49 protein-coding genes, 1 tRNA gene and 1 pseudogene are annotated in these 53392 nt (G+C 70.4%); 28 read left to right on the plus strand and 23 right to left on the minus strand.

The window, feature by feature from the left end:
• Positions 1-268: 268 nt before the first annotated feature.
• On the minus strand, positions 269-655 hold the full coding sequence (locus MFF64_RS21665) for a TIGR02300 family protein (RefSeq protein WP_099899386.1): 387 nt from the start codon (positions 653-655) through the stop codon (positions 269-271).
• A 170-nt stretch (positions 656-825) separates the two neighbouring features.
• Here MFF64_RS21665 and aroA point away from each other — a divergent pair, with 170 nt between their 5' ends.
• The 3 genes from aroA (at position 826) to MFF64_RS21680 (ending at position 4551) form a co-directional block, all read left to right on the plus strand.
• Entirely contained in the window at positions 826-2175 is a 1350-nt protein-coding gene (gene aroA, locus MFF64_RS21670; RefSeq protein WP_099899384.1) for a 3-phosphoshikimate 1-carboxyvinyltransferase, read from the plus strand.
• 8 nt (positions 2176-2183) lie between these two features.
• Positions 2184-2816 carry a (d)CMP kinase gene (gene cmk / locus MFF64_RS21675; RefSeq protein WP_099899381.1) on the plus strand — a complete coding sequence of 211 codons (633 nt, stop codon included), beginning with the start codon at positions 2184-2186 and terminating at the stop codon, positions 2814-2816.
• A gap of 112 nt (positions 2817-2928) precedes the next feature.
• Positions 2929-4551 (plus strand): ABC-F family ATP-binding cassette domain-containing protein, encoded by a 1623-nt coding sequence (locus MFF64_RS21680; protein WP_099899379.1) that lies wholly within the window; start codon positions 2929-2931, stop codon positions 4549-4551.
• Positions 4552-4671: 120 nt separating this feature from the next.
• Here MFF64_RS21680 and MFF64_RS21685 read toward each other — a convergent pair whose 3' ends face one another.
• The 5 genes from MFF64_RS21685 to hrpB all read right to left on the minus strand — a co-directional run bounded on the left by MFF64_RS21685 (position 4672) and on the right by hrpB (position 11991).
• On the minus strand, positions 4672-7077 hold the full coding sequence (locus tag MFF64_RS21685) for a putative bifunctional diguanylate cyclase/phosphodiesterase (protein ID WP_099899377.1): 2406 nt from the start codon (positions 7075-7077) through the stop codon (positions 4672-4674).
• Between the two features lie 132 nt (positions 7078-7209).
• Positions 7210-8490, minus strand: coding sequence for a peptide-binding protein (locus MFF64_RS21690; protein ID WP_099899375.1), 1281 nt, complete (start codon positions 8488-8490; stop codon positions 7210-7212).
• A 57-nt stretch (positions 8491-8547) separates the two neighbouring features.
• Positions 8548-8796 carry a helix-turn-helix domain-containing protein gene (locus MFF64_RS21695; RefSeq protein ID WP_238192371.1) on the minus strand — a complete coding sequence of 83 codons (249 nt, stop codon included), beginning with the start codon at positions 8794-8796 and terminating at the stop codon, positions 8548-8550.
• 13 nt (positions 8797-8809) lie between these two features.
• Positions 8810-9406 (minus strand): hypothetical protein, encoded by a 597-nt coding sequence (locus tag MFF64_RS21700; RefSeq protein WP_238192372.1) that lies wholly within the window; start codon positions 9404-9406, stop codon positions 8810-8812.
• 86 nt (positions 9407-9492) lie between these two features.
• Positions 9493-11991: an ATP-dependent helicase HrpB gene (gene hrpB / locus MFF64_RS21705; protein ID WP_099903655.1), complete on the minus strand. Its 2499-nt coding sequence runs from the start codon at positions 11989-11991 to the stop codon at positions 9493-9495.
• A gap of 200 nt (positions 11992-12191) precedes the next feature.
• Between hrpB and MFF64_RS21710 the strand changes: the two genes are divergently transcribed.
• From MFF64_RS21710 to MFF64_RS21725, 4 genes are all read left to right on the plus strand, one after another.
• On the plus strand, positions 12192-12488 hold the full coding sequence (locus MFF64_RS21710; RefSeq protein ID WP_238192373.1) for a hypothetical protein: 297 nt from the start codon (positions 12192-12194) through the stop codon (positions 12486-12488).
• Positions 12489-12821: 333 nt separating this feature from the next.
• Positions 12822-13292 carry a YbaK/EbsC family protein gene (locus MFF64_RS21715; RefSeq protein WP_099903125.1) on the plus strand — a complete coding sequence of 157 codons (471 nt, stop codon included), beginning with the start codon at positions 12822-12824 and terminating at the stop codon, positions 13290-13292.
• A gap of 187 nt (positions 13293-13479) precedes the next feature.
• Entirely contained in the window at positions 13480-14475 is a 996-nt protein-coding gene (locus tag MFF64_RS21720) for a magnesium transporter CorA family protein (RefSeq protein WP_099903127.1), read from the plus strand.
• Positions 14476-14486: 11 nt separating this feature from the next.
• A complete protein-coding gene (locus MFF64_RS21725; protein ID WP_099903129.1) occupies positions 14487-15212 on the plus strand; it encodes an SOS response-associated peptidase in 726 nt (241 codons plus the stop codon).
• Positions 15213-15557: 345 nt separating this feature from the next.
• On the opposite strand, the gene MFF64_RS21730 is transcribed toward MFF64_RS21725, so the two are convergent.
• Complete coding sequence (locus MFF64_RS21730; RefSeq protein ID WP_238192374.1) at positions 15558-16412, minus strand: prephenate dehydratase; 855 nt, start codon at positions 16410-16412, stop codon at positions 15558-15560.
• 19 nt (positions 16413-16431) lie between these two features.
• Positions 16432-17175, minus strand: coding sequence for a 3-deoxy-manno-octulosonate cytidylyltransferase (locus tag MFF64_RS21735; protein WP_099901964.1), 744 nt, complete (start codon positions 17173-17175; stop codon positions 16432-16434).
• 279 nt (positions 17176-17454) lie between these two features.
• On the opposite strand from MFF64_RS21735, the gene MFF64_RS21740 reads away from it, so the two are divergent.
• The 5 genes from MFF64_RS21740 (at position 17455) to MFF64_RS21760 (ending at position 24541) form a co-directional block, all read left to right on the plus strand.
• The gene (locus MFF64_RS21740) at positions 17455-17994 is read left to right on the plus strand and encodes a c-type cytochrome (protein WP_099901961.1); all 540 of its coding nucleotides are present in this window, start codon (positions 17455-17457) and stop codon (positions 17992-17994) included.
• A gap of 316 nt (positions 17995-18310) precedes the next feature.
• On the plus strand, positions 18311-19360 hold the full coding sequence (locus MFF64_RS21745; protein ID WP_238192375.1) for a Hint domain-containing protein: 1050 nt from the start codon (positions 18311-18313) through the stop codon (positions 19358-19360).
• 216 nt (positions 19361-19576) lie between these two features.
• Positions 19577-21490, plus strand: a complete 1914-nt coding sequence (locus tag MFF64_RS21750; RefSeq protein WP_207768173.1) for an extracellular solute-binding protein — start codon at positions 19577-19579, stop codon at positions 21488-21490.
• Complete coding sequence (locus tag MFF64_RS21755) at positions 21490-23331, plus strand: extracellular solute-binding protein (protein WP_099905278.1); 1842 nt, start codon at positions 21490-21492, stop codon at positions 23329-23331. Before MFF64_RS21750 ends, MFF64_RS21755 begins: the two co-directional genes overlap by 1 nt.
• Positions 23332-23437: 106 nt before the next feature.
• Positions 23438-24541: a microcin C ABC transporter permease YejB gene (locus tag MFF64_RS21760; RefSeq protein ID WP_099905276.1), complete on the plus strand. Its 1104-nt coding sequence runs from the start codon at positions 23438-23440 to the stop codon at positions 24539-24541.
• Positions 24542-24755: 214 nt separating this feature from the next.
• Here MFF64_RS21760 and grpE read toward each other — a convergent pair whose 3' ends face one another.
• Together grpE and MFF64_RS21770 are read right to left on the minus strand one after the other, a co-directional pair.
• Positions 24756-25352, minus strand: coding sequence for a nucleotide exchange factor GrpE (gene grpE / locus MFF64_RS21765; protein ID WP_099904598.1), 597 nt, complete (start codon positions 25350-25352; stop codon positions 24756-24758).
• Between the two features lie 58 nt (positions 25353-25410).
• Entirely contained in the window at positions 25411-28266 is a 2856-nt protein-coding gene (locus MFF64_RS21770) for a [protein-PII] uridylyltransferase (protein ID WP_099904600.1), read from the minus strand.
• A 254-nt stretch (positions 28267-28520) separates the two neighbouring features.
• On the opposite strand from MFF64_RS21770, the gene MFF64_RS21775 reads away from it, so the two are divergent.
• The 5 genes from MFF64_RS21775 to MFF64_RS21795 all read left to right on the plus strand — a co-directional run bounded on the left by MFF64_RS21775 (position 28521) and on the right by MFF64_RS21795 (position 32244).
• The gene (locus MFF64_RS21775) at positions 28521-29495 is read left to right on the plus strand and encodes an aliphatic sulfonate ABC transporter substrate-binding protein (RefSeq protein WP_099904602.1); all 975 of its coding nucleotides are present in this window, start codon (positions 28521-28523) and stop codon (positions 29493-29495) included.
• 5 nt (positions 29496-29500) lie between these two features.
• Complete coding sequence (locus MFF64_RS21780; protein ID WP_238192376.1) at positions 29501-30325, plus strand: ABC transporter permease; 825 nt, start codon at positions 29501-29503, stop codon at positions 30323-30325.
• A 1-nt stretch (position 30326) separates the two neighbouring features.
• Positions 30327-31109, plus strand: a complete 783-nt coding sequence (locus MFF64_RS21785) for an ABC transporter ATP-binding protein (protein WP_099906546.1) — start codon at positions 30327-30329, stop codon at positions 31107-31109.
• Between the two features lie 75 nt (positions 31110-31184).
• Positions 31185-31694: an OsmC family protein gene (locus tag MFF64_RS21790; protein WP_099906544.1), complete on the plus strand. Its 510-nt coding sequence runs from the start codon at positions 31185-31187 to the stop codon at positions 31692-31694.
• Between the two features lie 175 nt (positions 31695-31869).
• Positions 31870-32244 carry a hypothetical protein gene (locus MFF64_RS21795; protein WP_099906542.1) on the plus strand — a complete coding sequence of 125 codons (375 nt, stop codon included), beginning with the start codon at positions 31870-31872 and terminating at the stop codon, positions 32242-32244.
• 12 nt (positions 32245-32256) lie between these two features.
• Here the strand turns inward: MFF64_RS21795 and MFF64_RS21800 are convergent, their stop codons facing one another.
• From MFF64_RS21800 to MFF64_RS21815, 4 genes are read right to left on the minus strand one after another with little or no spacing between them, the layout of a single operon-like run.
• Positions 32257-33039: an ABC transporter ATP-binding protein gene (locus MFF64_RS21800; protein ID WP_099906540.1), complete on the minus strand. Its 783-nt coding sequence runs from the start codon at positions 33037-33039 to the stop codon at positions 32257-32259.
• 15 nt (positions 33040-33054) lie between these two features.
• A complete protein-coding gene (locus MFF64_RS21805) occupies positions 33055-33765 on the minus strand; it encodes an ABC transporter permease (protein ID WP_099906538.1) in 711 nt (236 codons plus the stop codon).
• Entirely contained in the window at positions 33762-34466 is a 705-nt protein-coding gene (locus MFF64_RS21810) for an ABC transporter permease (RefSeq protein ID WP_099906536.1), read from the minus strand. The genes MFF64_RS21805 and MFF64_RS21810 overlap by 4 nt, the downstream gene beginning before the upstream one ends.
• 31 nt (positions 34467-34497) lie before the next feature.
• Positions 34498-35352 (minus strand): transporter substrate-binding domain-containing protein, encoded by an 855-nt coding sequence (locus MFF64_RS21815; protein WP_099906534.1) that lies wholly within the window; start codon positions 35350-35352, stop codon positions 34498-34500.
• Between the two features lie 292 nt (positions 35353-35644).
• On the opposite strand from MFF64_RS21815, the gene MFF64_RS21820 reads away from it, so the two are divergent.
• Complete coding sequence (locus MFF64_RS21820; RefSeq protein WP_099906532.1) at positions 35645-36148, plus strand: GNAT family N-acetyltransferase; 504 nt, start codon at positions 35645-35647, stop codon at positions 36146-36148.
• Positions 36149-36160: 12 nt separating this feature from the next.
• Here the strand turns inward: MFF64_RS21820 and MFF64_RS21825 are convergent, their stop codons facing one another.
• Together MFF64_RS21825 and MFF64_RS21830 are read right to left on the minus strand one after the other, a co-directional pair.
• Complete coding sequence (locus MFF64_RS21825; protein WP_099906530.1) at positions 36161-36346, minus strand: hypothetical protein; 186 nt, start codon at positions 36344-36346, stop codon at positions 36161-36163.
• A gap of 177 nt (positions 36347-36523) precedes the next feature.
• Positions 36524-37117, minus strand: a complete 594-nt coding sequence (locus MFF64_RS21830; RefSeq protein ID WP_099906528.1) for a PepSY domain-containing protein — start codon at positions 37115-37117, stop codon at positions 36524-36526.
• Positions 37118-37303: 186 nt separating this feature from the next.
• Here MFF64_RS21830 and MFF64_RS21835 point away from each other — a divergent pair, with 186 nt between their 5' ends.
• Positions 37304-37573, plus strand: coding sequence for a hypothetical protein (locus MFF64_RS21835; RefSeq protein WP_238192377.1), 270 nt, complete (start codon positions 37304-37306; stop codon positions 37571-37573).
• A 35-nt stretch (positions 37574-37608) separates the two neighbouring features.
• Positions 37609-38469, plus strand: a complete 861-nt coding sequence (locus tag MFF64_RS21840; RefSeq protein ID WP_099899046.1) for an SDR family oxidoreductase — start codon at positions 37609-37611, stop codon at positions 38467-38469.
• Between the two features lie 454 nt (positions 38470-38923).
• Here the strand turns inward: MFF64_RS21840 and eutC are convergent, their stop codons facing one another.
• Genes eutC through MFF64_RS21855 form a run of 3 tightly spaced genes read right to left on the minus strand, consistent with a single transcriptional unit; the run spans position 38924 to position 41963 of the window.
• Positions 38924-39697, minus strand: a complete 774-nt coding sequence (gene eutC, locus MFF64_RS21845) for an ethanolamine ammonia-lyase subunit EutC (protein ID WP_238192378.1) — start codon at positions 39695-39697, stop codon at positions 38924-38926.
• Positions 39694-41073: an ethanolamine ammonia-lyase subunit EutB gene (locus MFF64_RS21850; protein WP_099899038.1), complete on the minus strand. Its 1380-nt coding sequence runs from the start codon at positions 41071-41073 to the stop codon at positions 39694-39696. Before MFF64_RS21850 ends, eutC begins: the two co-directional genes overlap by 4 nt.
• Before the next feature lie 23 nt (positions 41074-41096).
• Positions 41097-41963 (minus strand): transglutaminase-like domain-containing protein, encoded by an 867-nt coding sequence (locus MFF64_RS21855; protein ID WP_099899036.1) that lies wholly within the window; start codon positions 41961-41963, stop codon positions 41097-41099.
• A gap of 172 nt (positions 41964-42135) precedes the next feature.
• Between MFF64_RS21855 and MFF64_RS21860 the strand changes: the two genes are divergently transcribed.
• From MFF64_RS21860 to MFF64_RS21890, 7 genes are all read left to right on the plus strand, one after another.
• Entirely contained in the window at positions 42136-42354 is a 219-nt protein-coding gene (locus MFF64_RS21860; RefSeq protein WP_099899034.1) for a DUF6894 family protein, read from the plus strand.
• Between the two features lie 1141 nt (positions 42355-43495).
• Entirely contained in the window at positions 43496-45091 is a 1596-nt protein-coding gene (locus tag MFF64_RS21865) for an ABC transporter substrate-binding protein (RefSeq protein WP_099899032.1), read from the plus strand.
• Between the two features lie 10 nt (positions 45092-45101).
• Entirely contained in the window at positions 45102-46112 is a 1011-nt protein-coding gene (locus MFF64_RS21870; protein WP_099899030.1) for an ABC transporter permease subunit, read from the plus strand.
• Between the two features lie 13 nt (positions 46113-46125).
• Positions 46126-47028 (plus strand): ABC transporter permease subunit, encoded by a 903-nt coding sequence (locus MFF64_RS21875; protein WP_099899028.1) that lies wholly within the window; start codon positions 46126-46128, stop codon positions 47026-47028.
• An 8-nt stretch (positions 47029-47036) separates the two neighbouring features.
• On the plus strand, positions 47037-48074 hold the full coding sequence (locus tag MFF64_RS21880) for an ABC transporter ATP-binding protein (RefSeq protein ID WP_099899026.1): 1038 nt from the start codon (positions 47037-47039) through the stop codon (positions 48072-48074).
• A complete protein-coding gene (locus MFF64_RS21885) occupies positions 48071-49075 on the plus strand; it encodes a peptide ABC transporter ATP-binding protein (RefSeq protein WP_099899024.1) in 1005 nt (334 codons plus the stop codon). Before MFF64_RS21880 ends, MFF64_RS21885 begins: the two co-directional genes overlap by 4 nt.
• Before the next feature lie 127 nt (positions 49076-49202).
• A complete protein-coding gene (locus MFF64_RS21890) occupies positions 49203-50633 on the plus strand; it encodes an adenylate/guanylate cyclase domain-containing protein (RefSeq protein ID WP_238192379.1) in 1431 nt (476 codons plus the stop codon).
• A 34-nt stretch (positions 50634-50667) separates the two neighbouring features.
• On the opposite strand, the gene MFF64_RS21895 is transcribed toward MFF64_RS21890, so the two are convergent.
• Positions 50668-51069: a VOC family protein gene (locus MFF64_RS21895; protein WP_309296459.1), complete on the minus strand. Its 402-nt coding sequence runs from the start codon at positions 51067-51069 to the stop codon at positions 50668-50670.
• Positions 51070-51220: 151 nt separating this feature from the next.
• Here MFF64_RS21895 and MFF64_RS21900 point away from each other — a divergent pair.
• Positions 51221-51310 (plus strand) — tRNA-Ser (locus tag MFF64_RS21900).
• Between the two features lie 6 nt (positions 51311-51316).
• Here MFF64_RS21900 and MFF64_RS21905 read toward each other — a convergent pair.
• From MFF64_RS21905 to MFF64_RS21910, 3 genes and pseudogenes are all read right to left on the minus strand, one after another.
• Complete coding sequence (locus MFF64_RS21905; RefSeq protein WP_438823088.1) at positions 51317-51835, minus strand: tyrosine-type recombinase/integrase; 519 nt, start codon at positions 51833-51835, stop codon at positions 51317-51319.
• Between the two features lie 141 nt (positions 51836-51976).
• Positions 51977-52144, minus strand: a pseudogene (locus MFF64_RS37875) (site-specific integrase); the annotation flags it as partial.
• A gap of 359 nt (positions 52145-52503) precedes the next feature.
• The gene (locus tag MFF64_RS21910; RefSeq protein ID WP_238192381.1) at positions 52504-52863 is read right to left on the minus strand and encodes a hypothetical protein; all 360 of its coding nucleotides are present in this window, start codon (positions 52861-52863) and stop codon (positions 52504-52506) included.
• Between the last annotated feature and the right edge of the window lie 529 nt (positions 52864-53392).

A 53392-nucleotide genomic window follows, 5' to 3' on the forward strand; every position in this document is an offset into this window, starting at 1 on the left:
ACCGCTGACCTCTTGAATGCCATTCAAGCGCTCTCCCAGCTGAGCTATAGCCCCACGCTGCAGGACATATGGGATCCGTCCCGGAACCGAAGCGGCGCCCTCTTGCGAGGCCGCCGCCGGTGAGCGGCGGTATATGAGGGTGTGGCGCCGGACACAAGCCCTCGGGGCGGGTCTTCGCGAAGTTTTCGTGACTGTCGCGAATTCCAAAACGAGATCAAGGGATTAGCGCGACGGCAGCGCCCCGCCGCCGCCGTCCAGCTCCGAACAATCAGGATTCCTCGTCGCTCTCGATGTCGCCGTCGATGAAGTCGGAGACGTCGTCGCCGCTCTCCTCGTCCTCCTCCAGGAAGGTGTCGTCGTCGCCGCCGGCATCGCCCACATCGGCATCGTCGTCGACCGAGACGTCGTCGCCGCCCTCGGCGGCCTCGACCTCGTCGAGGGAGACCATCTCGGGGGCGCCGGCCTCCTCCTCGGTCTCCTCCTCGCGCGGCGCGCGGTTGGCGATGGCCGGCGCGGGGACGCGGGTGGTGGAGAGCGCAGCGACCTGATAAACCGTGCCGCACTTCGGGCACACGGCGGGGTCCCTGCTGAGGTCGTAGAACTTCGCGCCGCAGCTCATGCACTGGCGCTTCAAGCCGAGTTCCGGTCTGGCCACGGTAGTCACGTTCCTGTCGATGTCGGTAAGAGTGGGTCCGGTTAGTCGCGCCCGCCAGCCCTGTCAAATACCTGTGGGGCCGGCGGATGACGCGGCGGTGCCCGCGTGCTAACGACCCGGCCGTTTTCCACGCGCCCTTCCGTGATTCTCGAGAACCAGGCCGACTGCCCGTGTCGCACGATTCCACACCGTCCCCGATCACCGCCCAGTCCGGGACGGCCCTGCGGGGCCGGCTGCGGCCACCCGGCGACAAGTCGATCTCGCACCGGGCGATCATCCTCGGGCTGCTCAGCCTCGGCGAGACCCGGATCGAAGGCCTGCTCGAGGGCGACGACGTGCTGCGCACCGCCGCCGCCGCCAAGGCGCTCGGCGCCGGGATCGACCGCGACGGGGAGGGGCGCTGGCGGGTGCGCGGCGTCGGCGTCGGCGGCCTGTCCGATCCGGCGAGCGTGCTCGACTTCGGCAACGCTGGCACCGGCTCGCGACTGATGATGGGCGTGGTCGGCGGCCATCCCGTCACCGCGACCTTCGACGGCGACGCCTCCCTGCGCAAGCGGCCGATGCGCCGGATCCTCGACCCGCTGGTGCAGATGGGCGTGACGGTCGTCGAGCAGGCCGAGGGCGGCCGGGTGCCGCTCACCCTGCGCGGGCCCCGCGAGGCGGTGCCGGTCACCTACGAGAGCCCGGTCGCCTCGGCGCAGGTGAAGTCGGCGGTGCTGCTCGCCGGCCTCAACGCCCCGGGCATCACCACCGTGGTGGAGGCGGCCGCGACCCGCGACCACACCGAGCGGATGCTGCGCCTGTTCGGCGCGCATGTCGAGGTCGAGACGATCGGTCCCGGAGGCCACGGACGGCGCATCGCGCTCACCGGCCAGCCGACCCTCAAGGCCACCGACGTGGTGGTGCCGGCCGATCCGTCCTCGGCCGCCTTCGCGCTCGTCGCGGGCCTGGTGGTGCCGGGTTCCGAGGTGGTGATCGAGGGGGTGATGATGAATCCCCTGCGCACCGGCCTCCTCGCCACGCTCCTGGAGATGGGCGGCGACATCGAGCGGCTGAACGAGCGGGAGGAGGGCGGCGAGACCGTCGCCGACCTGCGGGTGCGCCACAGCCGCCTGAAGGGTGTCGCGGTGCCGCCGGAGCGGGCGCCCGCGATGATCGACGAGTACCCGGTCCTCGCCGTGGCGGCGGCCTGCGCGGAGGGCACCACCCGGATGCAGGGCCTGCACGAGCTGCGCGTCAAGGAATCCGACCGCCTCGCCGCGGTGGCGGCCGGGCTCGCGGCCAACGGCATCTCCCACGTGATCGAGGGCGACGACCTGATCGTCCACGGCGACGGTGCGGCGCCCCAGGGCGGCGGCACGGTCGAGACCCATCTCGACCACCGCATCGCCATGGCGTTCCTGGTCCTCGGGATGGTCGCCCGGGCGCCGGTGACGGTCGACGACGGCGCGATGATCGCGACGAGCTACCCCGCCTTCCTCGCCGACATGCGGGCGCTCGGCGCCGGGCTCTCCGCGTGAGGCCCCGGATGATCATCGCGATCGACGGGCCGGCGGCCTCCGGCAAGGGCACGCTCGCCAAGCGCCTGGCCGCGCATTACCGCCTGCCGCATCTCGATACCGGCCTGCTCTACCGGGCGGTGGCACTGACGCTCCTCGATGCGGAGCGGGACCTCGCCGACGAGGCCGCAGCCGCCGCGGCCGCGCGGGAGCTGGAGCCGGCCTTCCTCGGCGATCCGCGCCTGCGCGGCAGCGCCATGGGCGAGGCGGCCTCGATCGTCTCGGCGCAGCCGGCGGTGCGCGCCGCGCTCCTCGACTGGCAGCGCCGTTTCGCCGGCGCGCCGGAGGGCGCCGTGCTCGACGGGCGCGACATCGGCACCGTGGTCTGCCCGGACGCCGCCGTGAAGCTGTTCGTCACCGCCTCGGCGGAAGAACGCGCCCGCCGCCGCCACCGCGAGCTCGGCGGCAAGGGCGAGGCGGTGCCCTACGAGGCGGTTCTGGCCGACATCCTGCGCCGCGACGCCCGGGATGCCGACCGCGACGCGGCCCCCTTGCGGGTGGCGGAGGACGCGGTGGTGCTCGACACCACGGCGCTCGACGCCGACGCCGCCTTCCGGGCGGCCACCGACGTGGTCGACGGGCGGGGCGGGACGCGGGGCTGACCCCCACGCCCGACACCGGCGCGCCACGAAGCCGTGGCACGCTCCTGAATGCTTCAAGCGCGCGGTCCGGTCCCGGTCCGGCGCGCTCCCCTTTTCTGGACATCCCGACCCCATGATCCGCCTCGACAAGATCGGCAAGCAGAACGGCAACCAGCTCCTCTTCATCGAGGCCTCGGCGGCGTTGCAGCGCGGCGAGAAGGTCGGGCTCGTCGGCCCCAACGGCGCCGGCAAGACGACGCTGTTCCGGATGATCACCGGCGAGGAGCAGCCCGACGAGGGCCAGGTCTCGACCGACCGCGGCATCACCATCGGATATTTCAGCCAGGACGTCGGCGAGATGGCCGGCCGCAGCGTGCTGTCCGAGGTGATGGACGGCGCCGGCCCGGTGAGCGAGATCGCGGCGGAGCTGCGCGAGATCGAGACGGCGCTCGCCGATCCCGACCGGGCCGACGAGATGGAGGCCCTGGTCGAGCGCTACGGCGAGGTGCAGGGCCGGTTCGAGGAGCTCGGCGGCTACGCGCTCGAGGGACGGGCGCACGAGGTGCTGGCGGGCTTGAGCTTCGCCCCCGAGATGATCGAGGGCGATGTCGGCGCGCTGTCGGGCGGCTGGAAGATGCGCGTGGCGCTCGCCCGCATCCTGCTGATGAACCCGGACGTGATGCTCCTCGACGAGCCGAGCAACCACCTCGATCTCGAGAGCCTGATCTGGCTCGAGGACTTCCTCAAGGGCTTCGACGGCGCCCTGCTGATGACCTCGCACGACCGGGCCTTCATGAACCGGATCGTCGGCAAGATCATCGAGATCGACGCGGGCTCGCTCACGACCTACTCGGGCGACTACGCCTTCTACGAGCAGCAGCGGGCGCAGAACGAGGCGCAGCAGCAGGCGCAGTTCGAGCGCCAGCAGGCGATGCTGGCGAAGGAGATCAAGTTCATCGAGCGCTTCAAGGCCCGCGCCTCGCATGCCGCGCAGGTGCAGAGCCGGGTGAAGAAGCTCGACAAGATCGAGCGCGTCGAGCCGCCCCGCCGCCGCCAGAGCGTGGCCTTCGACTTCCCCGCCGCGCCCCGCTCCGGCGACGACGTGATCAGCCTCAAATCCGTGCGCAAGAGCTACGGCAGCCGCACGATCTATGACGGGCTCGATTTCGGCATCCGCCGCAAGGAGCGCTGGTGCGTGATGGGCGTCAACGGCGCCGGCAAGTCGACGCTGCTCAAGCTCGCCACCGGCACCACCGCGCCGGATGCGGGCAGCGTGACGATCGGGGCCAGCGTCAAGCTCGGCTACTTCGCCCAGCACGCCATGGACACCCTCGACGGCGAGCGCACGGTGTTCGAGTTCCTGGAGGATTCCTTCCCGCAGGCCGGCCAGGGGTCGCTGCGCACGCTCGCCGGCTGCTTCGGCTTCTCGGGCGACGACGTCGAGAAGCGCTGCCGGGTGCTCTCGGGCGGCGAGAAGGCCCGCCTCGCCATGGCGCGGATGCTCTACGACCCGCCGAACTTCCTCGTCCTCGACGAGCCGACCAACCACCTCGACGTCGGCACCAAGGACATGCTGATCGCGGCGCTGGCCCAGTACGAGGGCACGATGCTGTTCGTCTCGCACGACCGGCACTTCCTCGCCGCCCTGTCGAACCGGGTGCTGGAGCTGACGCCCGACGGCATCCACCTTTATGGCGGGGGGTATTCGGAATACGTCGAGAAGACGGGGCGGGAGGCGCCGGGGCTGCGGCACTGACTTCCGGACCTGATCGGATCGTCTCGACGTGGTTGAAGCCCTCCTGGTCATTCCGGGGCCGCGCAGCGGAGCCGGGACTGAAAAGGAGGGTTCGGGAAGCGTCGATCCGCCCCCACCCCGTCACCTCCCCACCAGCATCGGCGCCACCGCCTCCACCGCCACCGGCCGGCTGACGAGGTAGCCCTGCACCTCGGTGCAGCCGGCATCCCGCAGATGGGCGAGCTGCTCCTCGGTCTCGACGCCCTCGGCGGTGGTGGTCATGCCGAGGCTGTCGGCGAGGGTCGTCACCGCCCGCACGATGGCGAGGGCGTCGGGCCGCACCGAGAGGTCGGCCACGAAGGCGCGATCGATCTTGATCTTGTCGAACGGGAAGGCTCGCAGGTAGCCGAGCGACGAGTAGCCGGTGCCGAAATCGTCCATGGCGATGCGCACCCCGAGCCCCTTCAGCCGGTGCAGGATGGCGAGGGTCGAGGCGTTGTCCTGCAGGAGCACGCCCTCGGTGATCTCGAGTTCGAGCCGACGCGGATCGAGCTTCGCCTCGCGCAGGGCTGCGATCACGGTGGCATCGATGTCGCCGCTGCGGAACTGCACCGGCGAGAGGTTGACCGAGACCCGGACGGCTTGCGGCCAGCGCGCCGCCTCGTGGCAGGCCCGGCGCAGGACCCACTCGCCGAGGGGCACGATCATGCCGGTCTCCTCGGCGATCGGCACGAAGGCGGCGGGGCTCACCACGCCGCGGACCGTGTGGTGCCAGCGCACCAGGGCCTCGAACCCGGCAATCCGGTTCGTCGACAGGTCCAGGAACGGCTGGAACGCCAGGGCGAATTGCTGCTCGGCCAGCGCCACCCTCAGGTCGAGCTCGACGCTGCGGCGGGTCTGCACCGCCACGTCCATGGCGGGCTCAAAGAAGCGGTGGACGTTCCTCCCTTCAGCCTTGGCGCGGTAGAGCGCCATGTCGGCGGCCCGCAGCAGGCCCTCGGAATCCTGCCCGTCCGTCGGCGCGAGCGCGACGCCGATGCTGAGGCCGACGGCGACGCGCTTGCCGTCGATCTCGTAGTCGCGTCCGACCGCCTCGATCAGCCGGCCGGCGAGGCGCCCGGCCCGGAAGCGCGAGGTCGGCTGCAGGATCACCGCGAACTCGTCGCCGCCGAGCCGGGCCAGGGTCGCGAGGCCGGCCTCCGCCTGGTCGCGGATGGTGGAGGCCAGCCGGGCGGTCACCTCGCGCAGCAGCTTGTCGCCGACGGCGTGGCCGAGGGTGTCGTTGACGGTCTTGAAGCGGTCGAGGTCGAGGCACAGGACTGCCGTGACGCCACCGGAGGCCGGCGCCTTCGCCAGCGCCTCGGCCAGTCCCTCGTGCAGCAGGGCGCGGTTCGGCAGTCCGGTCAGCGCGTCGTGGCGGGCCATGTGGACGATCTGCGCCTCGGCACGCTTGGCCGCGGTGACGTCCTCGTGCACGGTCACGAAGCCGCCCTCCGGCGTCGGCGCGTAGGTCACGGCGATGACCCGTCCGTCGAGCAGCGTCTGGTCGAGCCGGTAGCGGGTGCGGGTGGCCAGCCGCTCGCGGACCTGCCGCCAGGCCTCCTCGGGCCGCAGGCCCGGGAAGTTGCCGGCCTCCGTGCGGCGGTGGATCAGCTCCTCGGCGGTGATGCCCGGATGCACCGTCTCGGGCGACAGGCCGTAGAGGTCGAGGAACTGCCGGTTGACGACCGTGACCCGGTGGTCGGCGTCGAACAGGACGAGACCGTGCGACATGTGGATCAGCGCGTGGTCGAGGCGGCGGTTCTGCTCGGCCAGCTTGGCGTCGGCCCGGGCGCGGTCGGTCGCGTCCTCGTGGATCACCATGGTGCTGCCGTCCGGCAGCGGCGTGATGGTGGTCCGCAACAGCAGGCCGCTCGGCAGTTGCCGCTCGCGCTGCATCCGGACCCGCCGGGCGATGCGCGTGGCGACGAAGGCCCAGGCCTCGTCCGGGTTCAGGTGCGGGTAGTTGCCGGTGGTGGCGCTGGCGCGGATCAGGCTCTCGAGGGGGGTGCCGAGGCGCATCAGCTCCGGCGGCAGGTCGAACAGGGCGCGGAGCCGATCGTTGAAGGCGATGAGCCGCAACTCGGCGTCGAACACGCTCACGCCGATCGGCAATTCCTCCAGCATCGCCCCGTAGCGCCGCGCCTGCTCCTCGTAGCGGCGCGCGCCCTCGAGCCGCTCGACCGCCGGCCCGGACAGCTCGGCACAGATTCCGCGCCACCCTGCGACGGTCCCGTCCGCCGCGAGGCGCGGCGCCCCGCCGAACCGGAACCAGCGCATCCGCCCGTCGCGGTGCCGGTGCGGCCGGATCTCGTCCCGGAACGGGCGCGGGCTCCGAAGTGGCGCGTCGTCGCCTGGATCACCGTAAAGCCCCGGCCAGGGGCGCCCGAGCGGCTCGGACTCGCCGGTCAGCGCCGTGTAGCGCCCGCACACCCTCGTCAACCGTAGCTCCGCATCGGTCTCCCAGATCCAGTCGGCAGCGAAAGTGTCGAGATCGTCGGGCAGCATCACGCGGTCTTCTACGGGCGTGGCCCATGGGTCTCACAAATTCGCTGCGATTTCCTTTCGCGAGGTGCTGGGAGTGACAAGCCGGCTCTCCGCGGGGCGGGCGGAACACGGAATGCCGTCCGCCCGCTCCCGTCATCGAAACGACACCGCTTCGGCCTCGACCGTGAGCGGAACGCCGTCCCGCTCCAGATCGAGGCGGTGCCGGGTACCCGCCCGGCCCGAGAGGGCGGAGAGGACAGCGTCGGGGGCGAGACCCACGACCGGCCCGCCGTCGACGCGGCGCAACACGTCGCCCGATGCGACGCCATCGACGAGGGGACGGCCGTCCCGCGTCGCGACCCGGCCGACGACGTAACCGTGATCTGTCCGCACGAGGGCGAGGCCGATCCCGTCGAGGTCGTGCGGATCGGAGCTGCGCTGGCGCTCGAACCGGGCCCAGCCGGCGGCGTAGTCGATGGTCAGACGGCCGTCGCCGAGCACGTTGTTACCGAGCCACCCGTCGACCGGCCGACCGGCCGGCTTCTGCCAATTGTCCCAGAAGACCTCGCCCAGGGCCGCCTCGGCGAGCGCGCCGCCGAGGGGACCGGTCGCGAGGGCACCGACCTCCGGCAGCACCAGCGGCCCGAGCGCCAGGTCGGGGAGGCGCAGGACCGTGCCCTCCTGCTCCAGGCCGAGATCCGCCATCGCCACGGCGCTGCGCCCGACCGCGCCGCGCGCCCGCTCCCAGCCTGGATGGCGCGTGCGCCAGGCCGCGGCCGTGCGGCCGCGCAGCCAGGTGTAGGAGGCGCCGGGATCGAGGACGAGGGTCGGGCGCTCGCCGGCGATGGCGGCCTCCGCGGTGACGAGGCCGCTCTCCGGGGCGATCCGCACCGGCACCGCCACGCCGTGGGGCGGAAGGCTGCCGGAAGGTCCGAGGGTCAGGGTCCCGGCGGACGGATCGAGGGCGATCGCGAAGGCCCGCAGCACGCCGGCGGTCAGCACCGCCTCGACCTGGCGCGGGGCGAAGAGCTGCGTCAGGAGATCCTGACCGCCGGGAAGGCGCGGCGCATCCGCCACGGCGCCCCCAGAGACCCGAACCGCGGCGGTACCGAGGCGGAAGGCGAGGTCGTGGCCCTGGTCGAGACCCAGGTCGCGGGAGAGCGCCCGCGACAGGATCGGCGCCGGGGTACCGGGATTGACCCAGGCCAGCGCCCGCCGCTCGCTCCCGTCCGGCCGCCGGAAGGTCAGATCGACGAGCCAGCGATGCGAGGCCGGCACCAGCGGCAGCGTCACCGGCCGGACCGGGCCCGAGGGCCAGGCGACGATGACTTGGTCGTCCATCCGCGCCGGTGGCTGGCACGCCGCGACGCCGACCGCCAGCAGGGTGGCGACGAGGCGGGCGCGGGCGCGGCGGATCGGGGGCGGGGTTCGCATGCGCACGTCTCCGGTCGCCGCGGCGCTGGCGGCGTGGCTCGAGGCGGGTCGGGTGCTTCAGCCGGCCCGGCTCGGTCCGGACGTCGCGTCGTCGGATTCCTCGTCGGGCTGGTACTCGAGGAGGTCGCCCGGCTGGCAATCGAGCTCGCGGCACAGGGCCGCCAGGGTCGCGAAGCGGACGCCCTGAACCTTTCCGGATTTGAGCAGCGACAGGTTCGCCTCGGTCATGCCGATGGCGCGGGCGAGGTCCTTGGCGCGCCGCTTGCGCCGGGCCAGCATCACGTCGAGGCGCAGGATGATCGGCATAGGAAGATGGGCATCAGACGAAGCCATCCCGGTCGCGCTCGACCGCCGCGCCGACCCGAAACACCACCGCCAGGATACCGAGCAGGGCGGCGAACAGCAGGGCGTAGGCCGATCCGGCATGAAACCAGGCCCGGTCGACGCCGTGACCGGCCGCCGCGACCAGGACCTCGCCGAGGGCCGGCGCCAGGGCGGCGGCGGCGAGCCAGAGCGCGATCCGGCGCAGGCGATCCACCTGGATCGCCGCGAAGGTCGCGCCGTCGGCAAAACCGCGCAGCAGCCGTCGCAGGCTCTCCAGGGCGAGGAGAAGCGGGACTTGCGCGAAGGCGAACTTCGCCGCGTAAGCGAGGCGGGCCGGCCATGGCAGATCGCCGAACGGCACCAGCCCGGCGATGCCCTCGGGGGCCGCGCCGAGATAGGCGGCACCCGGCGCGAGCCACAGGAAGGTGCCGCCACAGGCGAGCCCGAGAACCAGGACCGCGGTCCCGAACGCCGCCAGCAGGACGGTGAGGAGGGAGCAGAGCCGGGCGAACCCGGCCGCGAGGCGGCAGAGCAGCGCCCGGGAGGCGGGCTCGCTCTCCGGCAATGGCGAGGGGATGACGGCGAACGGCATGGTCGGGCCTCCGTGCCATCCTCATCGCACGAGAATTAATTTCTGCAAAACAATAATTTTATTGATTACGAGCGTGGCCGGCAGCATCACGTCCCGCGCGGCTTGGCCCGTCGGGTCGGCGGGGCGGTGGTCGGATCCTCGGGCCAGGGATGGCGGGGATACTGGCCGCGCATGTCGGCGCGGACCGCGGCCCAGGAACCGCGCCAGAAGCCCGGCAGGTCGCGGGTGATCTGGATCGGGCGCTGGGCCGGCGAGAGCAGGTGCAGCACCAGCGGCACTCGTCCGCCGCCGATGGTCGGGTGGCGGGTGAGGCCGAACAACTCCTGCACTCGGACGGCGAGGACCGGACCGCCCTCGGCGGCGTAATCGACCGGGATGCGCGAGCCGGTCGGTACCTCGATATGGGTCGGTGCCTCGGCGTCGAGGCGGGCGCGCAAGGTCCAGGGCACGAGGTCGTGCAGGGCATCGGCGAGCCGGTCCGCGCCGATCTCGTCGAGGCGGGTGAGGCCGGAGAGGTGGGGGCCGAGCCAGTCGGGCAGGGTCTCGGCGAGACAGGCATCCGAGAGGTCGGGCCAGGGCTCGCCCTCGGCGGCGCGGAGAAAACTCACCCGCTCGCGCCATTGCTGCGCCGCCTTCGACCAGGGCAGGGCACCGACCCCGAGGCCGGCCAGGCCGCGGGCCAGGATCGCGGCGCTGTCGGCGTCGGGCGGCACCGGCAGGACGCGCTCGGCGAGCGAGACGGCGCCGAGGCGGCGCTGCGCCCGGGCGCGCAAGGCTCTGGCCTCGGTGTCGAACTCGACCCGGGTGCGGGCCTCGATCCGGTCGGCGAACAACGCTTCGATGGCCGGGAGCGTGATCGGCGCCGCCGCCAGGACGCGCGACGAGGAGGCTTTGCCGACGATCTCGGCCACCGCCAGGAACGGCTCGCGGGCGAGGCCGGCGGCGGGATCGAGGGCGGCCCCCCGGCCGTTGGCCAGGACGTACTCGCCCGGCCGGCCGCGGGCCCGGGCGATCCGGTCGGGATAAGCCAGGGCCAGGAGGGTGCCGGTGTCGGGGGTCTCGGCGGGACCGGCGGCCTCAGCCATCGTCACGGCCATCCTGGCCCAGCCGGCGGCGAGGCGGCGCATGTCCTCGGCCCTCCCCGAGCGGTCGCGGCGCATGCGCTCGACCCGCTCGGTCAGGTCGACGGCGTCGCCGCCGAGGCCGCGCTCCACCAGCACCGCGGCGAGGTCGGCGGCGTGCCTCGCCGCCTCGCGGCCGCGCCCGGCCGCGTTCACCACCATGCGGGCGAGGCGCGGCGGCAGGGGGAGGGCGCGCAGAGCCCGGCCCGAAACGGTCAGGCGGCCGTCGCCGTCGAGGGCGTCGAGGCCGGTGAGGAGGGCGCGGGCCTCGGCCAGGGCCGGGGCCGGGGGCGGGTCGAGGAAGGGCAGGGTCGTCGGGTCGGTGACGCCCCAGGCGGCGCAGTCGAGCACCAGCCCGGCGAGGTCGGCGGCGAGGATCTCGGGGCGCGTGAACGGCTCGAGCGCGCCCGTCGCCGCCTCCGACCACAGGCGGTAGCAGACGCCGGGTTGCGTACGACCGGCGCGGCCCCGGCGCTGGTCGACGGAGGCGCGGGAGGCGCGCTGCGTGACGAGGCGGGTCAGCCCGAGATCCGGCTCGTAGACCGGCACCCGGGCGAGGCCCGAATCGACCACCACCCGCACGCCCTCGATGGTGAGCGAGGTCTCGGCGATGGAGGTGGCGAGCACCACCTTGCGGCGCCCCGCCGGGCTCGGCCGCACCGCCCGGTCCTGCTCGGCCCGGTCGAGGGCGCCGTAGAGCGGAGCGAGGTCGACATCGGACAGATCGGCGAGGCGCTCGCGCAGGCGCTCCTCGGTGCGGCGGATCTCGGCCTGCCCCGGCAGGAAGGCGAGGACAGAGCCGGGCTCGGCCCGGAGCGCCCGCATCACCGCGTCGGTCACCGCGTCCTCGATGCGGCTTTGCGGGTCGCGGTCGAGGTAGCGGGTCTCGACCGGGAAGGCCCGGCCCTCGGAGACGATCACCGGGGCGTCCCCCATCAGGGCGGCGACCCGGGCCCCGTCGATCGTCGCCGACATGGCCAGCAGGCGCAGGTCCTCGCGCAGGGCCCCCTGCGCGTCGAGCGCCAGCGCCAGGCCGAGATCGGCGTCGAGCGAGCGCTCGTGGAACTCGTCGAACAGGACCGCGGCGATGCCGTCGAGTTCCGGGTCGTCCAGGATCATGCGGGCGAACACGCCCTCGGTGACGACCTCGATCCGGGTGCGGGCCGAGACCTTGGAGCCGAGGCGCACCCGGAGACCCACCGTCTCACCGACCGTCTCGCTCAAGCTCGCGGCCATGCGCTCCGCCGCCGCCCGGGCGGCGAGGCGGCGCGGCTCCAGGAGGATGATCCGACGGTCGCCGCGCCAGGGCGCCTCCAGCAGGGCGAGCGGTACCCGGGTGGTCTTTCCGGCTCCCGGCGGCGCCACCAGCACCGCGTTGGGGCGCCCGCCCGCCGAGGGGCCGGCGAGGGACGCCGCGAGGTCGCCGAGGACGGCGTCGATCGGCAGTGAAGGGATGGAGCGCATGGGTGCCGGGATGGCGGAGGCGGTCGGGCCGCGCAAGCCCGGACCATGGCGCGCGCCGGGGCCGAGGAGGGCTGTCCCCTCAGACCCGCCTCCTGAGGAAGTTTTCCCGATGATTTCCCGTACGGCAGCGGAACCGTGCGCGAGTCAGGCGATTGACGCACAGGTTGGCCGAGAGGGCCACCGCCTTGGAGAACATCTCGATGAAGTCTCTGACCCTGGCCCTGGCGGCGAGCGTGCTGCTGGGCGGCCTTGCCATGACCCCGGCCTCGGCCGCCGTGACCGCCCCTGCCCCGGCGGTCGCCAGCCATGAGTCGATCGTCGAGCATGTCGCCATGCGCCGGCACCACCGCTACCACCGCATGAAGCGTCACGACCGCCACATGCGCCGGCACATGCGCCGCAACCACATGATGCGCGGCGACCCGAACGCCCGCAACCCGTCGCGCCCGGGCTACCAGCAGCAGCGCGGCAACACCTCGGGCGGCCCGCGCTACTGAGCTGGACATAGCTCCAGTATCCAAGACACGAGGCAAGACACGAAGCGCGGGATCCCCTCTTCCATACGGGAGAGGGGATCATACCCCGTCTTCGAATGGGCAGATCGATCATCGATCGCATGGGCACTCGCAGTTTCAGATCGCAGAGATCGTCACGAGTGCCTCGTGGGACAGCAAGGGACACATCCAACCACCGGACTTGCACCCACCGGACTTGCACCCACCGGACTTGCGCACAGCCCCGCGTCGGGCGAGGGGACCCTGACCGTCACTCCTCGAACCCAAGAGTCCGCCCGTGACCGCCTCCCTCCCGCCCCGCGGGGCCGCCCGCCGATGAGCCTCGCCTCCGTCAAGGCCGATCTCGCCGCCCGCGCGCCCGACCTCACCGTTCTCGAGACCGAGGCGAGTTCCGCCACGGTCGCGCTGGCAGCGGAGGCCCACGGCGTCGAGCCGGCCCGCATCGCCAAGACCCTGTCGCTGCGCCTCGGCGAACGCGTGGTGCTGCTGGTCGCCCGGGGCGACGCGCGCCTCGACAACCGCAAGGCCAAGGCCGCCTTCGGGGCCAAGCCGCGGATGCTCGGGCCCGAGGAGGTCGAGGCGATCACCGGCCATCCCGTCGGCGGGGTCTGCCCGTTCGGTCTTGCCACGCCGCTGCCGGTCTATTGCGACGTCAGCCTGAAGGCCTTCGACGAAGTGGTGCCGGCGGCCGGCTCCCCGAACAGCGCCGTGCGGATCACGCCCGAGCGCATGGCCGCGCTGACCGGGGCCGAGTGGATCGACGTCTGCCAACCACCCGAGACGTGAGCCGGGAGCCAATCACCGCCCGGCTGTGGATCCGGCGTCATCGACATCCCGGGCGCCCCGTGGCCTAGCTGGCGCCGTGACCCCGGTGTCTGTGTGCCTCGATCGTCATGAAGCCTTCGTCATGGAGCCTTCAAGGCGGCTGGGCCACAAGGCCCCTCCCTCGCGTCACTGTCGTCCGAGACCGCCCTTGATCTTCGTCCATCAGCCGAACGCCTGCGCCAGCACCGGTCAGCCGCTCCTCGAGCGGCGCCTGCTCGAGATGTCCGAGCCGATCCCGCCGGACGCGCTCTGGATCGACCTGATCGAGCCCACCCGCCAGGAGGACCACAAGGTCGAGGCCTTCCTGGGCATCTCGATCCCGACCCGGGAGGAGATGGAGGACATCGAGCCCTCGGAACTCCTCTACGTCGAGAACGGCGCCCGCTACATGACCGGGCGGCTCCTGTGCCGGGTCGATACCGACGATGCGCGGCTCACCGGCGTCACCTTCATCCTGCGCGACAACAAGCTCGCCACGGTGCGCTACGACGACCCCCAGGCATTCCGGATGTTCGTGCACCGGGCGGCGCGGCCGGCCGGGGTGATGCTGACCGGCGAGGCGATCCTCGCCGGCCTGATCGAGACCGTGATCGACCGCGCCGCCGACGTGCTCCAGCTCCAGGGCGAGCGCATCGACCGGCTCTCGCGCCTGATCTTCGCCGAGCATTCCGACCCGAGCGCCCGCAACGCCGAATTGCAGGACACCCTGCGGGCACTCGGGCGCCACAACGAGCTCCTATCGCAGCAGCGCGAGAGCCTGGTCTCGGTCGAGCGCATCCTGCTCTCGCTCTCGGCGAGCTACCGCGCCAGCAAGGCACCCCGCGAGATCCGCGAGGAGGTCCGCTCGACCTTGCGCGACCTGCAATCGCTCGAGGAGCACGCCACCTTCCTGTCGGGCAAGATCCAGTTCCTGCTCGACGCCACCCTCGGCCTCGTCAACCTCGAGCAGAACAACATCATCAAGCTGTTCTCGGTCATGGCGGTGGTGTTCATGCCGCCGACCCTGATCGCCTCGATGTACGGCATGAACTTCAAGGTGATGCCGGAGCTCGATTGGGGCTTCGGCTACCCGATGGCGGTGGTGATGATGGTGGTGGCGGCGATCCTGCCCTACGCCTTCTTCCGCTGGAAGCGCTGGCTGTAGGGGGTCGGGGGATGTGCGGCCGATTCTTCGTCACCTCCTCGCCCGAGACCTTCCGGGAGGCCTACGGCTACGCCGAGCAGCCGAACTTCCCGGCCCGCCACAACGTGGCGCCGACCCAGCCGGTGGCGGTCGTCACCGCCGAGCACGGGCGGCGGCGCTTCGTGCTGATGCGCTGGGGCTTCCTGCCGGCCTGGGTCAAGGATCCTGAAGATTTCCCCCTCGTCATCAATGCCCGGATCGAGACCGCGGCCGAGAAGCCGAGCTTTCGCAATGCCCTGCGCTACCGGCGCTGCATCTTCCTGGCGGACGGCTTCTACGAGTGGCGCCGCGGCGGTCCCCGCGGCCAAGCCCCCTACGCGATCCGCCACGCCGACGGCCGCCCGATGGCCCTCGCCGGCCTGTGGGAGACCTGGAGCAGCCGCGACGGCTCGGAACTCGACACCGCGGCGATCGTCACCTGCGGGGCCAACGGGCTGCTCGCCGGCATCCACGAGCGCATGCCGGCGATCCTGTCGCCGGAAGGGGTCGATCGCTGGCTCGACATGCGGGACGTCGATGCCGGGCAGGCTGCCGCCCTGTGCCGGCCGGCGCCGGAGACGTGGCTGGACCTCGCACCGGCGAGCCGGCGGGTGAACGACGTGCGCCACGATGAGGCCGGGCTGCTGCGGCCGGACGAGGATGCACCGGCGCCGCCACCGCCGGAGCGGAAGACGGAGGCGCAGGGGTCGCTGTTTTAGCGGGATCTATGGTTTTCGCGGACGATCATACCACCCTCCGTGTCATTCCCGGGCCGCGAAAGCGGAGCCCGAAATCCAGACACTCAGGTGGTGCAGAACGAAGTGATACCGCTGCGCCTTCGAACGGATGCGTTCGGCGGTGCCAGGCAGGCCCGAACGGGCGCCGGCGCTGCTGCGCCGCTCGCCTTCGCATCGACACGGCGATGCGAAGGCGCGAGAGTATGAGACGCGGCGTGATCTTTCTTGATCTGCCTGCGGTTTTGGATCCCGGGCTCCGCTGCGCGGCCCCGGGATGACGTGCAGGGGACGAGGAAGGGGTGGGAACGACGCGACGGTTCGTTTCCCTCACTCCGCCGGCGGCCGCGCGCTCTCCCGGAACGGATGCGCCGGATACGTCCCGATGATCCGGAACGCGCTCGAGAAATACGCCAGTTCGTCCAGCGCCCGGCGCAGGGACGGCTCCTCCGGGTGGCCGTCGACCTCGGCGTAGAACTGGGTCGCGGTGAACTGGCCTTCGACCATGTAGCTCTCGAGCTTGGTCATGTTGACGCCGTTCGTGGCGAAGCCGCCGAGCGCCTTGTAGAGCGCGGCCGGGATGTTGCGCACCCGGAAGATGAAGCTCGTCACCGTCGGGCCGTTGCCGACCGGCGGCAGCACCGGCTCGCGGGAGAGCACGACGAAGCGGGTGGTGTTGTGGGCCTCGTCCTCGACGTCCTCCTCCAGGATGTCGAGGCCGTAGATCGCCCCGGCGAGCCGCGGCGAGAGCGAGGCGCGGGTGCGGTCGCCGGCCTCGGCGACCTGGCGGGCGGCGCCGGCGGTGTCGGGCGCCACCACGGCCTTGAGGCCGAGGCGCCGGATGATCTTGCGGCACTGGCCGAGCGCGTGGACGTGGCTGTGCACGGTGCGGATCTCCTCCAACGCGACGCCCGGCAGGGCCATGAGCTGGAAGTGGATCGGCAGGAACTGCTCGCCGACGATGTGGAGCCCGGAAGCCGGCAGCATGTGGTGGATGTCGGCGACGCGGCCGGCGATCGAGTTCTCGATCGGGATCATGCCGAGGGCGGCCGAGCCGTCCTGCACCGCCGTCAGCGCGTCCTCGAAGGTGGCGCAAGGGAGCGGCGTCCAGTCCGGATAGGCCTCCTGGATGATGATGTGCGAGTTGGCGCCGGGCTCGCCCTGGTAGGAGATCGTCTTGTTCATCGGTCGAGGCTTTCGGGGATCAGTTCAGGCGCCGGGCGGAGAGGATGGCGCGGGCGCGCTCGAGGTCGTGCGGCGTGTCGACGCCGAGGGGCACGTCGTCGACCACCACCGCGTCGATCCGCATCCCGGCCTCGAGCGCGCGCAGCTGCTCGAGCTTCTCCCGCTGCTCCAGCGGGCTCGGCGGCAGGGACACGAAGCGGGCGAGCGCCCGCCGGCGATAGGCGTAGAGCCCGATATGGTGGAGGAGCGGGCCGTCGCCGTACGGCGCGGTGGCCCGGGTGAAGTAGAGCGCCCGCAGCCGCCGAGGGCCGACCTCGGAGCCGATCAGCTTGACGACGCTCGGCTCGGTCCGCTCCTCCGGCCGGGTGATGACCGCGCAGAGCGTCGCGATGTCGACCGACCGGTCGGCCAGCGGCACGATCGAGGCGGCGATGGCGCCCGGATCGATGGTCGGCAGGTCGCCCTGCACGTTCACCACCACGTCGTGGCGCCCCTCCGGGTCGATCACCTCCAGGGCTTCGGCCAGGCGATCGGAGCCGGAGGGGTGGTCGGGCCGTGTCATCACCGCGAGGCCGCCCGCCGCCTCGACCACTTGCACGATCTCGGCCGTGTCGGTGCAGACCACCACCGGGCCGATGCCGGCCTCCACCGCCCGGCGCCACACATGCACGATCATCGGCGCACCGGCGATGTCGGCCAGCGGCTTCTCGGGCAGGCGGGTGGCGGCGAGGCGGGCGGGGATCAGGACGAGGGGATCGGACATGCGGTGAGTTCGGTCTTCGAATGACGGTGCGCCCGGCAAGCCGCGGCTCTTAGCAGCGCCGGCCGGGCTTGTCATGGCAGAGAGGGCTCATGGCGCGCGGCAGCCCCCCGGACCGTGGCTCCGTCCACACGCCCGCGCTCTGCGACGAACCGACGATGTTTAGAGCCATTGTCAACGGTGTTGCAGAACGGCTAAGCACCGGCGGACCTTCACTGCGGCGTGGCGCCGGGCCGCGCCTCGCATCGCCCCTGCTCACCGGAGCATCGGAGCTGCCGAGACATGGATTCCTTCGAGCTTAACAAGATCGCCGGCGCAGTGCTCGGCGCCCTGCTCCTCGCGATGGGGACGGGGTTCCTGGCCGAGTTGATCTACAAGCCGAAGCCGGCGGGTGATCGCGGCTACGCGCTCCCGGCCGCCGAGGAGAATGCCGGCGCCGCCGCGCCGGCCGCCGCCAAGGAGGAGCCGCTGCCCGTGCGCCTCGCCAGCGCCGACGCCGCCAAGGGCCAGGCCGCGGCCAAGAAGTGCATGGCCTGCCACAGCTTCGAGAAGGGTGGTCCGAACAAGGTCGGCCCCGACCTGTACGGCGTCGTCGAGCGCCCGAAGGGCGGCCACGAGGGCTTCAGCTACTCGGCCGCCATGAAGGCCAAGGGTGGCAACTGGACCTACGAGGACCTGGACCACTTCCTCCACGCCCCGAAGCAGTTCGTGCAGGGCACCATCATGGCCTTCGCGGGCGTGCCCTCGGGCGCCGAGCGGGCCGACATCCTGGCCTACCTCAAGACCCTGTCCGACAAGCCGGTCGACTTCCCGAAGCCCTGACGGGCGTCGCCAGGACCGCGTGACCGCGAGGCCGGGCGAGAGCCCGGCCTTTTTGCATGGCACGGACGCCGCGACCCCACGCACCCGACGCCAACCCGCGTGGCGGTCGGTGGAGCGCGACCGGCGATGGCCGGCATCCCGGTTTTCGCGCGACCATCATCAAGTCATTGGTAGAGCTTAATTTTCATCGTCAGAGACTAAATTCTTCTCATCGACCCCACGCGGACCGTGACTTTTCCGGAGCGCGTTGCAGAATCACACTGGACATCAAAGTGTATTTGTAGGCGACTCGCTGCCCGCAACGAGGGATTTGGGCATGGCCAGCGTCAACGTCGGATTCAGCTTTCGCGATGCCGGCGGCACGTCCAATTTTGCCCAAGGAACTTTCACGCTGGACGATCAGTCCGGTGTCGTCTCGGGAATGTCCGGGACGATCGGCGGCGTTTCGATACAGGGCCTCTCGACCTATCGCGATGCAAGCAACACCTTGTACAAGGAGGCCGTTTTTGGCCGTCCTGGCGGCTCTTCCGTCTATCACTGGAGCGCCGACAGTCGTGGGCTGTCGTTTACCGTCGGCACTATTCAGTATAATCTGAATGGCGCAACTGGTATGGGCTTCGGAAGGGAGGCGCAACTCGGCAATATACTCTATGCGACCGACGGATCGAGCCGAACCGTCGATTTTTATACCGACACAGCGGTCCAGAGCGGCACATTGGTGCCGATCGTGTGCTTCACCACCGGCACGCGCATCCGCACGACCCGCGGGGAGATCGCGGTCGAGGCGCTCCGGGTCGGCGACGAGGCGGTGACCACCTCCGGCGCCCTGCGGCCGATCACCTGGATCGGGCATCGCGACCTCGACGGCGCCGGCACGGTCCTGCCGCACGATCAGCAGCCGATCCGCATCCGCGCCGGCGCCTTCGGGCCGGGCCTTCCCGCCCGCGACCTCTCGCTCTCCCCCGGCCATCCCGTCCTGGTCGGGGCCGGTGCGGACGGGGAGGGAGGCCATCTCGTGCCGGTGATGTGCCTGATCAACGGCACAACCATCACCCGCGAGCCCGCCACCTCCGTGACCTACTGGCACGTCGAACTCGATTCCCACGACATCCTGCTCGCCGAGGGCCTTCCGGCCGAGAGCTACCTCGACTGGGGCGACCGCCCCTTCTTCACGGAAGCCTCCGACCACGCCCTGCACAATCCCGACTTCGTCGTGCCGGGTCTCGCTGCCCGCTGCCGGCCGGTGGCTTTCGACGGGCCGGTGGTCGAGGCCGAGCGGGCGCGCCTGTCGGGCGTGTTCGCCGCGGCTTTGGGCGCCGCTTGCGCCTGGGACGAGGCCGAGCGTTTCAGCTGGCTGGCTGCCTGATCGGGAGCCGATCCGGCGCGCCGATACGCGCCCGGCAGCCGCGCTCTCGAGGAGAGGAGCCATCCCGCGGCGCGCTCACGACGAACGGCTGCGGCGGAGCGACGAGACCGCTTCGTCGCGTTTCCGCCCCCTGCGCCGACGCGCCCGGGTTGGCGGAGCCGCACCCCGCGACCTAGAACGGTAGGCGAGACTGTCCCAGCCGGAGGATCGCCCCGCGTGATCGCACGCCCCCTCACTCGCCGCGCCGCCCTCGCCCTTGCACCCGCTCTCCTCGGCCTCGCCGCCGTGCCGGCCGGGGCTCGTGCGCAGGGCGCCCCCTCAGGCAGCGGTGCCGTTTCCCCCGGCGGGGGCTGGCGCCACGGCCTGTCGCTCCTCGGCGAGCCGAAATACCCGGCGGACTTCACGCATTTCGACTATGCCGACCCGAACGCCCCGAAGGGCGGTCTGGTGCGGTTCGGCTCGCAAGGCTCGTTCGACAATTTCAACCTGATCGTCGCCGGGGTGAAGGGCGATCTCGAGAGCCAGATCCCGCTGATCTACGACACCCTGCTGGCCCAGGCCCAGGACGAGCCCTCGACCTATTACGGCCTGCTGGCCGACGGCGTGCGGCCGGCCGAGGACCTCGGCAGCGTCGTCTATCGCCTGCGGCCGGAAGCGCGCTGGCACGACGGCCAACCGGTGACGCCGGACGACGTGGTGTTCTCCTTCACAGTGCTGAAGGAGAACAGCCCGCAATACGCCGCCTACTACCACAACGTGACGAAGGCCGAGGTGGTGGGCGCGCACGAGGTGCGCTTCACCTTCTCGGAGACCGGCAACCGCGAACTGCCCCAGATCGTGGGTCAGCTCCCGGTGCTGCCCAAGCACTGGTGGGAGGGCAAGGACGCATCGGGCCGGACCCGCAACCCGACCGAGACGACGCTTGAGATCCCGCTCGGCTCCGGCCCCTACCGCCTCGCCCGTTTCGAGGCCGGCCGCACCGCCACCTACGAGCGGGTGCCGGATTACTGGGGCCGCGACCTGGCCGTGAACCGGGGGGCCAACAACTTCGACACCCAGCGCGCCGAGTATTTTCGCGATGCGACGGTGATGATCGAGGCGTTCAAGGCCGACCAGTTCGACTGGCGCACCGAGAACATCGCCCGCAACTGGGCCACTGCCTATGACGGCTTCCCGGCCTTGCGCGAGGGGCGGATCGTCAAGGAGGAGTTCCCGCAGGCCGGCATGGGCATCATGCAGGCCTTCACCCTCAACCTGCGCCGCAAGAAATTCGCCGATGCGCGTGTGCGCCGCGCCTTCAACCTCGCCTTCGACTTCGAGGAGATGAACCGCACCCTGTTCTACGGGCTCTACAAGCGGGTCGATTCGTACTTCTTCGGCACCGAGCTGGCCTCGTCCGGCCTGCCGGAGGGCCACGAGCGGGCGATCCTGGAGAGCATCAAGGACAAGGTGCCGGCCTCCGTCTTCACCACGCCGTACAAGAACCCGGTCAACGGTTCGCCCGAAGCGGTGCGCGCCAACCTGCGCGAGGCGGTGCGCCTGTTCCAGGAGGCGGGCTACGAGATCCGCGGCAACCAGATGGTCGAGAAGGCTTCAGGCCAGCCCTTCACGGTCGAGTTCCTCGGCTACGACAACTCGGCCGAGCGGATCGTGCTGCCCTACCGCGCCGTCCTGGAGCGCATCGGCCTCAAGGTGTCGTTGCGGGTGGTCGATCCGGCCCAGTACCAGAACCTCGCCCGCAGCTTCGACTTCGACGCGCTCGCGCTCAGCAACTGGGCTCAATCGCTCTCGCCGGGCAACGAGCAGCGTGACTTCTGGGGCTCGGCCGCCGCCGACCGGCCGGGCTCGCGCAACCTCGCGGGCATCAAGGATCCGGGGATCGACGCGCTCATCGACAAGGTGATCTATGCCGGCGACCGCGAGGAGCTGGTGGCGGCGACCCGCGCCCTCGACCGCGTGCTGCTCGCCCACGATTACGTCGTGCCGCAATGGTCCTCGAACGTGTCCCGGACCCTGCGCTGGAACCGCTTCGGCCATCCGGCGACCCTGCCGAAATACGGCGCCTCGGGCTTCCCGACGACGTGGTGGTACGATCAAAACTTGGCCGCCAAGACCGGGGCGGCGCGGTGATGCGCCGGCGCACCTTCCTCGCCGGGAGCGGGGCGGCGTTGCTCGCTGGCCCGCTCCCGGCTTTCGCGGCCGAGCCTGAGCGACACGGCCTGTCGAGCTTCGGCGACCTGAAATACCCGGCGGACTTCCCGCGCTTCGACTACGTCGACCCGCTGGCGCCGAAGGGCGGCACCTTCTCGGCGCAGCTCTCGACGACGAGCGGCAACCAGGCCTTCGAGACCTTCAACACCCTCAACATCTACGTACTGAAGGGCGACGGCGCCGCCGGCATGGACCTGACCTTCGACAGCCTGATGGTCCGGGCCCTCGACGAGCCGGACGCGGTCTACGGCCTCGTCGCCCGCAGCGTGTCGGTGAGCAGCGATGGGCTGGCCTACCGCTTCGCGCTTCGGCCCCAGGCCCGCTTCCACGACGGCTCGCGGCTCACCGCCCGCGACGTCGCCTTCTCGATCACGACGTTGAAGGAGAAGGGCCATCCACGGATCGCCGCGGTGTTGCGCGACGTCGCCGGGGCGAGTGCGGAGGGCGACGACGCGGTAGTGGTGCGCTTCGCGCCCGGCCGCAGCCGTGACCTGCCGCTGATCGTCGCCGACCTGCCGATCTTCTCGGAAGCCTATTACCGGGACCGCGACTTCGAGGCCTCGACGCTGGAGCCGCCCCTCGGCTCCGGGCCCTACCGGGTGGCGCGGTTCGAGGTCGGCCGCTTCATCGCCTTCGAGCGCCTGGCGGATTACTGGGGCGCCGACCTTCCGGTGACCGTCGGCCAGAACAATTTCGGTGAGATCCGCTACGAGTATTTCCGCGACCGCGACGTCGCCTTCGAGGCGTTCAAGGCCGGCACCTTCACCTGGCGGGAGGAATTCACCTCGCGGGTCTGGGCCACGGGCTACGACTTCCCGGCCGCCCAGGAGGGCCGGGTCAAGCGCGAGACGGTGCCGGACGCCACGCCCTCGGGCACGCAAGGGTGGTTCCTCAACACCCGCCGGCCGGTCTTCCGCGATCCCCGCATCCGCGAGGCGATCGGGCTCGCCTTCGACTTCGAGTGGTCGAACCAGAACCTGATGTACGGCGCGTACAAGCGCACCGCCTCGTTCTTCGAGAATTCCGATCTCAAGGCGGAGGGGATGCCGAGCCCCGACGAGCTGGCGCTCCTCGAGCCGTTCCGGGGCCAGGTGCCCGACGACGTGTTCGGCGAGCCGTGGTCGCCACCGCGCTCGGACGGGTCGGGCCAGGACCGGGCCCTGCTGCGCCGGGCCGACACGCTGCTGCGCCAGGCCGGCTGCACCCGCGACGGCGGGGTGATGAAGCTGCCCGACGGCCAGCCGCTCGCCTTCGAGTTCCTGGATTCCTCCCCGGTCTTCCAGCCGCTGCTGCAATCCTACATCAAGAACCTGAGCCTCCTCGGCATCCGGGCGAGTTCGCGCCTCGTCGACGCGGCGCAGTACCAGGCGCGGCTGAAGGAGTTCGACTTCGACGTGGTCTCGGCCCGGTTCGGCGGCTCGGTCACCCCGGGCGCGACCTTGCGCGAGGTCTATGGCAGCCGCGCGGCCCGGACGCCGGGCTCGCAGAACCTCGCCGGCATTGAGAACCCGGCCGCCGACGCGATGCTCGACCGGATCGCCGACGCCGCCTCGCGGCCGGCGCTCACCACCGCCTGCCGGGCCCTCGATCGGGTGCTGCGGGCCGGGCGCTACTGGGTGCCGATGTGGTACGGCGCCACCCACCGCCTCGCGCTCTGGGACATGTACGGTCGGCCGCGCGACTTGCCGAGATACGGTCTCGGCGTGCCCGCCCTGTGGTGGCACGACGCCGACAGGGCAAGAAAGATCGGACGGACCTGAGCGGAGAGCCGGGAGCCCGCTCCCGGCTCTCCGCTCATCAGCCCGCGCGGCGCTTGAGCGAAGCCGGGTTCCGCATCGCGAAGCAATCCATCGGACACCGTACCCCATGGCCGCCTACATCCTGCGCCGCCTGCTCCTGATGATCCCGACGATCCTCGGGATCATGCTGATCTCCTTCGTGATCGTGCAATTCGCCCCCGGCGGGCCGGTCGAGCGGGTGCTGGCCCAGCTCCAGGGCCAGAACACCGCCATGTCCCGGATCACCGGCGGCGGCGGCGACCTCGCCGGGCGCGGCACGACGCAGGGCGGGGGAGGGGAATCGAATTCCCGCTACCGCGGCGCGCAAGGGCTCGACCCGGCCTTCATCAAGCGCCTGGAGCAGCAATTCGGCTTCGACAAGCCGGCGCCCGAGCGCTTCCTGAAGATGCTGTGGGACTATGCCCGCTTCGATTTCGGCAAGAGCTACTTTCGCGACGTCTCGGTGCTCCAGCTCATCCGCGAGAAGCTGCCGGTCTCGATCAGCCTCGGCCTCTGGATGACGCTGATCTCCTACGCGATCTCGATTCCCCTCGGCATCCGCAAGGCGGTCCGCGACGGCTCGCCCTTCGACGTCTGGACCTCGGGGGTCGTCATCGTCGGCTACGCCATCCCGGGCTTCCTGTTCGCGATCCTCTTGATCGTGCTCTTCGCCGGCGGCTCGTTCTGGCAGATCTTCCCCCTGCGGGGGCTCACCAGCGAGGGCTGGTCGCACTTCCCGCTCTGGCAGAAGGTGACGGACTACCTCTGGCACATCACCCTGCCGATCATCGCCATGGCGATCGGCGCCTTCGCCACCTCGACGCTGCTCACCAAGAACTCGTTCCTCGACGAGATCCGCAAGCAATACGTGCTGACCGCGCGGATGAAGGGCCTGTCCGAGCGCCAGGTGCTCTACGGCCACGTCTTCCGCAACGCGATGCTGATCGTGGTCGCGGGCTTCCCGGGCGCCTTCATCTCGGCCTTCTTCGCCGGATCGCTGCTGATCGAGACCATCTTCAGCCTCGACGGGCTCGGCCTGCTCTCGTTCGAGTCGATCGTGAACCGCGACTACCCGGTGGTGTTCGCCAACCTCTACATCTTCTCGCTGCTGGGCCTGGTGGTGAACCTGATCTCCGACCTGACCTATAGCTGGATCGACCCGCGGATCGACTTCGAGGCGCGGGCGGCGTAGGGCGCGACATCCAAACCCTCCCCCCTCTGCGGGGGAGGGTGCCCTGCACAGCGCGGCGGGAGAGGGGAACCCGCTTCCGGAGACGTCGCGACCATCCTGACGAGCGCCATACCAGGCACCGTCGCGGCGCTGCCCCTCTCCCGGCCTGCTCCGCAGGCTACCCTCCCCGTAGAGGGGGGGAGGGTAGGAGGCGTCGGCGCCTGTTTGGAACCGCTCAGCCTTCCGCCGGCTTCGCCTCGGCCTTCGGGCCGCCCTTCGCCACGCCCACCAGGGCCGGGCGCAGGACGCGCTCGCCGATGACGTAGCCCGACTGCACCACCTGCACGACCGTGCCGGAAGTCACGTCCGGGTTGGGCACCTCGAACATCGCCTGGTGCAGGTTGGGATCGAAGCGCTGGCCCTGCGGGTCGACCCGTTTCACGCCGTGACGCTCCAGGGTCTTGAGCAGGTCGCGCTCGGTCAGCTCGATTCCGTCGACCAGCGCCTTGAGCGGGCCTTCGGCGCTCGCGCGGGCGTCGGCCGGCACGCTCTCGAGGGCGCGGCGGACGTTGTCGGCGGCGTTGAGCATGTCGCGGGCGAAGTTCGTCACCGCGTAGGTGCGGGCGTCGGCCACCTCGCGCTCGGTGCGCCGGCGCAGGTTCTCCATGTCGGCGAGGGTGCGCAGCAGCTTGTCCTTGAGGTCGAGCTTCTCGGCCTCGAGCGCGGCGATCGCGTCGGCGGTGGGCGCGGCCTCCGGCGCGGAGGCGGGAGCGCCCTCGGCAGCCTCGGGCTCGTAAGCCCGCGCGGCGTTCTCCGTGTCGTTCGGCGTCATTGTCATTCCAAAAATGGGTCTGGGAGTGACCCCGATATCAGGTGGGAGGCCGGCGAAATCAAGCTTCGCCGGCGGCCGGGGCGGCCTCGCCCGGTTCGTCCTTAAGGGCTCCCTTTTCCCCAAGGGATTCCTTGCCCGCGCCGCGGCGGCCCCGGTCGCTGCGGGGCAGGTCGGCCTCGAACACCGCCATCACCGCCCGGCGGATCGTCGCCTGGCGGTCGGGCTGGGTCACCTTGGTGCCGGTGAGGTCGGTGACGTAGAACACGTCGACCGCCCGCTCGCCGAAGGTCGCGACGTGGGCCGAGGTGATGTTGAGGTTGAGCCGGCCGAGCGCCGAGGTGAGGTCGAACAGGAGGCCGGGCCGGTCGAGGCCGGAGATCTCCAGCACCGTCTCGCGGGCCGACAGCGCGTTGTCGATCGACAGGTCGGGGGCGACCTGGAAGGTGCGCGGCCGGTCCTTCACCGGGTGCTTGTCGGCGACGAGGTCGGCGATGCGGATCTCGCCCTTCAGCGCCCGCTCGATGGCGGTGGCGATGCGGCCGGCCCGGCGCAGCTCGTCCTCGTCGCGCTCGAAGGCCCGCGACAGGGTGATGGTGTCGAGCACGAAGCCGTCGGCCGTGGTGAAGATCTGCGCGTCGACGATGTTGCCGCCGGACGCCGCGCAGGCGCCGGTGAGGATCGCGAGCAGGCGCGGATGGTCGGGAGAATAGACGCAGAGCTCGGTCACGCCCCGCGACTGGTCGGTCTCGAAGGTGGTGGCGACGGTGTTGCCGGCCTCGGTCGCCGCCCGGATGAAGCGGGCGTTCTTGAGCTGGCGTCCGGCATCGACCTTGAGCCAGTAATGCGGGTAATGCCGGGCGGCGTAGGCGTCGAACTCCTCGGCGCTCCAGTCGGTCAGCTGCTCGCGCAGGCGCATCTGGATCAGCCGCACCCGGTCGGTGCGCGGGATCTCCGAGCGGCCGCCCGACAGGACCATCTCGGTCTCGTAGTAGAGGGTGCGCAGCAGCGTCGCCTTCCAGGCGGTCCAGGTCCCGGGGCCGACCGCCTTGATGTCGGCGATGGTGAGCACGAGGAGCAGCTTCAGCCGCTCCAGGGTCTGCACCACGCCGGCGAAGGTCTCGATGGTCTTCGGGTCCGAGAGGTCGCGGCTCTGGGCCGTCATCGACATCAGGAGGTGATGCTCGATGAGCCAGGCGACGGTGCTGGTCTCGGCGGCGTCCAGCCCGAAGCGCGGCCCGAGCTTGCGGGCGACGGCCGCACCGGCGATCGAGTGGTCCTCCTTCCGGCCCTTGGCGATGTCGTGCAGGAACATCGCCACGTAGAGGGCGCGGCGGTTCTGGATCGTGCCGACGATGCGGTGGGCCAGCGGATGCTCGTCCTCCAGTTCCCCGGCCTCGATCTTGCCCAGCACACCGAGCGAGCGGATCAGGTGCTCGTCCACCGTGAAGTGGTGGTACATGTTGAACTGCATCATCGCGACGATGCGGCCGAAATCCGGCACGAAGCGCCCGAGCACCCCGGTCTCGTTCATGTGCCGCAAGACCGTCTCGGGGGCGTTCTGCGAGGTCAGGAGCTCGATGAACAGGCGGTTGGCCTCCGGATCGACCCGCACCATCGGGCCGATGAGGCTCAGGGACCGGGTGGCGAGCCGGCTGGCATCGGGATGGATCGCGAGGTCGTGCCGGTCGGAGAGCCAGAACAGCCGGATCAGGTTGACCGGGTCACGCTCGAAGGCGGCGTCGTCGCGCATGTCGAGCCGGCCGGTATGGATGCGGAAATCGTCCGCCTCGAGGTCGGGCGCGCGGAAATGCTGCTTGAAGCGGCGCAGCCAGCGGTCGAGCACCGGCGGGCGCTTGGCGTGGCGCGCCTCCATCTCGGCGCAGACGATGGCGGTGAGGTCGCCGACATCCTTGGCGATCAGGAAGTACGACTTCATGAACCGCTCGACCGCCGCGAGGCCGCCGCGGGCACCGTAATCCAGCCGCTCGGCGATGCGCGGCTGCAGCCCGAAGGACAGCCGCTCCTCCGAGCGCCCGGTGACGAAGTGCATGTGGCAGCGCACCCGCCACAGGAACTCGTCGCAGCGCTGAAAAAGCCGGAACTCGTCGGGCGTGAACAGGCCAGCCTCGACCAGGTCCTCGGCCTCCTTCACCCGGAACGTGTACTTGGCGATCCAGAACAGGGTGTTGAGGTCGCGCAAGCCCCCCTTGCCGTCCTTGACGTTGGGCTCGACGAGGTAGCGCGAGGCGCCGCTCTTCTGCACCCGGGCGTCGCGCTCCTTGAGCTTGGCCTCGACGAACTCGGCCGCCGTGCCCTGCACCACCTCGCGGTCGAAGCGGGTCTCCAGTTCAGCGAACAGCGCCCGGTCGCCGAACAGGAAGCGCGATTCGAGGAGTGCGGTGCGGATCGTCATGTCGGCGCGACCCTCGCGCAGGCAATCGGCGACCGAGCGGGTGGCGTGGCCGACCTTCAGCTTGAGGTCCCACAGCACGTAGAGCATCGCCTCGACGACGCTCTCGCTCCAGGCGGTCTGCTTGTAGGGCAGGAGGAACAGGAGATCGATGTCGGAGCCCGGCGCCAGCAGGCCGCGTCCGTAGCCGCCGGTCGCCACCACGGCGATCTGCTCCGCCGCAGTCGGGTTGTCGGCCCGGTACAGCCGCTTGACCACCGCGTCGTAGATCGCCCGGATCACCGCATCCATCTGGCCGCAGATCAACCCGGCGCAGGCATGGCCGTCGCGCTCGGCCAGGAGCCGCCGCTCGGCCTCGGCGCGGCCCGCCTCGATGATCCGGCGCAGTTCCGGCACCAGCCGCTCGCGCAGACGCGTCGGGTCGCTCAGGGACTGGTCGATGCCGGCGAGCAGGTGCTTGAGGGCGGCGTCGGTGTCGGACGGGTCGATGGCGGGATCGGACATGGCAGCCGGGGTCGGGCCTGGGGCGTGAGGGAAAGCGCGCGGCCGGGGCCCGTCGCGTCACCTCCTGTTTCGCATCACGGCAGGCGGAAAGCCAACGCTTCCGCGCGGCGCACAGGCTCCCACAGGCCGATCCGTTCGATACAAAGGCTAATCCGCTTCATCGTCCGTATCGTTTGACACTCCGAACGGCGCGCCCTAGCTATGACGCCGGTCCGCCCGCACCCGGAAAGCCGGCGGCCAGTCAGGGAGAGACGATGCGCATCCATCGCCGCGCGCTCATCGGCGCCGCCCTCGGGGCCGTCGGCCTCGCCGCCGCCGGAACGTCGGCCCTCGCGCAGGCCGCCAAGGAGGTGCGCCTCGACTGGGCGACCTACAACCCCGTCAGCCTCGTCCTCAAGGACAAGGGCCTGCTGGAGAAGGCGCTGGCGCCTCAGGGGATCACGGTGCGCTGGGTCCAGTCGCTGGGCTCGAACAAGGCCCTCGAATTCCTCAATGCCGGCTCGATCGATTTCGGCTCGACCGCCGGTGCGGCGGCCCTGCTGGCGCGGATCAACGGCAACCCGATCAAGGCGGTCTACGCCTTCTCGCGGCCGGAATGGACCGCTCTGGTGACCCGGCCGAATACCGGCATCGCCGCCGTCAAGGACCTGAAGGGCCGCCGCGTCGCGGTTACCCGCGGCACCGACCCGCACATCTTCCTGATCCGGGCCCTGCGGGGTGCCGGCCTCTCCGAGCGCGACGTGAAGCTGGTGCTGCTCCAGCATCCGGACGGGCGCACGGCGCTCGACCGCGGCGACGTCGATGCCTGGGCGGGCCTCGACCCGATCATGGCGGCGGCCGAGATCGAGAACGGCGACGTGCTGTTCCACCGCGACCCCGCAGCCAATACCTGGGGCGTGCTCAACGTCCGCGAGGATTTCGCCAAGCAGAACCCGGACCTGACCCGCACGGTGCTGACGGCCTACGAGGAGGCGCGACAAGCTGCCCTTTCCGACCCGCAGGAGCTGAAGCGCATTCTGGTTACGGCGACGAAGCTGCCGGAGCCGGTGGTGGCGCGCCAGCTCGAGCGCACCGACCTGTCGCAGCCGGTCATCGGCAAGGTCCAGGCCGAGACGATCCTCGATGCCGGGACAGCGCTGCTCGATGCCGGGGTGATCCCGGCCGGCACCGATGTCGGCGCCGCGGTCGAGGCCTTGATCGAGCCGCGCTTCGGGCCGGCTGCTCGTTGAGGCCGATGGAGGCTGCCCCGCTCCCCCTCGCGCCCGCGGCCGTGACGGCGCGGACGTTCCGCCTGCCCGGCGGGCGGGCCCTCGTCGGTCTCGTCCTGCCGCTGGGACTGGCCCTCGCCTGGGAGGCGGCCGTGCGGGCAGGGCTGGCGCAGGGGCGGCTGGTGCCGCCGCCGAGCCGGGTCCTCGCTACCCTGTGGGGACTCGCGGCGAGCGGCGAATTATGGACCCACGTGCTCGCCAGCCTGACCCGGGTCGCGGCGGGGTTCGGCTTCGGGGCGCTGGCCGGAATCCTGGTCGGGGCGGTCACCGGCACCCTGCCGCTCGCCCGGCGCCTCGTCGATCCGAGCCTGCAGGCCCTGCGGGCGATCCCGTCGATCGCCTGGGTGCCGCTGTTCATCCTGTGGTTCGGCATCTTCGAGGCCTCGAAGATCACGCTGATCGCGGTCGGCGTGTTCTTCCCGGTCTATCTCGGGGTAGCGGGCGCCATCGCGGGCGTCGACCGCAAGCTGATCGAGGTCGGGCGCGTCTTCCGGCTCTCCCGTCTCGACCTCGCCCGCCGCATCCTGCTGCCGGCGGTGCTGCCCGCGACCCTGGTGGCCCTGCGCACGGGCCTCGGCCTCGGCTTCATGTTCGTGGCGGCGGCCGAATTGCTCGGCGCCTCGGAAGGCCTCGGCTACCTCCTCCTCGACGGTCAGCAGCTCGGCAAGCCGGACCAGATCGTCGCGGCGATCCTGGCCTTCGCCGCACTCGGCAAGCTCTGCGACGCGGTGCTCGTGGGGCTGACGCAGCCGCTCGCCCGCTGGCAGGACACCGCGCGGGACACGCTCTGACATGCTGATTCTGGACCGGCTGTCGAAGACCTACGCCGACGGCACGCGGGCGCTGGCCGACCTGTCGCTCACGGTGCGGGCCGGGGAGATCGTGGCGCTGATCGGCGGCTCGGGCTGCGGCAAGACCACGTTGCTGCGCCTGATCGCCGGGCTCGACCGGGCGAGCGCCGGCAATATCAGCCTCGACGGCGAGGCGATCGCGGCGCCGCATCCGGGGGTCGGCATCGTGTTCCAGGAGCCGCGGCTTCTGCCCTGGCTCAACGTCGCCGACAACGTGGCTTTCGGCCTCGCCGACCTGCCGCGCCCTGAGCGCCGGGCCCGGGTGGCGCACGCGCTGGAGCGCGTCGGCCTCGCCGAGCATGCCGGGCGCTGGCCGCGCGACCTGTCGGGCGGCCAGCAGCAGCGGGTGGCGATCGCCCGCGCCTTCGTCGCCGCGCCGAAGGTGCTGCTCCTCGACGAGCCGTTCTCGGCCCTCGATGCCCTGACCCGGGCCGGCCTGCACCGCCACCTCCTCAGCCTGTGGGAGGAGAGCCGGCCGACCGTGCTCCTCGTCACCCACGACGTCGCCGAGGCGGTGGCGCTCGCCGACCGGGCCGTGGTGCTGCGCCCGAAGCCCGGCCGGATCGACGACACGATCGCGCTCCCCTTGAGCCGCCCGCGCCTTTCCTCGGCGCCGGGCAGCGAGGCCGCCGCCCGCACCATCCTGGCGAGCCTCGACCGCTCGCTGCGCCCGGAAGGCGAGCCCCACCGGGCGAAGCCCGACGCCTCAGCCCTGTGGTGGTGAGACCTTCGCCGTGAGCGCTGGCCGGTGACCGGGACGGGATGCTAAGCCGTGCGCCCATAAATGGGAGGACACCCGATGGACGCCACCGAACTGCGCTCGCTCCAGGCTCCGATCAAGGACCGCTACCGCTCCGACCCGGAGACGGCCGTCATCACCCTGAAGGCGCAAGGCTCGCTCGACGACGGCGGCATCGCTTGCAAGGTCGAGACCGGCCGGGCGCTGGCGGTGGCCGGCTTGCATCCGGCGAGCGGCGGCTCGGGCGCAGAACTATGCTCCGGCGACATGCTGCTCGAGGCCCTCGTCGCCTGCGCCGGCGTGACCCTGAAGGCGGTGGCGACCGCCCTGGAGATTCCTTTGCGCAAGGGCCTCGTGAAGGCCGAGGGCGACCTCGACTTCCGCGGCACGCTCGGCGTCGACAAGGGCGCGCCGGTCGGCTTCCGGTCGATCCGGCTGAGCTTCGAGGTCGATACGGACGCGCCGCAGGAGAAGCTGGATCAGCTCTTGAAGCTCACCGAGCGGTATTGCGTGGTGTTCCAGACGATCAACCAGAAGCCGCAGCTGGATGTGGTGATGACGCGGGGGTGAGGGGCGTCGGCTGGCCGCAAGAGCCTTGTCCCGAGCATTGGACGGGCATCCGCGCAGGATGACCGTCCATCAGACGAAGCACACTTCCTGAGTCGTCGCAGCGACCGCCCCTGACGACGGGAATGATGTTTGAGCGTCTGAAGATCGAACGAGCGTGCACGCAAAAAGTGTCGCAGTGGATCAGGATCGCAAGAAGCTGATCTCCAACGAGCAGGCCAAACTGAGGGCTACCTACGTCAACGGAATCGCCATCGCGACATTCGCGCTCGGCTGCCTTGCCGCGCTGATCGCCGCGGGCGGCACCATCCACGACTTCGACCCAGGGTTGGCGACCGGGATCCTACGCTTCCGGATCGACGCCTCCGGCGCCTCGCTCGTGATCTCCGTCGTTTGCTTCTTCCACCAGCGGGTTCCCACATTGGACCGCCAGACGCATGCTCCGGAGCCTCCAATGACGAGCTACCTGCCCCTGCTCGCCCTTCTCGTGGTTCCCGTCGGCGCCCTGACCCTCGCCGTCTGGGCCTTCTGGCTCACGAAGCGCGCTCACTGAGCCGTCTCGCCCTCACTCCCCCCGCGCCAGGAACTGCCGGAACCGCTCCGACCGCGGCGCGGAAAACACCTGCTCGGATGGCCCGTCCTCCAGGATCCGGCCCTCGTGCAGGAAGACCACCCGGTGCGCGACGTCGCGGGCGAAGGCCATCTCGTGGGTGACCACCAGCATGGTGCGGCCTTCCTCCGCCAGCGCCCGCATCACCCGCAGCACCTCGGCGACGCGCTCGGGATCGAGGGCGGAGGTCGGCTCGTCGAAGAGCAGGACCCGCGGGTGCATGGCGAGGGCCCGGGCGATGGCGGCGCGCTGCTGCTGGCCGCCGGAGAGGTGGGCCGGGTAGTGGTCGCGCTTGTCGGCGATGCCGACCTTGGCGAGCAGCCCCTCGGCCTCGACGACGCACTCAGCCTTCTTGCGCCTCTGCACGTGGACCGGTGCCTCGATCACGTTCTCCAGCACCGTGCGGTGCGACCAGAGATTGAAGCTCTGGAACACCATGCCGACCCGGGCGCGGATGCGGTCGACCTGGGCGCGGTCGGCCGGCACCCGGCCTCCGCGGCGCGCGCGCCAGGCCACCGCCTCGTCGCCGATCACGACCTCGCCGGCTTCCGGCACCTCCAGGAGGTTGATGCAGCGTAGGAGCGTCGACTTGCCGGAGCCGGACGAGCCGAGGATCGCCACCACCTCGCCCTCGCGCGCCGAGAGCGAGACGCCGCGCAGAACCTCGTTGCGACCGAAATGCTTGTGCAGGTCGCGGACCGCGACGGCCTCGGGGCGGGTGGGCGAGGGGGCCAGCATGGCGCGAATCCGGTCTCAGGCGGGACGGGCCACCGGGCGCGGGCGCAGGTCCGGCGACAGCCAGGCCTCGGCGAGCCGCAGGGCGCCGATGATCACGAAGGTGAGGGCGAGGTAGAACGCGCCGGCGCAGACGAAGACCTCCAGCGCCCGGAAGCTCTGGGCGATCAGCTTCTGGGCGATGCCGGTGATCTCCATGAGGGTGATGGTGGAAGCGAGCGAGGTCGCCTTGACCACCGAGATCACCTCGTTGCCGTAGGCCGGCAGAGCCTGGCGAGTGGCGAGCGGCAAGGTGACGCGGCGAAACAAGAGGACCCGCGGCATGCCGCAGGCGCGCCCCGCCACCAGCGCCCCGTTTGGCACAGAGAGGACCGCGCCGCGAAAGATCTCCGCCGTGTAGGCCCCGGTATTGAGGGCGAGCGCCAGGAGCGCGCACCAATACGGCTCGCGGAAGACGGTCCACAGGCCCCAGGCCTGCAGGGTCGGCCGGAACTGGCCGAGGCCGTAATAGATCAGGAAAATCTGCACCAGGAGCGGCGTGCCGCGGAACACGAAGATGTAGAGACGGGCGAGCCAGTCCGCCGGCGCGACGCCCGAGAGCCGGCCCCAGGCGGCGAGCGCCGCCAGCACGCCGCCGAGGGCGACCGAGCCGGCGGTGAGGCTCAAGGTGAGCGGCACGCCGCCGAGCAGCGACCGGACGGTGGCTTCGAGGAACGCGACATCGATCATCGGGCGCCCCGGCGGGCATGGGCCTCGGCCTTGGAGAACCCCCAGGTCGAGAGCGAGGTGATGGCCAGGTAGAGGGCACCGGCCGCGAGGTAGAAGGTGAAGGGCTGGCGGGTCGAGCCGGCGCCGACCTGGGCCTGGCGCAGCAATTCGACGAGGCCGGTGACCGAGACGAGGGCCGAATCCTTGAGCAGGATCTGCCAGACATTGCCGAGGCCGGGCAGGGCGTCGCGGGCGACGAGCGGCGCCACGACCCGGCGCAGGATCAGCCCGCGATGCATGCCGACGGCGCGCGCGGCCTCGATCTGCCCGCGGTCGAGGGCGAGGTAGGCGCCACGGAACACCTCGGCCTGGTAGGCGCCCGAGATGATCCCGAGCGCCGCGACGCCGACCCCGAAGGCCGGCACCCCGACAAAGCCGGTGACGCCGAACAGCCCCGCGAACTGCCCGAGCGCCGCGCTGCCGCCGAAATACAGGAGGTAGATCACGAGCAGGTCCGGCACGCCGCGCAGGAGCGTGGTGTAGCCGTCGGCCGCGAGCCGCAGGGGCAGGAGGCCCGAGAGCTTGGCGCTTGCGGCGAGGCCGCCGAGCACGGCCCCGAGAAGAAAGCCGCACAGGGCCAGCGCCAGCGTGGTGCCGGCGGCCAGCAGCAGCGCGCCGCCCCAGCCGCCGGGCCCGAAACCGAGAAGGGTGAAGGCGCTCACGCGGATCCGGTCCCCGTTCGGTCGTTCGCCGTCAGCCCTGCGGGGTCATGTCGGCCTTGAACCACTTGAGCGAGAGCTTCTTCAGGGTGCCGTCGGCGATCACCGCGTCGATGCCCTCGTCGAGCCGTGCCTTCAGCTTCGCCTCGCCCTTGCGCAGGCCCATCGCCACGCCGCGACCGAGGATGCCGCCGCGGAAGCGGGGCCCGGCCAGCATCACCGTGTCGGCGAATTCCGGCTTCTCGGCCGTCGCCCGCAAGGGGGCGTCGTTGGCGAAGATCGCGTCGATGCGACCGGCGGCGAGGTCGAGGTCGTGCTGCTCGGTGGTCTTGTACTCGCGCACCTCGACGGTGCCCTTCAGGTACTTGTCCATGAAGGCGGCGTGGATGGTCGAGACCTGGACGCCGACGGTCTTGCCCTTGAGGAGCGGCTTGATCGTGTCGAGCGCCTTCTGCGCCTCGGCCTCGTCCATCAGGCTGAACTTCTGGCCGCTCAAGGGAAGCTTCGCCAGCGGGCCGTTGCGGTCGACCGCGAAGCCCGAGGAATCACCGCTATAGGGCTTGGTGAAGTCCACCACCTTGAGGCGCGCATCGGTGATGGTCATGCCCGACATGATCGCGTCGAACTTCTTGGCGTTGAGGCCCGGCACCACGCCGTCCCAGTCCTGGGCGACGAACTCGCATTTCAGCTTGGCGCGGGCGCAGATCTCGCGGCCGAGCTCGATCTCGTAGCCGTCGAGCGTGCCGTCGGGCTTGGTGAAGTTGTAGGGCGCGTAGGCGCCCTCGGTGGCGATCCTCACCGTCGCCGGCACGACGTCGTCGGCCCGGGCCATCCCGGCGGAGCCGAGCGCGAGGGACAGGACGAGGGCGAGAGCAGACCTGATTCTCATTGTGGCGTCGTTCCCGGACCTTCGAGGCGTTCCACGCTCAGCTAACCCGCAAGGCGTGCCCCGACGCAAGCGCCTGCATGCCAAGATCGCGCATGGCGGGATGATGCGAACGGCGTGCCAACGACGGTTTGCACTCACGGCGAAGCGCTGCTATGGCGCCCGAGCGGGCGATGGTGCCCGGCGCGGGCGAGGCGACCGCCGGGAGTTGAGCGATGGCCCCGAGGGCAGAGGCGCGACGACGGATCGGCTGACCGGTCCGCCCCTAGATTCTACGCCCGCCCAGAGTGTGCCCGTGACCACGCTTCCCCTCGTCATCCGGCCCGAGACCTCGCGCGACAACGACGCCATCGAGCGCCTGCACGAGCGCGCCTTCGGCCCCGGCCGCTACGCCCGCACCGCCTTCCGCCTGCGCGAGGGCGTTCCGCACCTGTCCGACCTCTCGTTCACGGCGCTGGTCGGCACGCTGCTCGTCGGCTCGGTGCGGGTCTCGCCGGCCCGGGCGGGCGCGAGCCCGCTCCTGGTGCTCGGGCCGCTCACGGTCGATCCGGCCTTCGGCAGCCGCGGCATCGGCGGCGCCCTGATGCGCGCCTCCCTCGACGCCGCCCGGGCCGGCGGCCACGGCCTCGTCATCCTGGTCGGCGACGCGCCGTACTACGCCCGCTTCGGCTTCCGCGTGCTGCCGCTGCGCAAGCTCATCCTGCCGGGCCCGGTCGATCCGGGTCGGTTCCTGGCGCTGGAACTGCGCGAGGGCGCCTTGGCGGAGGTGGGGGGGAGCGTCGTCGGCGGAACGCGCTGAGGCGCCGGCGCCTCATTCGGCCTCGAGCGGGATCGTGCCGCCCTTGCGCGCGACGTGCCTTGCATCGTCCGCCGACAGGGCGCCGGCGAAGATGTCCAGGCGGTTCCAGGCCGGGAACGGCTGGTGCCCGGCTTGGTCGGGCAGGTGCGGCGAGAGCCTCGCGCCGCTGCTCCGGTGGATGTAGCGGCCGCAATTCACGAGGCCGGGATCGCTGCAAGGTAAGGGAGAGAAATCGGGGTGAGGCTACGGTCCTGAGCCTGTCTCTAACCGTTCTGCTGCCAGCACGACGGCCGCCGCTCTACACTGAAGCGTGTCACCCTCACACTTGACCCCTCTCCCACGCGGGAGAGGGGAATTGCGCTCTATTCTCGAGCCTCAGTCCTTCATCACCTGGCCGTCCGGCCCGATCTTCACTTCCTGCGACTTGTCGGCGAGCGCCACCTTGATCTCGTAGGCGACGGCCGAGCCCTCGCGCTCGACCTCGGCCTCGTAGGCCTTGCCGCCGCCGGCCTGCTTCTCGGCGATCGCGAGGGCGTCCTTCAGCGAGACCTTGGCGTTGTTGAAGTCGGCAACCTTCAGGCGGGTGAAGTAGCGCTCGATCGGCTGGTTCTCGCTCTTGTAGAGCGCGCCGGTCTCGGCGTTGATGCCGTGCTCGACCAGCTTGCCGTCCGGGTAGACGACCTTGATCGCCCAATGGGTCGGGTTCTTGCCGTCGGCTTCCTCGAAATCGGCGTCGATGGCGCGGCCGTTGCCGTCCTTCTGCTCGGCGGTGGCGATGGCCTGGGCCAGGCTGATCTTGGCCAGCTTGGCGGCCTGGAACTCCTTCATGTCGCTCGTCGACGTCGCGGCCGGAGCCGTGGCCGGGGCGGTGCCGGGAGCGGTCGGTGCGGTCGGGGCCGTGGTCTGGGCGAAAGCGAGGCCGGTGGTGAGAGCGAGGGCACCGGCGGTGGCGAGGAAGCGCGTGAGCATCGTGGTCTCCGAGGAGGGATCGTCGAGGACACCGGAAACGCTGCTCAGCCGACTTGGTTGCCCGTTGGGCAACCTGCTTTGTGGCGAGGCAAGCCACCCGACCCGGAACACCGGTACTCCCGGCCAGTTGGTCCGGCATCGCGGCCCGCCCGTCGCGGCGGCCCTCCACCTCATCGGAGATCGTCCGTGCTGCCTCTCCGCGCCCTGCTGGCGCTCGCTCCCCTGATCCTCGCCTCCGCCGCCCTGGCGCAGAGCGGACCTGTCTTCGGCGGCCCGTTCTTCGATCCCGACGCGACCGGCTCGCTGCGCAGCGGTCGCGAGGCCCGAGACATCGTTCCCCGCACCGGCCCGCAAGCCTGCCAGCGCTGGTGCGAGACCGACTACGTCCCCTGCGATCCGCCGAACTTCAAGATCGCCGATGGCCGCTGCCGGCCCTTCGGCGGCGGCCGATACTGATTCCCTCACGCCCGCACCAGGAGCCGGACACGCCCATGACCGATTTCCCGAAGCCCCCCTTCGAGCGCCAGAAGCCGATCCCGATGCCCGGGCGCGACGCCGACATGGATCCCCGGCCCGATTACGGCGAAACCCGCTACAAGGGCTCCGGGCGCCTCGCCGACCGCAAGGCGATCATCACCGGCGGCGACAGCGGCATCGGCAAGGCGGTGGCGCTCGCCTTCGCCCGCGAGGGCGCCGACGTGCTGATCGCCTATTACGACGAGCACGACGACGCCCGCGAGACAGCCAAGCTCGTCGAATCCGCCGGCCGCAAGGCGGTGCTGGTGCCCGGCGACATCAAGGATCCGGCCCATTGCCGCGCCATCGTCGAGAAGGCGGTGGCGGCGTTCGGGCGGGTCGACGTGCTCGTCAACAACGCCGCCCACCAGGCCACCGTGCAGTCGATCGAGGAAATGAGCGACGAGGAGTGGGACGTCACGTTCCGCACCAACATCCACGCGATGTTCTACCTGACCAAGGCGGCGGTGCCGCACATGCGGCCGGGCAGCGCGATCATCAACACCACTTCGATCAACGCCGATACGCCGAGCCCGCAGCTGCTCGCCTACGCCACCACCAAGGGGGCGATCCAGAACTTCACCGGCGGCCTGGCGCAGCTGCTGGCCGAGAAGGAGATCCGGGTGAACTGCGTCGCCCCCGGCCCGGTCTGGACCCCGCTGATCCCCTCGACCATGCCCGAGGAGAAGGTGCGCCAGTTCGGCTCCCAGGTGCCGATGAAGCGCCCCGGCCAGCCGGTCGAGCTCGCGCCCGTCTACGTGATGCTGGCGAGCGAGGAGGCGAGCTACGTCTCGGGCGCCACCGTGGCGGTGACCGGCGGCAAGCCGATGATCTGACGGCCGGTCCGGCCGCGGCCTGCCCCTCGACGGCTCCGTCGCCCGCGGCGAGGCGCAGCCGGGTTCGGCCCTCACATCCCGGTCGAGCCCGGCAGCGATGCTTTCCACGACCTGCGCATTTGTCTGGGGTCCCATGAGAGGCTGACGGCTACCCATCCTGACTCGCCATCGGCCGCTCCGCGCGCCGGGCTCTCGGCGCATATCCGCGCGGGTGGTGGACGATGCCGTCCGTGTGTTCCGATACGCCGTCCTCTTGATCGATGTCACTACGAGCGTAGCGCGGGATCCCCTCTCCCCGGGAGAGGCCCCCCGCGCCTGATCTTCAAGGAATTCTTCCCTGCGCCGCTCTGGTCTGCGCGGGCAAGTTTGTCCGCATGGAGCTGATTGTCCGGGAGCGGGGGCCGGGTGTGGCACGAGAGGGAGGCTTCTCTTACGCGCCGTCGAACGATCGACCTTACCCCTCCAGCACCTCCCGCCCCGCCGACCCCGCCAGCAACCGGTCGCTCTCGTCCTTCAGCGCGACGCCGGTGAGCCGCCGGTTCAGCGCCTGGTCGATCAGCCAGTGCAGCTTGAAGGCCGCGAGGTCCGGCGCGAGCCCCGCCGCCCGCACGTTCGACAGGCAGTTGCGCTCGGCATCGGTGCGGCCCGGACGCGGATCGAAGGTGAGGTAGATCCCGAGGCTGTCGGGCGAGGACAGGCCGGGCCGCTCGCCGATCAGCACCGCGACGGCGCGGGCCTTGAGCAGCGCCCCGACCGCATCGCCCAGAGCCACCCGCGCCTGCGTCGCCACCACCACCGGCGCGAGGCGCCAGCCGGACCCGGTCAACGCCGGCTTGAGTGCCGTCAGCAGCGGCACCGCGCCTTCATGCACCGCCCGGGCGGAGAGACCGTCCGCCACCACCAGAGCGAGGTCGACCGGGTCGCGAGCGGCGGCTGCCAGCGACGCGGCGGAGGCCTCGTCGAGTCGGCGGCCGAGATCGGGCCGGCGCAGGTAGGTCGCCCGGTCCGGGGCCGCGGAGGCCGCCGGCAGGGTCTCGAAGCCCAAGGCCGCGATCCCGGTCCGCATGTCGTCCGCATCGAGAGGGGTATGGACCGCGTCGCGGGCCTGGGCATGGGCGAGGCCGAAGCGCAGCACCTCCCGGGTCGGCAGGCCGGCCCCGGCACGGCCCAGCGCGATGCGGGCCGGCGTCAGGCCGGCGAGGCGCTGCCAGGGATCGTCCCGGCTCACGCGGCGAGGCCCGGTGCTGCGGCGAGGAGCGGTGCTCCCCCGCCCGGAAGCAGGGCCCCATGGGCGTCGGTCAGCCCGATCCGGGCGAGCCATTCGGCGAATTCCGGCGCCCGCGTCAGGCCCATCACCTCGCGCAGGTAGAGTTGGTCGTGGAACGAGGTCGACTGATAGTTCAGCATCACGTCGTCGGCCCCCGGCACGCCCATGACGTAGGTCACGCCGGCGGCGCCGAGGAGCGTCAGCAGCGTGTCCATGTCGTCCTGATCGGCCTCGGCGTGGTTGGTGTAGCAGACGTCGACCCCGAGCGGCACGCCCATCAGCTTGCCGCAGAAATGGTCCTCGAGCCCAGCCCGGATGATCTCCTTGCCGTCGTAGAGGTATTCCGGGCCGATGAAGCCCACCACCGTGTTGACGAGAAGCGGCCGGAAGGCGCGCGCCACCGCGTAGGCCCGGGCCTCGAGGGTCTGCTGGTCGATGCCGTGATGGGCATCGGCCGAGAGGGCCGAGCCCTGGCCGGTCTCGAAATACATCACGTTGTCGCCGACGGTGCCGCGCTTCAACGCCAGCGCCGCCTCGTGCGCCTCCTTCAGCACCGACAGGGTAACGCCGAACGAGGCGTTGGCGGCCTGCGTCCCGGCGATCGACTGGAACACGAGGTCGACCGGCACGCCGCGGTTCATCGCCTCCAGAGTCGTGGTGACGTGGGTGAGCACGCAGCCTTGGGTCGGGATCCCGAAACCGTCGATCAGCTCGGCCAGGAGATGGAGCAGCCCGGTCAGCCCCTGCACCGAATCCGAGACCGGGTTGATGCCGATGCAGGCATCGCCGCAGCCGTAAGCCAAGCCGTCGAGGATCGAGGCGGTGATGCCGGCAGGGTCGTCGCTCGGATGGTTGGGCTGGAGCCGCACCGCCAGCGTGCCCGGCAGCCCGATGGTGTTGCGCAGCCGCGTGACCACCCGGGCCTTGCGGGCGACCAGGATCAGGTCCTGGTTGCGCATGATCTTCGAGACCGCGGCAGCGATCTCCGGCGTCACGCCGGGGGCGATCGCCGCCAGGGTCCCGGACGAGGCGGTGAGCAGGAACTCGCGGAAGTCGCCCACGGTCAGGTGGGCGATGCGCGCGAAGGCCGCCGCGTCGTGGCTGTCGAGGATCAGCCGGGTGACGTCGTCGGCCTCGTACGGGATGAGCGGCCGGGCCAGGATCTCGGTCAGCGGCACCTCGGCAAGGCACCAGCGCGCCGCCACGCATTCCTCGGCGCTCCCCGCCGCGAGGCCGGCGAGCCGGTCGCCGGAGCGGGGCGGGCTCGCCTTCGCCATCAGCTCGGCGAGGTCGGCGAAGACGAAGGTCCGGGGTCCGACGACGTGACGGTAGCTCATGCGGGGCCTCCCGGGCGTGAATCCTAGCGCAGGCCGCCCTCCGCGTCAGGGCCATCCTCCGCGGTCGAGATCGCCGCGACCGTGCGCTCCCCCGTCTCCGGCGCGCCGTCGGCCCGCTCGATGCGGATCTCCATGGCCGTAGCCGTCATCTCGCCGAACGGCGTCGAGAAGGCGATCTCGGCCGCGTCGCGCCCGACGCCGATCCGCACCAGCCCGTCGAGATTGGCCTGCCGGGTGGCGTCGAACAGCCACCAGCGGCCGTCGAGATAGGCCTCGAACACGGCGTGGAAGTCGCACGGCACCAGGCCGTAGGCGTAGCAGCTGACGAAGCGGGCCGGAATGCCGAGCGCCCGGCAGAAGGCGGCGCCGAGATGCGCGAAATCGCGGCACACTCCTGCCCGCTTCAGAAGCGTCTCGTCGGCGGTAGTCTCCTCGTCGCTGGCGCCGCGCACATAGGCGATGTGGTCATGGATCCAGTTGCAGATCCGGTTCACCCGCTCGAAGCCGGGGGCTACGTCGCCGAACTCGGCCTGCGCGAAGGGGGTGAGCCGGTCCGAGGAGACGAAGCGGCTCGGCAGCAGGTAGGGCAGGATATCGAGGGGCAGGTCCTTCACCGGGGTCTCGACGATGCCGGAGGGATCCGCCCGGAGGGGATCGAGCGTCACCTCCGCCTCATAGTCGAGGCTGAACCGGCCGGGCGGCACCGTGACCGCCACGTAGCGGTTGCCGGTCTCCGGCGCGACGTGCCGGCGCACGGGCAGATCGGGGTCGAGGCGGAACGTCTCCCGCAGGTCGTGATGCCGCGTGAGCCGGGCAGCTTCCAGGTTGAAGATGAACACCGTTTCGGCCTCGACCTCGTAGGCCAGATGGCAACCCAAAGTGTAGCGCACGGCTTGAGCCCCTTCCCGCTGACGGGATCGGGTGACGCAAGAGCCGCGCCGGATCGGCGTACGTCGCGGGCCGCGCCGGATCGGCCCGCTCTTTGCGTGACGATGGTTAGCCTGCGTTAAGGCCGCTCGTCGTTGGGCCCGGCAAGACCGGGGAGAGCAGGGAGGACACGCCGTGCACCGCTACTTCTTCGACCTCGATGCCGGAACCTGGGACGCCCGCGACACGATCGGGGTGGTGCTCACTGACGCCGGCGCCGCCCATGCCGAGGCTGTCCAGGCTTTACGCTCCTGTGCCCTCGACCCGGCCCGGACCGCCGGCGCGATCCTCGCCATGAACGTCCGCGACGAGACCGGACGGACGGTGTTCCGGGTATCGCTGACGGCGCAGTGAGGCAGCCATGATCGGGATGGCGGCGAAGACCGCTGTCCCTTTGCCCCGCGAGCGCTGCGATTGCGTTGCCCGCGCGAGCCTGCAGAGCTTGCGTATCTGCTGACATTTCATGCGATTCATGGTTGATCATTCCAAATCATCATAAAGAATGTCCCAATGTCCCTCAGGACAGCCCGGCGAGATGGGCAGATCCTTCGGGGACATCGGTAACATGTCAGCCAGCACAAGCGATGCGCGAGCGTGTCGTGCCTTGGCAGGAGCTGTCACGCATGGGCACACGCCGTGAGTTCGTGTGGCCGCCCCCGCAGAGGACGCCAACGTGGCGCAGCTGTGCCGGTGGTGGCAGGATCAGGGGCAAGATCAGGGGCATGCGGCTCCGGCTGTCCCGACGATCACCGCCGCTTTGCCGTCTGCCCGTCGGCCTGTGCCGACGAAGTGACGGCCACGGGTGCAGGATCGGCTGATCGCGTGCCTCTGCGCGCAGGCGTGAGGATCGGCCACGGCCGGCGCTACCATCGGCCGACCAACGGCAGCGACGCGCGCTTCCACAGCACGCTCGAGCGCGACGTGCCGCACGGGCGGAGTTTTACCGATCTCCCGGCCTGCCAGGCGGCGCTCGACCGTTTCCGGGCGATCGGCAACGGCGACGCCCGCACGAAGCGCTCGGCCTGGTGGTGCCAGCCAGCCGCTGGTGCTGCGCCCGGCCCTCACGGTCGGGCTTGTCGAGGTGGTGTTCATCAATCAGCGGTTGGGCCAGATCGATCTGACCCGACCCGTCGACCGGGTGCAGCCTGTCACCCATGCCTCCGAATACCTGTCACCCTTGTCCCCGGTCCGTACAGCCCATTTGGGAGAGGGGGGATCCTGCGCTTTTTCTTTCTCCTGAACAGCCTTGCACAGAGAGGGGAGGGCCGAGGCCCGCCTTCCCCGGGTCACGCTGCCCGCCGGCCCGAGACCGCCCGCGGCGCCCTGTTCCGTCCGGATCTCGACGAGCTCCGCCTCGGCGCCCGCCGCCGAGCCGCCTGTGCGTCCAATTCGCCAAGGCCTTGCGGACAAGAGCGGAAACCCGCCAGAAGTGACGACAGTCAGACTCAGGCCCTGCAAACTGGGCTGTGAGCCCTCGAAGATCGGAGAGCAGAGCATGAAGCGCGCGTCCCTGGCGGTGGTTCTCGGTGCCGCGACCGCCCTGGCGGCAAGCCTGCCGGCCGGCGCCAAGACGCTGGTCTACTGCTCCGAGGGCAGCCCGGAAAATTTCTACCCGGCGGTCAACACCACCGGCACCTCGTTCGATGCCGGCTCCCAGATCTACTCGAACATCGTCAACTTCGAGCGCGGCACCACCAACGTGGTGCCCGACCTCGCCGAGAAGTGGGACGTCTCGGAGGACGGCAAGGTCTACACTTTCTCCTTACGCAAGGGCGTGAAGTGGCACTCGAACAAGACTTTCAAGCCGACCCGTGACTTCAACGCCGACGACGTGATCTTCTCGTTCGAGCGGCAGTGGAAGGAGAACCACCCGTTCTTCCGGGTGACCAGCGCCAACCACACCTATTTCAACGATATGGGGCTGCCCAAGCTGCTCTCGTCGATCGAGAAGGTGGACGATGCCACGGTCCGCTTCACCCTGAACCAGCCCGAGGCGCCCTTCCTCGCCGACCTCGCAATGCCCTTCGCGGCGATCCAGTCGAAGGAATACGCCGACGCAATGATGAAGGCCGGCACGCCGGACAAGCTCGACCAGGAGCCGATCGGCACCGGGCCGTTCTACCTGCTGCAATATCAAAAGGACGCGATCGTCCGGTACCGCGCCTTCCCGCAATACTACGCCGGCAAGGCACCCCTCGACGACCTCGTCTTCGCCATCACGCCGGATTCCTCGGTGCGCTGGGCCAAGCTCCAGAAGGGCGAGTGCCACGTCATGCCGTACCCGAACCCGGCCGACGTGGATGCGATGCGCAAGGACCCGAACGTCCAGGTGCTGGAGCAGCCAGGCCTCAATATCGGGTACCTCGCCTACAACACCCAGAAGAAGCCGTTCGACGACGTGCGGGTGCGCAAGGCGCTGAATCAGGCGGTCAACAAGAAGGCGATCATCGACGCGGTCTACCTCTCGACCGGCGTCGCCGCCAAGAACCCGATCCCGCCGACCCTGTGGTCCTACAACGACGCGGTCAAGGACGATCCCTACGATCCGGACGCGGCCAAGACGCTGCTGGCCGAAGCGGGAATCGGCAACGGCCTGTCGATCGACCTGTGGGCGATGCCGGTGCAGCGGCCCTACAACCCCAATGCCCGCCGCATCGCCGAGCTGATGCAGGCGGATCTCGCCAAGATCGGCGTCAAGGCCGAGATCAAGTCCTACGAATGGGGCGAGTATCGCAAGCGCATCCAGGATGGCGAGCACCAGACCGCGATGTTCGGCTGGACCGGCGACAACGGCGATCCCGACAACTTCCTCCACACCCTGCTCGGCTGCGACGCGGCGCAAAAAGGCGGCGGCAACGCCGCCAAGTGGTGCGACAAGACCTACGACGACCTCGTCACCAGAGCCAAGACCATCACCGACAAGGCCGAGCGCACCAAGCTCTACGAGCAGGCGCAGGTCGTGTTCAAGGAGCAGGCGCCGTGGTTCACCATCGCGCACGCGGTGCAGCTGAAGCCGGTGCGCAAGGAGGTGGTCGACTTCAAGCTGTCGCCGTTCGGCCGCCACACCTTCTATGGCGTCAGCCTCAAGTAAAGGCGCCCGCGTGCTGCGCTTCCTCCTGACCCGTGCGTCCCTGGTGATTCCGACCTTCCTCGGGATCACCCTGGTGGCGTTCTTCCTGATCCGCCTGGTGCCCGGCGACCCGATCGAGACGATGGCGGGGGAACGGGGCATCGACCCGGCGCGGCACGCGGCGCTGCGCGCCGAGTACGGCTTCGACAAGCCCTTGCTGGTACAATACGGCATCTACCTCGAGCGCCTCGCACACGGCGATCTCGGCCGCTCGATCAGCACCAAGGAGCCGGTGATCGCCGAATTCGCCAGCCTGTTTCCGGCCACGATCGAGCTCGGTGTCTGCGCGATCCTGTTCGCGCTCCTCGTCGGATTGCCGGCCGGTATCCTGGCAGCGCTCAAGCGCAACTCGGTCTTCGACCACGGGGTGATGGGGCTGTCGCTCACCGGCTACTCGATGCCGATCTTCTGGTGGGGCCTGCTGTTGATCCTGCTGTTCTCGGTGCAGCTCGGCTGGACGCCGGTCTCGGGCCGCATCGACGTGCAGTACTTCATCGAGCCGGTGACCGGCTTCCTGCTGATCGATTCCCTGCTATCGGACGAATCCGGCGCCTTCCGGTCGGCCCTGTCGCATCTGATCCTGCCGGCGGTGGTGCTCGGCACGGTGCCGCTCGCGGTCATCGCCCGCATGACCCGCTCGGCGATGCTCGAGGTACTCGGCGAGGACTACATGCGCACCGCCCGCGCCAAGGGCCTGCCGGCCTGGCGCATCGTCGGGCTGCACGCCCTGCGCAACGCCCTGATCCCGGTCGTCACGGTGATCGGCCTCCAGGTCGGCGTGCTGTTCACCGGCGCGATCCTGACCGAAACGATCTTCTCCTGGCCGGGCATCGGCAAATGGCTGATCGAGGCGATCGGCCGGCGCGACTATCCCGTCCTCCAGGGCGGCATCCTGCTCATCGGCGCGGTGGTGATGGCGGTGAACCTCCTCGTCGACCTCGCCTACGGCCTCGTGAACCCCCGCATCCGGCACGCCCGATGAGCGCCGAACTCCGATGAGCGCCGAACTCTTGGACACCCCCGCCGCTCCCGCCGGCCCGCCACACCCGCTCGCCGAGTTCTGGACGAGCTTTCGCGCCAATACGGGCGCGGTGATCGGCCTCGGCTTGATCGTCGCTGTGCTGCTGATGGCGGTCTTCGCCGACGTCATCGCCCTACACCCGCCGAACCTCACCGACAACGCCGCCTTCCTGAAACCCCCGTTCTGGCAGGAGGGCGGCTCGCTCGCCTATCCCCTCGGCACCGACGCGATCGGCCGCGACATCCTCTCGCGCCTGATCCACGGCGCCCGGCTGTCGCTGTCGATCGGCATCGCGGTCGTGGCGGCGTCGATCCTCCTCGGCACGATGCTGGGGCTGGTCGCGGGCTTCGTCGGCGGCGCCACCGACATCGTCATCATGCGGGTGATGGACATCATCCTGACCCTGCCGTCCTTGCTCCTCGCCATCGTCATCGTGGCGATCCTCGGTCCCGGGCTGATGAACGCGATGCTGGCGGTCGCCGTGGTGGTGCTGCCGCATTACGTCCGCATCGCCCGGGCAGCGGTGATCGCCGAGAAGTCGAAGGACTACGTCACCGCCGCCCGGGTGAGCGGGGCCGGGCCCCTGCGGCTGATGCTGTCGGAGGTGCTGCCGAACTGCGCAGCGCCCTTGATCGTCCAGGCCTCGCTCGGCGTCTCGACCGCGATCCTCGACGCGGCGGCCCTCGGCTTCCTGGGCCTCGGCGCCCAGCCGCCCTCGCCGGAATGGGGCACGATGCTGGCCGATGCCCGCGAATTCGTCCTCCGGGCCTGGTGGGTGGTGACCTTCCCGGGGCTCATCATCCTGGTCACGGTGCTGGCCTTCAACCTCGTCGGGGACGGGCTTCGCGACGCCCTCGACCCCAAGCTGAAGCGGTGAGGCCGCCCGTGCCGCTCCTCGAGATCCAGAACCTCTCCGTCGAGTTCCCGTCCGCCGGCGGGACGCTCCGCGCCGTCGACGGCGTCAGCCTGACCCTGGAGGAGGGGGAGGTGCTCGGCGTCGTCGGCGAGTCCGGCTCGGGCAAGAGCGTGACCATGATGGCGCTGATGGGCCTCGTCGCCTATCCGGGCCGCGTCCGGGCCGACCGCCTCGCCTTCGCGGGCCGCGACCTCCTCGGGATGCCCACCCGCGAGCGCCGCCGTCTCACCGGCCGCGACGTTGCGATGATCTTCCAGGAGCCGACCACCAGCCTCAACCCCTGTTTCACGATCGGCTTCCAGATCACCGAGAGCTTGCGCCAGCATCTCGGCCTCGACCGGAGGGCCGCGAAGAAGCGGGCGATCGAGTTGCTGGAGCAGGTCGGCATCCCGGCCGCCGAGAGCCGGCTCTCGGCCTATCCGCACCAGCTCTCGGGCGGCATGAACCAGCGGGTGATGATCGCCATGGCGATCGCCTGCAACCCGAAGCTTCTCATCGCCGACGAGCCGACCACGGCGCTCGACGTCACCATCCAGGCTCAGATCCTCGATCTCCTGCTCTCGCTCCAGCGCGAGCGCGGCATGGCGCTCGTGCTCATCACCCACAACATGGGCGTGGTCGCCGAGACCGCCGACCGGATGATGGTGATGTATGCCGGCCAGGTGATGGAGGAGCAGCCCGCCGGCGCATTGTTCGCCAGCCCTCAGCACCCCTACACCGCGGCCCTGCTGGCGGCCCTGCCGGAGCGCAGCGAGGGCGGGCGGCTCGCCACCATCCCGGGCGTGGTGCCGGGCCTCTACGACCGGCCGCGCGGCTGCCTGTTCGCACCGCGCTGCGCCTACGCCACGGATCACTCCCGCAACGAGCGGCCGGCCTTGCGCCCGTGGCAGGGTGGCTTCGTGCGCTGCCACTACCCCTTGGGTGATCCCTCCCGCGACGCCCGCATCCGCCAGGACCACCCTGTCGGCGCGAGCGCCGAGGCAGCCGCCTCGGAGGTGACCCCGTGAGCGCCCCCGTCGTCGTCGCCGACAATCTCCGCCAAACCTACGAGATCCGCCGCGGACTGTTTCGCGCGCCGGCCCGTCTCCAGGCGGTCGGCGGCATCTCGTTCTCGATCGAGCCCGGCCGGACGCTCGCGGTGGTCGGTGAATCCGGTTGCGGCAAGTCGACCCTCGCCCGGATGGTGACGCTGATCGAGCCGCCGACCGACGGCGACCTCACCCTCGACGGGATCGACGCCGTCGACCCGCCGAGCACGGAACGCCGTCGCCTGCGCCGCACCGTGCAGCTGGTGTTCCAGAACCCGTACGGCTCGCTCAACCCGCGCAAGCGCATCGGGGCGATCCTGGAGCAGCCGCTCGCGATCAACACCGGCCTGTCGGGCCAAGAGCGCCGCGAGCGGGTGCGGGCAATGATGGCCAAGGTCGGCCTGCGCCCGGAGCACGACGCACGCTACCCCCACATGTTCTCCGGCGGCCAGCGCCAGCGCATCGCCATCGCCCGGGCGCTGATGCTGTCGCCGAAGCTCGTGGTCGCCGACGAGCCGGTCTCGGCCCTCGACGTGTCGATCCAGGCCCAGGTGCTGAACCTCCTGGCGGACCTGCAAGCGGAACTCGGCCTCGCCTATCTGTTCATCTCGCACGATCTCGGCGTCGTCCGCCACATCGCCCACGAGGTGCTGGTGATGTATCTCGGCCTTGCCATGGAGCAGGGGCCGAAGGAGGCGATCTTCGCCCGGCCGCTGCACCCCTACACCCAGGCCCTGATGGCGGCGACGCCGGGCGTCAGCCCCCGCACCCGTGAGCGGATCGTGCTGCGGGGCGAGCTGCCCTCGCCGCTCAACCCGCCGCGGGGCTGCGTGTTCTCGACCCGCTGCCCCCACGCTACCGCCCGCTGCCGCGAGGAGCGCCCGGAGCCGCGGCCTCTGGCGGGCCGGGCGGTGGCCTGCCACTACGCCGAGGACTTTCTGGAAGGGGCGCCGGGGCACGGGCGGGCGGTGGCGGTCTGACGCGCGTGCCCGCGATCCCATCGCCGGGCGTCACCGCGGTTGCTCACGGTGTGTTCAAGCCAGGGGGGCTTCGCGCTGCGGCATTCCGCACTACCATGAGAGCAGTGGGAGGCCAGCGACCGGACCCGTGACAGAGCACGCTGCGACGGCCCAGCCGAGAGCCCTGATCCTCGCCCGCGCGCTGACCTTCCGGGCCGGCCTCAGGGTCGCGCGCCTGCGCCACTGGCTCGCCGGCCGGCTGCCGCCCCGGGCCCGCGGGCGGCTGGCCGAGAACGTGCGGGCCGCCGAGCTGGCCGGCCTCGCCTTCGCGTTCCGGGCCCGGGCCGTCGCGATCGTGGTGGTGTCGCTGTGGCTCCTGGTCCTCGTGCCCTGGCCACGCGACCTCTACTACCTCTCCGTCGCCGGCCTGTTCTTCCTCCTCGGCTACGTGCCCTACCGTCTGCGCCACCACCGGCGGGCGGGGGCGATCAAGCTGGCCTTCACGGTGCTCGACATCGCGCTCATGACCGCGGCGATCATCGTGCCGCCGCCAGCCGGACTCGGAGTCGACTGGCCGATCCAGACGCGGCTGCGCACCCCGGAATTCCTCTACGTGCTGCTCCTCCTCGGCGAGGCGGCGCTGACCTACTGGCCGGTGGCGGTGCTCTGGACCGGGACATGGATCGCGGCGATCTGGTCGCTCGGCGTCTGGCTGGTCTACGGTCGCGAGGACACGACGCGCTTCGCCGACGCCGCCCGCGACGGGCGCCTGAGCGCGGACGCCTCCCTGAAAGTCTTCCTCGACCCGACCTATGTCGGCCTGACCCCGCTCTGGACGCAAGTCATCGTCACCGGCCTGTTCACGCTGCTGCTGGCCATCGCGGTGTGGCGCGGCCGGGGCACGATGCTGGCCCAGGTGCGCTCGGAGGTGGTCCGGGCCGACCTCGCCCGCTACGTCTCGCCCGACGTCGCCGACGCGCTGGCGGCCCGGGCCCATGCGGGCTTCGGGGCGCCGCAGACCCGGGTGGTGGCGGTCCTGTTCGCCGACGTCGTCGGCTTCACCGGCATGAGCGAGGGTCTGGGGCCGGAGCGGGCCTTCGCGCTGCTGCGCGGTTTTCGCGAGCGCAGCTGCAAGGTGGTGTTCCGCCATGCCGGCACCCTCGACAAGTTCCTCGGCGACGGCTTCATGGCGACCTTCGGCGGGCTCGACGGGCGCGGCGACGGTGCCGCCCGGGCGATGGCCTGCGCGGTCGACCTCCAGCGGGAGGTCGACGCCTGGAACGCCAAGCGCGAGGCCCGCGGGGCCGCGCCGGTGCGGGTAGCGGTCGGGGTGCATTGCGGCCCGGTGGTGATCGGCAATATCGGCGCCGACCAGCGGGTCGAGTTCACGGTGATCGGCGACGTCGTCAATGTAGCGAGCCGTCTCGAAGCCGCCACCCGCGAACTCGGCGGCCGCATCGTCGCCTCCGAATGCTGCCTGTCGGCCGCCGGGCCGGAAGTGGCGGGCCGCTTCACCCGCACGCTCCCCCTGACCCTGCGCGGCCGCACCCAGCCGATCGTGGTGCACGTGGCGGAGTAGGACTCGGTGTCGGGATCGGCTTGACGAAGCCGCCCTATCCCCGCTGCAGGATCTCGATGCGCACGCCGTCCGGCCCCTCGAAGAAGGCGATCCGCAGGCCCGGCCGCACGTCGGTGATGCCGGAGACCAGGGGAATGCCGCGGGCAGCGAGATCCGCCACCGTCGCCTCGATGTCCTCGACGCGCAGCCCGATATGCTCGATGCCGCGATTCGGCGGCACGGCGGCCGGCCCGGTGCCCTCGGGGGCCTGCTCGATGAACATCCTCATCCCGCCGAGATCCAGAATGATCCGGCTCGGGCTCTCCCCACCCTCGCGCCCGGTCTCCCGCGCACCCAGCACCTCGCCATAGAACCGCGCCGCCGCCACCGCGTCCCGGCTGCGCAGATGGAGATGGTCGTAAACATAGCCCATGCGGGTCTCCCTCCGGAGCGTCATGTCGCGCTCCGCTTGTCCCGGCACGTACGGTACGTCGCCCGGGCGCCGCGCGATAGACGCACCCGCCCGCAGCCGCCATCCGGACCACGGTTGACGCATCGCCGCGCACCACCCTACAGAAGGGGCACCCGGGCCCAGTGCGCCCGCGGTCGGAAGGGTGGCCGAGTGGTTTAAGGCAGCGGTCTTGAAAACCGCCGTGGGGGCGACTCCACCGTGGGTTCGAATCCCACCCCTTCCGCCAGGTATTTCAATGAGTTAGCTCGCGCTCTGCGTTGTAAGCCACTGGCGACTCCGCTGTGTTTGTGCTCGGTTTTGTGCCCATCTTGGCCATAGCGCGGTGGAGATGTTCGGTTACGAGGTGAGAGTAGCGCAACGTCATCGTGATCGTTCGGTGGCCGAGGATCGCCTGAAGGGCGGCGAGATCACCGGTCGTCATCAGGAACACGGAAGCGAACCGGTGACGGAGATCATGGCAGCGCCACGGGACGCCCGCTCGTTTCGCAATGTTCCGATACTGACTGGCGAAATGGGTGTAAGGGCGGCCGTCGCCATTCCAAAAAACGTAGTGCCCGGTAATGTGCCGAGGGGTGCTAGCGAGGATGGCCAGAGCATCATCGCTTAAGGGCACGATGCGGGAGCTGGCAGTCTTGGTCTTCTTAAGGCGTACCTCACGGCGTTCGGCTGAGACCTGCGACCATTCCAGCGACACGACCTCCTCCTGGCGCATGCCAGTAGCGGCCAGGAAGCGTATAATCCGCCCTACCATTGGTGAAGCATGCGCGACGAGGTGCTCAACCTCGGCCTCGCTCGGAAAAGAGGTTCTGGGCGGCGCCTCCCGGATGTGACGCTTATCAAATACCTTGACGGTATTGACATCGATGTAATCCCAAGCCACTGCGCAGGAGCAAAGCCCGCTCAACGTGGCAAGATCTCGCCGGATGGTCGCTCCTTTGGCTCCCCCACGCCGCCGCTCTGTCACATAATCACTTAAACGAGTCTTATTGATCTCGTCGATATAACAAGCATCGAAATGCTCTCCGAGCAGACGGAGGCTGGACCGATACCGACGCTGAGTCGCTGGCCTAAGAAATCGAGACGGTCTTGATCAAATTTCTCGGGAAGCATGCCCTCCTGAACGTCAAAGGGACTATAAAAGACTCAGATGATTGGGATACGAACTGTGCTCCGATGACGCTCACGATCGGTTGACAAGGGCGATATCGTCTCGCCACGTCGTGCCGGCGATATGCGGCCCGCACCGCCGGTAGCGTCGATGAGAGAGGCCGAGGCTCGATCTTAGAACGCCGGCCGTCGGCAGCCATTCGGGTGTCTGGCATCGATGACAGAGCCCTGACGCTTTGCACGATCGCTGAGCGACCAGAGCAGTTCGCCAGCTTGGTCTCCGAGCCGTCCGAAGGGCGCCGGTGAAGGCTCTCACGCCCGCCATTCGCCGCGCACGGCGAAACAGGCCGCCACGAAGGCGGTGGCAAGGGCCGCGGCGAGCTCCCGTCCGCCCGACAGGAAGAGCGTCAGGACGAGGCAGGTGAGGAACGAGGCCGTCCCCATCAGGACCGGGCGGCCGCGGCGGCGCGGGGGAGGGGCCGGGGCCGAGGCCGGCTCGGGTGGAGGAGGCGGCGCGGCCGGCGCCGCCATGACCGGCTCGGCATGCACCCGGAGGCCGAAGCCCACCAGCGCGCTGAGCCCGCCGAGGACGATCCAGGCCGGGATCAGGAACGACGCCATGCCGAGCACCATTGTCTGCTCGGACTTGTAGTGGAACCCCGGCCGCGTCACGGCGACGATCCCGAGGAGGGGCAGGCCAAGGCAGATCAGGGTCGTAATCCAGAAGACCCGGCGCGCCGACAGTTGCCACTCCCGAGAGATTGCTAATCCTCCCGGCCGCTCCGCTCCCGACATCCGCTCTCCCCCTGGGTAATTTCGCGTGCTCGACGATATCGACGGTAGATTCGGGGGCGACGCAAGGGGAATTCGGGCTGCGGCCCGACCGCTTCGGCCGGTAGCTCATGTGGCCAGCGGCAGCCAGATGCTGACGCAGAGAAAATCCGTCTCTGGTCTGTCAGCTCCGATTGTGTATCGGCATGCCGCGCGTCTATCGTCCCGCATTGACACGCCCGGGAGGTGAAGACGTGCGATTCGCGGCATATTTCTGTGGCTCTCTGCTCTTTTGCGGCCTCGCTCAGGCGTCCGAGTACCGAACGCCAAGTATGTATGGGGTGCAGCTAAAGAGACAGCTATCTGTCATACCACCGCTTAAGCATTGACGCGTGCGATGTATTTGAAGTTGGCGATGGAGCGGACGCGC

The sequence above is a fragment of the Methylobacterium frigidaeris genome (genome assembly GCF_022179185.1).
Classification (GTDB): Bacteria; Pseudomonadota; Alphaproteobacteria; order Rhizobiales; family Beijerinckiaceae; genus Methylobacterium; species Methylobacterium frigidaeris.

Excerpts from the sequence above, each read along its gene's own strand:
- cmk (WP_099899381.1), top strand. The coding sequence starts at position 2,184 with ATGATCATCGCGATCGACGGGCCGGCGGCCTCCGGCAAGGGCACGCTC.
- MFF64_RS21680 (WP_099899379.1), top strand. The coding sequence starts at position 2,929 with ATGATCCGCCTCGACAAGATCGGCAAGCAGAACGGCAACCAGCTCCTC.
- MFF64_RS21685 (WP_099899377.1), bottom strand. The coding sequence starts at position 7,077 with ATGCTGCCCGACGATCTCGACACTTTCGCTGCCGACTGGATCTGGGAG.
- MFF64_RS21690 (WP_099899375.1), bottom strand. The coding sequence starts at position 8,490 with ATGCGAACCCCGCCCCCGATCCGCCGCGCCCGCGCCCGCCTCGTCGCC.
- MFF64_RS21695 (WP_238192371.1), bottom strand. The coding sequence starts at position 8,796 with ATGCCGATCATCCTGCGCCTCGACGTGATGCTGGCCCGGCGCAAGCGG.
- MFF64_RS21700 (WP_238192372.1), bottom strand. The coding sequence starts at position 9,406 with ATGCCGTTCGCCGTCATCCCCTCGCCATTGCCGGAGAGCGAGCCCGCC.
- hrpB (WP_099903655.1), bottom strand. The coding sequence starts at position 11,991 with ATGCGCTCCATCCCTTCACTGCCGATCGACGCCGTCCTCGGCGACCTC.
- MFF64_RS21710 (WP_238192373.1), top strand. The coding sequence starts at position 12,192 with ATGAAGTCTCTGACCCTGGCCCTGGCGGCGAGCGTGCTGCTGGGCGGC.
- MFF64_RS21715 (WP_099903125.1), top strand. The coding sequence starts at position 12,822 with ATGAGCCTCGCCTCCGTCAAGGCCGATCTCGCCGCCCGCGCGCCCGAC.
- MFF64_RS21725 (WP_099903129.1), top strand. The coding sequence starts at position 14,487 with ATGTGCGGCCGATTCTTCGTCACCTCCTCGCCCGAGACCTTCCGGGAG.
- MFF64_RS21730 (WP_238192374.1), bottom strand. The coding sequence starts at position 16,412 with ATGAACAAGACGATCTCCTACCAGGGCGAGCCCGGCGCCAACTCGCAC.
- MFF64_RS21735 (WP_099901964.1), bottom strand. The coding sequence starts at position 17,175 with ATGTCCGATCCCCTCGTCCTGATCCCCGCCCGCCTCGCCGCCACCCGC.
- MFF64_RS21740 (WP_099901961.1), top strand. The coding sequence starts at position 17,455 with ATGGATTCCTTCGAGCTTAACAAGATCGCCGGCGCAGTGCTCGGCGCC.
- MFF64_RS21745 (WP_238192375.1), top strand. The coding sequence starts at position 18,311 with ATGGCCAGCGTCAACGTCGGATTCAGCTTTCGCGATGCCGGCGGCACG.
- MFF64_RS21755 (WP_099905278.1), top strand. The coding sequence starts at position 21,490 with ATGCGCCGGCGCACCTTCCTCGCCGGGAGCGGGGCGGCGTTGCTCGCT.
- MFF64_RS21760 (WP_099905276.1), top strand. The coding sequence starts at position 23,438 with ATGGCCGCCTACATCCTGCGCCGCCTGCTCCTGATGATCCCGACGATC.
- grpE (WP_099904598.1), bottom strand. The coding sequence starts at position 25,352 with ATGACGCCGAACGACACGGAGAACGCCGCGCGGGCTTACGAGCCCGAG.
- MFF64_RS21770 (WP_099904600.1), bottom strand. The coding sequence starts at position 28,266 with ATGTCCGATCCCGCCATCGACCCGTCCGACACCGACGCCGCCCTCAAG.
- MFF64_RS21775 (WP_099904602.1), top strand. The coding sequence starts at position 28,521 with ATGCGCATCCATCGCCGCGCGCTCATCGGCGCCGCCCTCGGGGCCGTC.
- MFF64_RS21780 (WP_238192376.1), top strand. The coding sequence starts at position 29,501 with ATGGAGGCTGCCCCGCTCCCCCTCGCGCCCGCGGCCGTGACGGCGCGG.
- MFF64_RS21785 (WP_099906546.1), top strand. The coding sequence starts at position 30,327 with ATGCTGATTCTGGACCGGCTGTCGAAGACCTACGCCGACGGCACGCGG.
- MFF64_RS21790 (WP_099906544.1), top strand. The coding sequence starts at position 31,185 with ATGGACGCCACCGAACTGCGCTCGCTCCAGGCTCCGATCAAGGACCGC.
- MFF64_RS21800 (WP_099906540.1), bottom strand. The coding sequence starts at position 33,039 with ATGCTGGCCCCCTCGCCCACCCGCCCCGAGGCCGTCGCGGTCCGCGAC.
- MFF64_RS21805 (WP_099906538.1), bottom strand. The coding sequence starts at position 33,765 with ATGATCGATGTCGCGTTCCTCGAAGCCACCGTCCGGTCGCTGCTCGGC.
- MFF64_RS21815 (WP_099906534.1), bottom strand. The coding sequence starts at position 35,352 with ATGAGAATCAGGTCTGCTCTCGCCCTCGTCCTGTCCCTCGCGCTCGGC.
- MFF64_RS21830 (WP_099906528.1), bottom strand. The coding sequence starts at position 37,117 with ATGCTCACGCGCTTCCTCGCCACCGCCGGTGCCCTCGCTCTCACCACC.
- MFF64_RS21840 (WP_099899046.1), top strand. The coding sequence starts at position 37,609 with ATGACCGATTTCCCGAAGCCCCCCTTCGAGCGCCAGAAGCCGATCCCG.
- MFF64_RS21850 (WP_099899038.1), bottom strand. The coding sequence starts at position 41,073 with ATGAGCTACCGTCACGTCGTCGGACCCCGGACCTTCGTCTTCGCCGAC.
- MFF64_RS21865 (WP_099899032.1), top strand. The coding sequence starts at position 43,496 with ATGAAGCGCGCGTCCCTGGCGGTGGTTCTCGGTGCCGCGACCGCCCTG.
- MFF64_RS21875 (WP_099899028.1), top strand. The coding sequence starts at position 46,126 with ATGAGCGCCGAACTCTTGGACACCCCCGCCGCTCCCGCCGGCCCGCCA.
- MFF64_RS21895 (WP_309296459.1), bottom strand. The coding sequence starts at position 51,069 with ATGACGCTCCGGAGGGAGACCCGCATGGGCTATGTTTACGACCATCTC.
- MFF64_RS21905 (WP_438823088.1), bottom strand. The coding sequence starts at position 51,835 with ATGGTAGGGCGGATTATACGCTTCCTGGCCGCTACTGGCATGCGCCAG.